This is a genomic window from Methylobacterium sp. Gmos1, assembly GCF_053764715.1.
Genome location: NZ_JBSNCC010000003.1, coordinates 443962 through 498591, shown reverse-complemented (window position 1 = coordinate 498591; position 54630 = coordinate 443962). Strand labels below are relative to the sequence as shown.

The window sequence follows — 54630 nt, the reverse complement described above, 5'->3', positions numbered from 1 at the left end:
CGTCTCGGCCTCGGCGACCGAGTTGCAGGCCAACGCCCAGATCCTGACCGCCACTGCCACCCAGGCCGCGGCGCAATCCACCGCCGTGGCGGCCGCCGCCGAGGAGGCCTCGTCGAATGTCGGCACCGTGGCGGCGGCGGCGGAAGAACTCGGCGCCTCGGTCCAGGAGATCGGCCGCCAGGTCGACGGCTCGGCCCGCCTCGCCCGGGCCGCCGTGGCGGAGGCCGGGCAGACCGCGCATCAGGTCCGCGCGCTGACCGAGGCGACTGCCCGCATCGGCGACGTGGTCGGGCTGATCTCGTCGATCGCCGCCCAGACCAATCTGCTCGCCCTCAACGCGACGATCGAGGCGGCCCGCGCGGGTGCGGCGGGACGGGGCTTTGCGGTGGTCGCCGCCGAGGTCAAGGAACTCGCCGGCCAGACCGCGAAGGCGACGGAGGAGATCACCAGCCAGATCGCGGCGATCCAGGCCTCCACGGGGCAGGCGGCGGGTGCGATCGGCCAGATCACGGCGCGGATCGAGGAGATCTCGGGCGTGGCGACCTCGATCGCGGCGGCGGTGGAGGAGCAGGGGGCGGCGACGCAGGAGATCGTGCGCAACGTCTCCCAGGCGGCGGCGGGCACCGGCGAGGTGACGGGCAACATCGCGGGCGTGGCGGGCGCGGCGGAGGAGACGGGGGCTGCGGCGAGCCAGGTGCTGGGCGCGGCCACCGAGCTGTCGCGCCAGTCCGAGCATCTCGCGGCGGAAGTCGCGCGCTTCCTCGACACCGTCCGCGCGGCCTGATCCCCGCGTCGGTCCCGCTCAACTCCCCTCCACGCCGCCCTTCACCCGCGCCAGCACCAGATCGGTAAAGATCCGCGGATGCGGCGTCTCCGGCGCCGGCTGGCGCACCAGGGTCATCGCTGCCACGGGGGCGGGACCGAGGATCGGGCGGTAGCGCACGCCCTCGGTGGCCAGCCGCGCCATCGAGCGCGGCACGATGGCGAGCGCGATGCCGGTCGCCACGAGGTTGACCACCGAGGCGAGCTGCGGCGCGTTCTGGGCGATGTGGGGCGAGAACCCGGCCGCCGCGCAGGCGGCCATGATGCCGTCGTAGAGCGCCCGGCCGTTGCGGCGCGGATAGACGATGAAGCCCTCGTGCGCGAGATCGCCGAGGCTCACCGCGCCGGTCTCGGCGGCCAGCCGATGGGTCGCCGGCAGCGCCACGACCATCGGCTCGTCGAAGAGATGGCGGGCCCAGAGATCGTCGACCTCGCCCTCGTCCGGCCGCATGAAGGCGACGTCGACCCGGCCGGCCCGGAAGGCGGCGAGCAGGCTCGCGGTCGTCTCCTCCAGGAGCTCGACCTGCACGTCCGGATGGGCGCTGCGGTAGTCGCGGATCGCCCCGGTCACCAGGGGGTGGAACGACGCCGAGGAGGTGAAGCCGATGCGGATCTGGCCGACGTCGCCGGTGGCGATGCGCCGGGCCCGGATCGTGGCGGCGTCGACGGCGGCGAGCACCGCCCGGGCGTCGTCCGCGAAGGCGCGGCCGGGCTCGGTCAGCGCCACCCCGCGCGACAGGCGCTGGAGCAGGGCGGTGCCGACCTCGGCCTCGAGGCTCTTGATCTGGTGGCTGAGCGCCGGCTGCGCGATGTTCAGCCGCTCCGCCGCCCGGGTGATGCTGAGATCGTCGGCCACCGCGACGAAGTAGCGAAGATGCCGAAGCTCCATCGCGCCGGTTTCCCCCTGATCCCCGGTTCCCGCCGGTGCTGCCGGATTCTCGTCCGGTAGCCCTACGATAGCCGAGGTCCGGGGGGACCGCATGGGGCGCGGCCATGGGCGCGGCGAAGGGGGCTTATCCGCGCGGCACGGTGTCCCGCACCGAGGGACGGTCGGCATGGGCCTCGCGGAAGGCCGCGACCCTGGGGCAGAGCCCGCGCCAGTCGTGGTCGGGGAAGCGGAACACCAGGTAGTCCAAAGCCGTGATCGCGGCGATCGCCGGCAGGCCGAAGCTCTGTTCGCCGTCGAACCGTGCATCGAGGCGCCGCAGGCCCTCCCGCATGGTGCGGAAGCGCTTGGTGCCGACGAGCTTCGTATCGAAGTCCGGCGCCGACTTGCGGCCGATGATCACCGCCACCGCGGCGTCGAACACCCCGATCGCGACGCCGGCGGCCGAGAGCGCGGCGGGCCCGCCGGCCAGCATGGCGGGCGCCGGACCGGTCGCGTCGAGATGGCTGAGGATCAGCAGCGCTTCCGTCAGCCGCGCGCCGTCGTCGGTGACGAGCGTCGGCACGCGGCCGGCCGGGTTGGCGTCGAGGAAGGCCGGATCGTCGGCCCAGGCATCGACGAAGGTGGTGTCGACCCTCTCGTTCAGGCCCTTCTCGATCAGCGCCATGCGGACGATGCGCACGAAGGGGGAGGTCGGGTTGGCGTAGAGCTTCATCGCTTCAGGCTCCGGGTCAGCCGGCGGTGGTCAGGGGGCAGCCGCTCTTGTCGGCGGGGGTGAACAGCTTGTCCCCGGGGATCGTGTCGACGACGCGGTAGAGATCGGCCTTGCTCTTCGAGTCCTTCGGGCTCTTCACCTCGACGAGCATCATGTCCATCACCACCCGGCCGTTGGCCTGGATGCGCGGGTTGCCGTAGAAGCCGTCGTCGATCGGCAGCTCCTTCATCGCCCGGTTGACCGCGCCGGCCTCGTCCGTGCCGGCCTTCTCGACGGCCCGCAGGTAATGCCGCACCGAGGAATAGGCGGCGGCGTGGCCCATGGTCGGCACCACGTTGCCGTTGCGGGCCATCAGGCGCCTGGCCCAGGCGCGGCTGGCGTCGTTGGCGTCCCAGTAGAAGTTCACCGCCATGCGGATGCCCTGCGCCACGTCGAGGCCGAGCGCCACGGTGTTGTTGGTGAAGACCAGCATCGCCACCACCTTCGAGGTGATGCCGAATTCCCGCGCCTGCTTGATGGTGTTGACGAGGTCCGGCCCGGCATTGGCGAGCCCGATCACGTCGGCGCCCGAGGACTGGGCCTGGATCAGCTGCGAGGAGATGTCGGTGGCGCCCAGCGGGTGGCGGACCTCGCCGACCACCGTGCCGCCCGCGGCCTTCACGGCCTTGCCGGCGTCGGCGGCAAGCCCGTGGCCGAAGACGTAGTCGGCGGTGATGAAATACCACTTCTTGCCGCCGCTCTGCACCACGGCGCCCGCCACCGCGTTGGCAAGCTCGCCCGTCGAGGGCACCCACTGCGTGCCGTAGGGCGAGCAGCCCGGGCCGGAGAATTGCGAGGCGTATCCGCCGGTCACCATCGTGGTGATCTTGCGCTCCCGGGCGTAGGCCTGGACGCCGAGGCCCACCGAGCTGGCGCCGCCGAGCACGAAGGCGGTGACGCCGCGCTGGTCGACGAGCTGGCGCGCCAGCCCCGAGCCGATATCGGGCTTGTTCTGGTGGTCGACGCCGACCACCTCGATCGGCCGGCCGAGCACCTTGCCGCCGAAATCCTCCGCCGCCATCGTGGCGGCGAGCACCATGTTCGGCCCGCCATTGCCGGAATACATCCCCGACAGGTCCTCGATCACGCCGATGCGCAGCGGCGTCTCGGCCGCGAGGGCGGGCGCGGTGAGCACCGTGGCGAACAGGCCGGCGGCGGCGAGGCGTCGCGTCAGGGGCGTGCGGAGCATGGGGCGTTTCCTCGGCAGTGGCATCAGTCTTCCGGCGCCCATCGAGGGACGTCGGGGCGATGCTCGATGATGGCCGGTTTATCGCGCCGCGGCGCAGTCGCCGTCCAATAGTTTGCACATCGCCCCGCCATCGTTTCCCGGTATGGCAGGAGGTGACCTTGCGCGGTGACGTTGGGTGCGAGGATCCTTGGGGTGCGAGGATCCTTGGGGTGCGAGGGACCTTGGGGTGCGAGGGACCTTGCGGGGTGCGGCGCCCCGTCATCGTCGCAGGCTATGGCTCGCGCCCGATCTTTGTATTGGACGGGGCGCCCGACGGCGGGCGACACCGCCGGCACGACCGCGAGGGCACGCGTGAAGCGCCCCGCACCCCGAGGAGACGCCCGCATGATCACCAGCTTCTACATGCCGACCCGGATCGTCTCAGGCGCCGGCGCGCTCGCCACCATCGGCACGCTCGCCCGCGACCTCAAGATGACGCGGGTGCTGGTCGTGTCCGATCCGGTCATCTCGGCGCAAGCGTTCCACGCCGACGCGCTCGCGGCGCTGGAGGGCGCCGGCCTCACCGTCTCGCGCTTCGACGAGTGCGGGATCGACGCGCGCTGCTCGCACATCGACGACCAGGGTGAGCGGGTGCGCCGCGACCGCATCGACGGGGTGGTGTGCATCGGCGGCGGCTCGGTGATGTGCACCGGCAAGGGCATCGCCATCGTGGCGACGAACCACAAGCCCATGGCCGAGTGCACCGGCGTCGGGCAGTTCGACCGCAAGGCGCTGCCGATGATCATGGTGCCGACCACCGCCGGCTCCGGCTCGGAGGTGTCGCAATGGACCATCGTCAAGGACGAGGTGCGCCACCTGAAGCTGCTGGGCGGCGGTCCCCTGAGCTTTCCCGACGCGGCGATCCTCGATCCCGTGACGCTGCGCTCGTTGCCGATGCACGTCGCGGCCCTGCCGGCGGTCGACGCGCTGACCCACGGGGTCGAGGCGTATTTGAGCGGCATCGCCTCGCCGCTCACCGACGCGGTGGCGCTCGCCGCCGTGCGGCTCCAGGCTGCCTCGTTGCGCGCCTCGATCAACTCCGACGACGACCGCGCCCGGGAGGACAACCTGGTGGCCTCCTGCATGGCCAACATCGCCTGCGGCAACGCCCGGCTCGGCCACGGCCACGCCCTGTCGCTGCCGCTCGAGGGCCATCTCGATCTGCCCCATCCCTACGGCGTCGGGGTGCTGCTGCCGCACGTGATCGCGTTCAACCTCGCGGTCTTGCCGGCCAAGGTGCGCCCGCTCGCCGAAGCGCTGGAGGTCGAGACCGCAGGTCTGTCGCGCCAGGAGATGATCGAATCCTGCGCCGACGCGGTGCGGGCGCTCTACGCCGATATCGGCTTTCCCGAGCGCTTCACCCCCGAGCAACTGCCCCGCGACCGGGTGCGCGAGATGGCGCTCCGCGCCGTGCCCGGCCTCTACGCCGGCATCGCCGCGAAGGACTTCGACCCGGCGAGCGCCAACGACCGCACGATCATCGCGAGCCCGGCGGCGCGCAAGATGACGGTCAGGCAGGCGGAGGAGATCTTTGAGCGCTGCGTGGGGTGAGGACTCGGCTCGCGCTGCGGATCTGAAACCGTCCGCGTCAGCCCGGGGCCGACAGAGCTGTATCCTGTCGGCGGCCGAGATGGTTCAAGCTCACCCCTTCCCGGACGACTGAAGCGTCAGCGCAAGGAGATCCGGGATCCAGCACAGGAAGTGCCGCGAAGCGGCGCTATATTTGCAACGTTGCAGACACACGGACGCTTCGCGAGTTCTTGCGCTGGATCCCGGATCTCCTTCCACTTCGTTTCAGTCGTGTAGGCCCGTTCCGGGCCCGGAAAGGGGGCAGCTTACGACGAAGTGACCGCTCGGCAGTACAGGCATCCGTTCGTGTTGCCTCGGACGATATTTGCGCACCAGGCAGGCTGATGAGTTCCCGCCCCAAGCGTGTCCCCCACGCCCTGGCGCGCCGATCCCCGCCATGCTTCTCTCCACCCCGAACGAGAGGGCAGGCCTTGCGCACGACATCGATGATCCTGGCGGCCGCCCTGTGCGCGGCCTCCTTTGCGGCTCAGCCGGCTCGCGCGCTCGACCTGCGCGACCTGCCCATCGCCAGGGCGCCCGAAACCTGCCCGCACGAGGGCCCCGGCTTCATCCGCTTCAGCCCGGGCGGTCCGTGCACGCGGATCAGCGGCCGGGTGCGGGCCGAGGCCGGCACGCCGGTGCCCGCCCGCCCAGGCGCGGGGCTCGACGGGGCGGCGCGCGGCGTCGTCAGCGCCTCTGGCCAGGTCGCGATCGATACCCGGACGCACACCGAGTACGGCCCGGCCCGGACCTATATCCGCCTCGGCACCAGCCACTAGAGCATTTTCCGACGAAGTGGATACCGGTTCGTCGGAGAAAATGCGGCACAATCAAAGACCTAGAGAGTTTCACGATTGCAGCGCGATCGTGAAGCTCTCTAGCCCCTAAAGGCTGCGCGACAGCACCAGCGGCGCGCTGCGGCGGTGGCCGTAGGGCGAGGGGGCCGGGCGGCTGCCGCCGTAACCGGTCCCATAGCCCTTGGGCTCGGCATTGCGGGTCAGCTCGGCCGAGAGGTTGCGCAGCAACCCCTCCGAGATCGCCCGGGCGGTCGCCAGCACCGCCTGGTTGGCCGCGACGGTCTCCGAGAACCGGCCATGCGCCTCGCGCAAGCGCGCGACGCCGTCCGGCGCGAAGCGGGCGAGCGCCACGGCGTTCGCCTTCACCGCCTGGAGCCCCTGGAGGTAGGCCCCGGCCAGCGCCGTCTTCTGCGGCGCCTCGGCCAGGCCCTCGGCGAGGCGCCCGACCCGGATGTGGTCGCTCTCGCGCCCGAGCAGGGTCTCGAGCTCGCGCATGGTGGTCAGCGTCTCGGCGACGAGGCGCTCGGCGGCCGCGGCGTCCGCGACCGGGACGGGGCGCGGCTCAGCCATTGGCGCCCCCTTGCAGCCGCAGCATCTCGCGCATCACCTGGTCGCCGATGCCGATGCCGCCGCTCTGCACGATCGACTGGGCGTATTCCTTGTTGAGCATCGAGCGGTAGACGCCGCCGCCGGTGCCGTTCTCGCCGAGCGGCCCGTCGGTGCCCTGCGAGCGGTTGAGCACGTCGAGACTCTGCTCCAGGAACATCGCCTCGAAGTCCTTGGCGGTCTTCTGGATCTTGGCCTTGTCGCCCGTGGCCGACGACGGCTTGGACGTGTCGCCGGTGAGCGCCGACAGGCCGGAGGCGGCGGCCCCGGCGAGGGCCTGGCCGACCGCCATTCCGGCGGAGGCCGCGAGGGGAGCAAGCGGGAGCATCGCGTTCTGTCCTCGGGTTCGTGAGCAGGAAGCGGGGAGGGGCCGGCGTCACATCACTTCGATGTCGGCCTGCAGCGCGCCGGCGGTCTTGATCGCCTGGAGGATCGAGATCAGGTCGCGCGGGCCGATGCCCAGCGCGTTGAGCCCGTCGACCAGCTCGCGCAGGGTCACGCCCTCCTTGACCAGGGCGAGCTTGTTCTTCTCGCCGGCATCGACCTTGAGGGCGGTGCGCGGCACCACCACGGTCTCGCCGTTGGAGAACGGCGCCGGCTGGCTCACCTGCGGCTGCTCGGTGATGGTGACGGTGAGGTTGCCCTGCGCCACCGCGACGGTCGAGACCCGCACGTCGCGGCCCATCACGATGATGCCGGAGCGCTCGTCGATCACCACCCGGGCGGTCTGGTCGGGCTCGACCTTCAGCTGCTCGACCTCGGTGAGCAGCCGGATCATGTTGCCCTGGTAGCGCGCCGGCACCTGGAGGGTGACGGTGGAGGGGTCGGTCGGCTCGGCGGTGTCGGCGCCCATGAAGTCGTTGATCGCCGCGGCGATCCGCTTCGAGGTGGTGAAGTCGGGGTTCCGCAGCGACAGGCGCAGGCACTTCTGCTCGTTGAGCTTGAAGGCGATCTCGCGCTCGATCACCGCCCCGTTGGCGATGCGCCCGTTCGTGGGTACGCCGCGGGTGATCTTGGCCGCGTCGCCCTCGGCCTGGAAGCCCGCGATGGCGAGTGAGCCTTGCGCCACCGCGTAGGCCTCGCCGTCGGCGGCGAGCAGCGGCGTGACGAGCAGCGTGCCCCCCTGGAGCGACTTGGCGTCGCCGAGGGAGGACACCGTGACGTCGATCCGCGTGCCTTGCGCCGCGAAGGGGGGGAGGTTCGCCGTCACCATCACGGCGGCGAGGTTGGCGGTGCGCATGGTAGCGCCCCGGGTGTTGACGCCGAGCCGCTCCAGCATCGCCTGCACCGACTGCTTGGTGAAGGGCGCGTTGTTGAGCGTGTCGCCGGTGCCGTTGAGGCCGACCACGATGCCGTAGCCGATGAGCTGGTTGGTGCGCATGCCCTCGACGCTGGCGAGGTCCTTCACCCGCGACAGGGCGAGGGCGGGCTCGGCGGCGACGAGGGCCAGAAGGGCGAGGACGAGGAGGCGAAGGCGCATGACGGGGTCCCGAAACTCGAAGGGCAGATTGCCAGGACCGTGCCAGCGCCCCGACCACCCGTAAGTCTCTGGTAAGGTTACCGATCCGTTTCTCGGGTCCGGTCCCGGCGGGCGGTTCCCGGCCCGGTCGTTTTCGCCCCGCGGCAAGATCTGCCGCCTCGTTTACGGCGCATTCACCATACCGGGGCGAGGTTTGCGGGGCGAACAGCGAACTGAGTGACCCGGACCCGATCCCATGCGCGTCGACACCCGCCTCGCGGCCACCCCCCTGTCGGGGGCCGGCTCGCGCACCCTGCCGGCAGGCGGCGTGTTCACCCTCGGGACGGAGGGCGCGCGGGGCCCGACCAGCGCCGGCAGCGCGATGCCGCTCGCGAACTTGAGCGCCATCCTGACCCTCCAGGGCCAGGACGAGATCGCCGCCGACCGCCGCCGCCGGGCGACGAAGCGCGGCCACGACCTCCTCGATTCCCTCGACCGTCTCAAGGCCGCGTTGCTCGGCGGCCGCGTCGCCGCGAGCGAGTTGCAGGCCATCGCCGGCCGCCTCGCCGAGCGCAACGGCACCACCGGCGACCCCCGTCTCGACGATCTGATCGGCCAGATCGAGCTGCGGGCGCAGGTGGAGTTGGCGAAGCTCGGGATGGCGGGGAGGTGACGAGCCGACTGGCGGTGGGACACAGACCTTCCCCGCCCGGGCGGCGCAGGATGCCGGGGGCATATTGTCGTCGGATGAAGTTGTGTATAATTACACAAGAATGATCTCGGCGAGGCTCCGTTCCCGTTCTTGAGAGGTCGAGCGATGTCACGCCGGTCGCGCAGCAACAAGACCCGGGACGTGCTCGGAGCCTTGCGCGTCGATGGCTGGCAGCTCGTCCGAAAGGGGCCAGGTGATCACTTGCAGTTCCGGCACCCGACGAAGCCCGGCAAGGTGACGGTCCATACCGGAGAACCGGAGATCCCGACTGGCACGCTTCGCAGCATCTATCGTCAGGCCGGTTGGGAGTGGTGAACGGACGGCAAGCCACGGATAGGAGAGAGCGAATGACTCGCCTCGTCATGCTGATCCACGAGGAGAACGGCGTCTACGGCGCCTCATTCCCGGATTTTCCGGGCGCCACCACCGTCGCGCCGGATCTCGACACGCTCTACGTGAAGGCTGCCGAGATGCTGGCGTTCCACGTCGCCGGGATGGTCGAGGACGGCGATGCGTTGCCGTCCCTTCGCGCCTTGCGGGAGATGCAGGCCGATCCAGCGTTCCGTGAGGATTCCGCCGGCGCGATGATCGGGCTGATCGACGTCGATCTTCCCGGCAAGGCCGTCCGGGTCAACATCTCGGTCGAGGAGAGCATCCTGCGCCGGATCGACCAGGCCGCTGCCCTGCGGGGCGAGACGCGGTCCGGCTTCCTGGTGGCCGCCGCCAAGGCGCGCCTGGCGGAAGGGGCGGCCCCCGGCCGTTGACGCGCCAGCGCCGCTCCCCCACAACGGCGCCCGCTCGAGACGGTCGGCCTTGATGTCGCCGCAGGACCCGCGTCACCCCGGCCGCGATGCTGTTCAATTCCTTCCCGTTCCTCCTCGGCTTCCTGCCGGTCGCGCTCATCCTCCACGCGCTCGTGGCCCTGCACCGGCCGGGCTGGCGGCTGCCGCTGCTCGTCCTGCTGTCGCTCGTGTTCTACGGCTGGTGGGACCCGCGCTTCGTGCCGCTGCTGATGGCGTCGATCGGGCTGAACTGGCTCGTCGCGCGGTGGTTTGCGAAGAGCCGCGCCGCGCTGCTGATCCCGCTCGCCATCGCGGCGAACCTCGCGGTGCTCGCCCTGTTCAAGTATGCAGGATTCCTCGCCGGCCTCGCGGCGCTCCTGCCGGGGCTGCACGACCTGTCCCGGCCGAGCCTCGCCTTGCCGCTCGGCATCTCGTTCTTCACCTTCCACCACGTGATGTACCTGACCGACCTGCGCGCCGGCCGGGCGCCGCAGATGGACCTGACGCGCTACGCCCTCTACATCGCGTTCTTCCCGCAGGTGCTCGCCGGCCCGCTGGTGCGCTGGAGCGAGATCCTCCACCAGTTCGACGAGAAGCCCTATGCCCGGGCCGACGCCGCCGAGCGGATCGGGCGCGGGCTGATGCTGCTGTGCCTCGGGCTGGCGAAGAAGGTCTTCCTCGGCGATCCGCTCGCGGCCTACGCCAACCCCGTCTTCGAGGCGGCCGCCGCCGGCAAGGGGGTGAGCGTGGTGGAGGCCTGGCAGGGCACGCTCGCCTTCACGTTCCAGATCTACTTCGATTTCTCCGGCTACACCGACATGGCGCTCGGCCTCGCGCTGCTGTTCGGCATCGTGCTGCCGCAGAACTTCGACGTGCCCTACCGCGCCACCTCCCTGCGGGAGTTCTGGCGGCGCTGGCACATGACGCTGTCGCGCTTCCTGCGCGACTACCTCTACATTCCGTTCGGCGGCAACCGGCGGGGATTGGCCGTCCAGATCGCCGCCTTGTTCGCCACCATGACGCTCGGCGGCCTGTGGCACGGCGCCGGCCTCACCTTCGTCGCCTGGGGGGCGGCGCACGGCGCAGGGCTCGGGGTGGGCCTGCTGTGGCGCCGGGCCGGCCTGCCGATGCCGGCGCTCCTGGGCTGGGCCCTCACCTTCGCCTTCGTGGCCCTGACCTGGGTACTGTTTCGCGCCACCAGCTTCGAGGCGGCGGTCGCGGTGTTCAAGGGGCTGTTCGGCCTCGCGCCGGTCGGCCACGGCTTCAAGTGGCGCGCCTTCGTGCCCGCCGCCCTGGTGGCCCTCGTCGGCCCGACAGCCTGGGCGGCGGTCCACCGCCTGCCGCCGCGGCCGGCCCTGGCGCTCGTCTTCGCGGTGCTCCTCGTCGCGGTGCTGCTGCGCATCGGTGACGACGCGAATTACGAGTTCATCTACTTCCAGTTCTGAGGGGGCCGATCTCGATGCGCGCTGACCCTCCCGCCGAGGCCGCGTGGCGCGGCTTCTCCACCCGCCTCGTCGTCGCGGCGGGCCTGCTGCTTCTCGGCTACCTCGCGCTGGCGCTCGCGGTCGACCCCTACGACACCGGCCGGCCGCGGCTCGTCGACCGCGACGGCGTGCGCCCGCAGGGACCCCGCACCGCCACGGCGAGCCGGGGGCGCGATCCCGCCTTCGCGGCGGCGGTCATCGGCAACTCGCACATCCAGCTCGTCCGGCCGGCGAACCTGCGCGAGGCCACCGGCATCCCCTTCGTCCAGCTCGCGGTGCCGGGCACCGGCCCGGGCGAGCAACTCCTCGTCGCGGACTACTTCCTGCGCCACCACCCCCGGGCGCGGGCCCTGGTGATCGGCGCCGATTCGTTCTGGTGCACGGGCGATCCCGCCCTGCCGATGCAGCGGCCCTTCCCGGCCTGGCTCCTCGCCGAGGACTGGGCGAGCTACCTGCGCGGGCTCCTGCGGGTGCGCGTCGCCGGCGAGGTCGTCAACCGGATCGGCTGGGCGCTGCGCGCCAACCCGCGCCGGGCCGCGCCGGACGGCTACTGGGACTACGAGCCGGACTACCTCGCGCTCGGTGATCCCGACATGCCGGCCCGGGTCGCCTCCCGGGCGAAGCCGGCCCCGGCCGATCCCGACCCGGGGGAGGGCGGGCCCGTCTTCCCGGCGGCTGCCGCCCTGCGCACCCTGGCGGAGCGCTTGGGCCCGGGCACCGCGCTGGTCCTGGTCTTCCCGCCGGTCTTTGCCGCCACGCAGGCCCGGCCCGGCACGCCCCGGGCGGCGGCGGAGGCCGCCTGCCGCGCCGCGCTCGCGGGCGCGGTCGCCCCGCGGGGCCGCGTCGTCGACTGGTCCGGCGACCGGCCCGAGCTGCACGATTCCACCCTGTTCTTCGATGCCAGCCACTACCGCCAGCCGCTCGCCCGCCGCATCGAGGCCGACATCGTCGCCGCCCTGCGGGCGGCCGGGGCGACCGGTACAGAAGCGCCACGACCGTGACACGTTTGCAGCAGAGCGCGCCCGTCCCCTGGTCCGGTCCTTGCGTGCCGGTGCAGGGACATTGTGGTGTCGTGCAGCCTCTATTATAGGGCTGCGCCAAGTGGGTCGTGGCCATGATGCCGGCTGCGGTCAGGACAACATTTGTTTTTCCGAGGGGCGCGATGGCGAAGATCGTGATCGAGGAGGGCTATGCCCCCAATGACGCCGAGCCCTTCATGAACGAGCGTCAGCGGGAGTATTTCCGGCGCAAGCTCCAGGGCTGGAAACAAGACATTCTGCGCGAGGCCCAGGACACCCTGGTGGCGTTGCAGAGCGAGAACGAGAATCACCCCGACCTGACCGACCGCGCCTCGTCCGAGACCGACCGGGCGATCGAGCTCCGGGCGCGGGACCGCCAGCGCAAGCTGATCGCCAAGATCGACGCGGCCCTGTCCCGGATCGAGGACGGCTCCTACGGCTATTGCGAGGAGACCGGCGAGCCGATCTCGCTCAAGCGCCTGGAGGCCCGCCCGATCGCGACGCTGTCGCTGGAGGCCCAGGAGCGCCACGAGCGCCGCGAGCGGGTGTACCGGGACGATTGAGGGGCGCCGCCCCCGAATCACGGAATTCGCGGCGTGCCCGGGTTCCGCGTCCCTATGCCCAGGTCGGGCCAGCTCGACCTGGGATGGGGCAGGGCTTGTCGCATGGAAGCAAAGCGGCTGACCGGGCGCGGAATGTCGCGTCAGCGATCGAGCCGGTGCGCCACCACGCCCACTCCGGCGACCGCCAGGGCGAGCGCCGCCCCGATCACCGGCAGGTGGGCATAGGGAACCCCGACCGTGATCGCCACACCGCCGAGCCAGGCGCCGAGCGCGTTGCCAAGGTTGAACGCGCCCTGGTTGACCGTCGAGGCGAGGTTGCGGGCACCGTCGGCGGCGGTCAGCACCCGCAACTGCAACGGCGCGACCAGCGCGAAGGCGAGGATGCCCCACACCCCGATGAGCGCGGTGGCCGGCATCAGGGCGGCGCTCGCCGGGACCAGCGCCAGGAGCACGACCGCGAGGGCGAGGCCGAGGCCGATCACCGAGGGCATCTGCCGCCAGTCGCCGAGGCGGCCGCCGAGCCCGTTGCCGAGGGTGAGCCCGACGCCGAACAGCAGCAGCACCCCGGTGATCGCCGAGGGGGTCGCGCCGGCGGTGGCGGCCAGCAGCGGCGCGACATAGGTGAAGACGCTGAACAGGCTCGCCGAGGCGAGCACGCTGAGGAGCATCGCCAGCACCACCTGCGGCCGGCGCAGGACCCGCATCTCGGAGATGAGGCTCCCCGAATCCCGCGCCAGGTGCCGCGGCAGCCAGGCGAGGAGCGCGGCCGCGGCCACGAAGCCGATGCCGACCACGGCCCAGAACGTCGCCCGCCACCCGAGGGCGTGGCCAAGCGCGGTGCCGAACGGCACGCCGAGCACGTTGGCGAGCGTGAGCCCGGTGAACATGATCGCGATGGCGCTGGCCTTGCGGTGCGGTGCCACCAGATCCGCGGCGACCACCGAGCCGAGGCCGAAGAACGCGCCGTGGCAGAGCGCCGTGACGATGCGGGCGAGCATCAGCAGGCGGTAATCGGGGGCGAGCGCGCAGAGCGCGTTGCCGAGGATGAACAGGGCGACCAGCACCAGGAGGGCCCGCCTCCGATCGAGGCGCGCCAGGGCCACCGCCACGAGCGGCGAGCCGAAGGTGACGCTGAGCGCGTAGCCCGAGACCAGCAGGCCCGCCGTCGGGATGCCGACGCCGAGATCCGCCGCCATCTCGGGCAGGAGCCCCATGATGACGAACTCGGTGGTGCCGATGCCGAACGAGGCCGCGGCGAGGGCCAGACGGGCCTGGGCCGCGGACCGCCCGGTCGCGGCGGCGCCGGCGCCGGCGGTGTCGTGGAGGGTGTGCTGCATCGCCGTCCTCACTGCTGCAATGCAGCATAGGCCGGAAGGTCGGGTCCGCTCAGGCCGCCGGCCGCATGGCAGGGCTGCGGCGTCCCGGCTTGGACGGCGAACACGGCAGCGGCCGCACCGATCCCCCCGACGGGATGACACGGCGGGTCTCGAACCCGTCGGGCCCCATCCGCCGGGCCCGGCCGCCCCGGGCCCGGCGATAACCCCTTCGAAAACCTCGCTCGATCGCCCATATACCGGGATGCGCCGGTCTCTCGCCGCGGCGTCTCCCGTCCCCCCGCCCCGCCCGCCGTTCCCGTCAGCGGCATGCGCCGCGGCCGGTGCGGAAGGCGCCCCGCCGGGAGACCTTCCTTGTCCTGCACGAGTGCCGGTCCTGCGTCAGGCCGGCGGCGGTGAGAGCATGCCCGAGACGACCCCTTCCCAGAGCCTCGCCCAGAGCCCCGCCCAGAGCCTCGACGGCCGCGACGACGCGATCCTGCCCTTCGCGGTCGAGCCCCTCGACGTGCGCGGGCGCGTCGTGCGCCTCGGCCCCTCCGTCGACACCATCCTGCGCCGGCACGGCTATCCCGACCCCGTCGCGCGGCTCCTCGGCGAGGCCGCGGCGTTGACCGTGCTCCTCGGCTCCTCGCTCAAGTTCGAGGGCCGGTTCCAGCTCCAGACCAAGTCCGACGGTCCCGTCGAGATGGTGGTGGTGGATTTCGAGGCGCCCGACCGGGTGCGCGCCACCGCCCGCTTCGACGCCGGGCGCGTCGCCGCGGCGGGACCGCGCGCCGACACCGCGCAGCTTCTCGGCCGCGGCCATCTCGCCATGACCATCGACCAGGGCTCGGCCCAGAGCCGCTACCAGGGCGTCGTGGCCCTGGAGGGCCAGGGCTTCGAGGAGGCGGCGCACCAGTATTTCCGCCAATCGGAGCAGATCCCGACCCGGGTCCGCCTCGCCGTCGCCGAGCAGGTCGAGGGCGGGGGCGAGGTGTCGGGGAATTCCTGGCGCTCCGGCGGGCTCCTGGTGCAGTTCCTGCCGCACTCGCCCGACCGCGCCCGCCTCGCCGACCTGCCGCCCGGCGACCTGCCGGAGGGGCACGCGCTCCTCGACGACAGCCGGCAGCAGGAGGACGACGCCTGGGTCGAGGCGAAGTCCCTGATCGCCACGATCGAGGATCACGAGCTCGTCGATCCCACCGTGTCGAGCGAGCGCCTGCTCTACCGCCTGTTCCACGAGCGCGGCGTGCGGGTGTTCGAGGCGCAAGGGGTGCACGAGGCCTGCCGCTGCTCGCGCGAGCGGGTGATGGGGATGGTCCGCAACTTCTCCCCCGAGGAGCGCCGCGAGATCGTCGGCGAGGACGGCCGCATCGGCATCACCTGCGAGTTCTGCTCGCGGCACTACGACCTCGACCCGGCCGAGGTCGAGGCCGAGATCGCCCGGAGCCAGGACTCCTGATCGGACAGGCTTGAATTCCTGCCCTGATACGAGATCCGGAAGTGATCTTCCGGATCTCGTATCACCAGCCCGCGCGGCGCCTGAGCGAAGCCGACTTCCGCATTGCGAAGCAATCAGTCGGAAGTCGTATGACGCAGCGAAAGCGGGTGCGAGAGGGAACCTTTCGCACCGCAACCGACTCATCATGCGCCCGAGCGTGTCGGGCGCACGAAGTCGGAGCCCACGATGTCTCGCCCCTTCCTCGCCGCCGCGTTCCTCCTCGTCGCCGGCGCCAGCGCCGCCCTGGCGCAGGATGCGAGCGGTCCCAAGCCCGTGCCGGGCGCCCCCGCCACCCTCAACAACGACCTGCGCCCGACCTTCGTCGCGCAGGAGCCGACCGACCTGATGGCCTCGAAGGTCGTCGGCCTGAGCATCGTGAACGGCGCCAACGAGACCATCGGCTCGGTCGCCGACATCGTGCTCGGGCCGGACCTGGCGGTGAAGTCCTACGTCGTCGGCGTCGGCGGCTTCCTCGGGATGGGCACGAAGTACGTCTCGGTGGCCAAGGAAGCGCTCCAGGTCACCCGCGTCGACGACAAGACGCTGAAGGCGGTGATCAACACCGACAAGGACCAGCTCCGCGCCGCGCCGGAATACGTCTATCTCGGCCAGCAGCCCGCCAAGGCCGATGCGGCCAAGGCCGACGCCCAGAAGTCGGACGTTCCGGCCGCCACCGGCACCACCACGACTCAGCCGGCGCAGCAGTAAGAGCCGAAGCCTGGCGGGGCGGCGCGTCGCGTGGCACGCTGCCCTCCGGTTCTCGACCGGAACGCCCCGCCATGTCCCTCGACCTCTATCTCGGCTTCGTCGCCGCGACGCTCGTCCTGATCCTGATCCCGGGCCCGAACGTCGCCCTGATCGTCGCCAACAGCGTCGCCCATGGCAGCCGCTACGGTCTCGTCACCGTGGCGAGCGTCGGGGCGGCGCTCACCGTGCAGCTGGCGCTGACGGTCGCCGGCCTCTCGGCGATGCTGGCCGTGATGGCGACGTGGTTCGAGGTGCTGCGCTGGCTCGGCGTCGCCTACCTCGCCTGGCTCGCCTTCCGCGCCTGGCAGGCACCCGCGACCGACCTCGCCAGGACCGATCCGGAGCCCCGGGAAGTCCGGGCAATCGCGCTGCGCGGCTTCCTGGTGGCACTGACCAACCCGAAGACGCTCCTGTTCTTCGGCGCCTTCCTGCCGCAATTCGTCAGCCGCGACGCCGAACCGTTCGGGCAGCTGGTGCTGCTCGCCGCGACCTTCCTGGTGCTGGCCTTCGCCGGCGACGTGGTCTGGGCGGTGCTGGCGGGGCGCGCGCGAGTTGCGCTGGCGAAGGGGCGCTGGCGCAACCGGCTGACCGGCGGGCTGCTCCTCGGGGCGGGCGTCGGGCTGGCGCTGGCGCGCAAGCCGTGAGAGCGGCGAAGCACACCGACTTGCGTATGGTCGCTTCTCTCTAGATCTGCCGACACCCTCCGGGTCATTCCGGAGCCCGGCATCCAGAGCCGGAGGATTTTCAGAATACGGCGGAACCGATCCGCCCGCTTCCCAAGCACCTGTGGCTTCTGGATCCCGGGCTCTTGCCTTCGGCGAGCCCCGGGATGACCCTGAGATGCGGAAATGGTGCGAGTATTTTCCCCAATCTGACGGGCCGGCCCCTCACACCGGGCTCCACCCCGCCGCGCAATCCCGCACCAGCTGGCGCAGGAAGACCTCTCCCGCCTCCAGCGCCGCGAGCGTGATATACTCGTCGGGCTGGTGCGCCTGGTCGATCGAGCCCGGGCCGCAGACCACGGTCGGCAGGCCGGCGAGCTGGAAGCGGCCGGCCTCGGTGGCATAAGGAACGGTGATGGTGTGGTTGCGGCCGGCGAGCCGCAGGGCTAGGCGCTCGGCCGGGGAGCCGGGTTCCGGGGCCAGGCCCGGCACCGCCGCGTCCTCCTCGGTCTCGACGCGGCCGTAATTGCCGAAGCGGTTGAGCCGCTCGCGGGTCACCCGCTCGACTTCCTCCGCGAACAGGCCCGGGATCTCGTCGCGGGGAAGGTCCGGCAGGCCGCGGAACTCCCACTGGAACTCGCAGGATTTCGGCAGGATGTTGCGCGCGGTGCCGCCGCCGATCACCCCGACATGGACCGTGGTGTAGCCCGGATCGAACCGGCCGCTCGCGTCGCCGCGGGCCGTCATCTGGTCGGCGATGCGGTTCAGCCCCGCCACCAGCTCGGCCGCCGCCATCACGGCGTTGGCGCCGAGCGCCGGCTTCGAGGAATGCGCCTCGTGGCCGTGGACGGTGGTGCGGTAGGTGTAGATGCTCTTGTGCGCGTCGGCGACCTCGAGGTCGGTCGGCTCGCCGACGATCACCGCGCCCGGGCGCGGCAGATCCTGCCCGAAGCGGGCGATCACGTCGGCGACGCCGAGGCAGGTCAGCTCCTCGTCGTAGGAGAGCAGGATGTGGATCGGCGTCTTCAGGTCGGCCGCCAGCATCTCCGGCACGAGCGCGAGGCAGAGCGCGTCGAAGCCCTTCATGTCGACGGCGCCGCGGCCATAGGCCTTCCCGTCGGCGATGCGCAGGGTGTAGGGGTCGCTGGTCCAGCTCTGGCCGGCCACCGGCACCACGTCGGTATGGCCCGACAGCACCACGCCGCCGTCCCGCATCGGCCCGACCGTGGCGAAGAGCGCCGCCTTGTCGCCGGCCGCGTTGGGGGCGATCACGTAAGGGACGCCCCAGGCGTCGAGGTACTCCGCCACCCAGCGGATCAGCGGCAGGTTCGACTTCTGGCTCTCGGTGTCGAAGGAGACCAGCCGGGCGAGGAGCTCGAGCGGGGTCAGGCGGGGGCCGGTCTGGGTCATCGGGGCGGGCAGTCTCGCGGGAGGAAAGCCCAGGTCTTAGCCGAAGCCCGCCGCCCCCGACAGCCGCGCTGGCGCAGGGACCCCCGGACCTCCGGGCACGGGTGGGAGCTAGTGCATCACCCGGCGGACATGCGGCGAGTCGAGCGAGAAGGCGGGAATCGCCGCCTCGAAGCTGCGGCCGTCCGGGGTCGCCATGGTGTAGGTGCCCTCCATCGTGCCGTCCGGCGTCGTGAGGGGGCAGCCGCTGGTGTAACTGAACGACTCGCCGGGCCCGAGCACCGGCTGCTTGCCGACGACGCCGGCGCCGCGCACCTCCTGCATCTCGCCGCGACCGTCGACGATGCGCCAGTGCCGCGAGCGCAGCTGCACCTGCTCGCTGCCGTTGTTGGTGATCTCCACCGTATAGGCGAAGAAGTAGCGTCCGCTGTCGGGCGAGGACTCTTCCTCGACGAAGCGCGGCTGCACGGACACGCTGATGCCGCGGGTCTCGGCCTTGTACATCAGGGAACCTCCGCTGGCGGCCGGCGCGTAAGCGCGACGGCCGACGGGGGTCGTGGTACGTCCGGCCTTCCGGATCGTCAATCGTCGGCGGCCCGAGTCGGTAATCCTGCACGAGGCGCCCCGCCCGGTCATGACGCTTCTCTCCTCGTCCACAGGACTCGCCGCCGCCGCGGCCCTGGCGCTGGCCCCGGTCGCCGGCTCCGACCTCGTCGCCCTCGCCCTCATCGCCGCCTGGGCCGGATCGGTGCTGCTCGGCCGGCAGGCGGGGGCCGGGGAGGGCCCCTGGATCCGCGTCGCGCTCGCCCTCGCGCTGGCCTGGCGCGCGCCGGGCGGGCCGGCGGCGGCGCTCCTCGCGGCGCTGCTCCTGGAGATCGCGGCCGGCCGGCTCGCCGCCCTCATCGCCGCCCGGACCGGGACCGCGCTGCCCGGGCCCGACCTGCACTCGCTGATCCTCGCCGGGGGCAAGGGCACCGACCTCGTCGCCGCGGCCGCCTTCGCCGCCATGATCCTGTGGCCGGACCGGCTGCCGCCGATCGCGGGCGCGCTCGCCGGCCTGACCGCGATGGGGGCGATCGCCCGCGCGAGCCTCGCGGTCGCGGTGATGCGGGGTGCGCGCGACGAGGCGTGATCCTCTTCACGCCATCGAAACCCTGGCCTACGACAATGGCCTATCGAGGATGGACGGGTCATGGTGAAGCTCGAGGACGGGATTCAATCGGCGGAGAGCATCGTGGCGCTCGCCGCCGCCGGGGTCGTCCGGCCCGCCAGCCCCTTCGCGGACGATCAGGTCCAGCCGGCGAGCCTCGACCTGCGCCTGGGCAACCGGGCCTGGCGGGTGCGGGCGAGCTTCCTGCCGGGGCGCACCCGCGACGTCGCCGCCTGCCTCGACAAGCTGAAGCTGCACGAGATCGACCTGCGCCAGGGCGCGGTGCTGGAGACCGGCTGCGTCTACATCGCCGAGTTGCAGGAGGGCCTGGCCCTGCCGCCGGACCTGGCCGCCAGCGCGAATCCCAAAAGCTCGACCGGGCGCATCGACGTGTTCACCCGGGTCATCACCGACCAGGCGCGGGAATTCGACATGGTCGAGGCCGGCTATGCCGGACCGCTCTTCGCCGAGATCTCGCCGCGCACCTTCCCGGTGCTGGTGCGCACCGGCTCGCGCCTGTCGCAGCTGCGCTTCCGCCGCGGCGCGGTGCGGCTCGATGACGCCGCGCTCGCCCGCCTTCACGCGGCGACGCCGCTGGTCGATGCCGCCGATCCCTCGTTCCAGGGCGGCGTCGCGGTCTCGGTCGACCTGTCGGGCTTCGACGGGCTGATCGGCTACCGCGCCAAGCGCCATACCGGCCTCGTCGACGTCGACCGGCCGCGCTCCTACCCGGCCTCCGAGTTCTGGGAGCCCCTGCGGGCCGACGGCTCGGGCACCCTGATCCTCGATCCTGGCCAGTTCTACATCCTGGCGTCGAAGGAGGCGGTGCAGGTGCCGCCGGACTTCGCCGCCGAGATGGTGCCGTTCGATCCGCTCGTCGGCGAGTTCCGGGTGCACTACGCCGGCTTCTTCGATCCCGGCTTCGGCCATGCCGAGGCCGGCGGCACCGGCGCCCGCGCGGTGCTGGAGGTGCGCTCGCGCGACGTGCCGTTCATGCTGGAGGACGGCCAGATCGTCGGCCGCCTCGTCTACGAGCGCATGGCCCAGCGCCCGGCCGCCCTCTACGGCAGCGCCGCCGGCTCGAACTACCAGGCGCAGGGACTGAAGCTGTCGAAGCACTTCGTCTGAGCGCCGGTCTGGCTTGCGAGCACAGCCGCGAAACACGTTTCGATCCCACCCGCAACCTCAGGATGAGGTTGCGGGTGGGAGAATTGCCTGTCGATCGGTCAGACGGGCCCTGAGCCTGTGCCGGGCAAACGGCCCGGCGCCGTTGACCCTGCGAACAGGGCCCGATCGCGACCGCGATCGGACCTGTGCGCCGGCGTCGACAAGCGTCAGGCCGCCTTCACCCGCCCGAGGAAGCCCGTCACCTCGTGGCGCAGCATCTCCGATTGCCGCGCCAGCGCCTGGGCGGCGTCAAGGACCTGCGAGGCGGCATGACTGGTCTGGCCGGCGCCGTCGCGGACCCCGGCGATGTTGCCCGTGACCTGCTCGGTGCCGCGGGCGGCCTGCTGCACGTTGCGGGTGATCTCCTGCACGGCGCTGCCCTGCTCCTCCATCGCCGCCGCGATGCTGGCGGCGTAGGTCGACATGTCCTCGATCACCTTGGCGATCTGGCGGATGTCGGTCACGGTCTCGCGGGTCGCGTCCTGGATCTCGCCGATCCGGGCGCCGATCTCGTCGGTGGCCTTGCCGGTCTGGCCGGCGAGCTCCTTCACTTCCGCCGCCACCACCGCGAAGCCGCGGCCGGCCGCACCGGCGCGGGCCGCCTCGATCGTGGCGTTGAGCGCGAGCAGGTTGGTCTGCCCGGCGATGCTCGACACGGTGGCGACGAAGTCGCCGATCCGCTCCGCCGTCGCGGCGAGGCGCTGCACCGTCGCGTTGGTGCGGGCCGCGTCCTCCACCGCGCGGGCGGCGATGCGGGACGACTGGGTGACCTGCTGGACGATCTCCTGGATCGAGGCGGTCATCTCCTCGCTCGCCGCCGCGACCGTCTGGACGTTGGACGAGGTCTGCGACGCGGCGCCCGCCACCGTGACGGTCTGGCGGGTGGTCTCCTCGGCCACACCCGTCATGGTGCGGGCCGTCGCCTCCATCTCGGTGGCGGCGCCGGCGAGATTCGCGGTGAGACCCGACACGGTATGCTCGAACTCCCGCGCCAGGTCGTCGACGAGGCGGGCGCGGCGCATCCGGGCCTCGTCCTCGGCGGCCTGGGCGGCGGCGGCCCGGTCCGCCTCGACGGCGTTGTGGCGAAACACCTCGACGGCCTGCGCCATGGCGCCGACCTCGTCGCCGCGCTCGCGGCCCGCGACCACGATCGTCTTGTCGCCCTGGGCCAGCCGCTGCATCAGCGCGGCCATCGCCTGCAGCGGCGCGGCCAGAGTGCGCGAGACCATGAGGGCCATGGCGGCGGCGATCAGCAGGCTCGCGGCGACCCCGGCGAAGTTCATCACGTCGGCGAGCCGGAAGGTGCGTGCCTGGGCGCTCCCGCGCTCGGCCATCAGGTCGACCTCGACCTTCCGGATCTCGGCCGCCTTGTCGCGCAGGGCGTCCATCGCCGCCTTGCCGATCCCCTTGATCTCGATGGCGCGGGCCTGATCGCGGGTCGTGGTGTCACCCATCAGGGCGACCTCCCGGTCGCCGACCTCCTGCATCCAGTGGCGCGCGTGCTGGTCGAGCGCGTCGAGGCGTGTCTGCTGGGCCGGGTTGTCGGCCGTCAGGCGCTTCGCCTCGGCGAAGGCGGCCCGGTAGGCCTGCTGTCCCTGGCGGTAGGGAGCGAGGAAGAGCGGATCGGCCGACAGCAGGTAGCCGCGCACGCCGGTTTCCTGGTTGAGCATCCCGACCACCACGTCGTCGACGGCGTGGAGCACCGCCTGCGTGTGCTCGGTCCAGTAGTTGCGCTCCTGGATCGAGTGGAAGCTCCAGTAGTTCAGGGCGTTCACCGTCAGGGTGACGGCGACGAGGCTGCCGAAGGCGATGGCCAGCTTGGGGACGATCTTGAGATTGTTGAGGGCGCGCATCGGCCTGCTCGGCAAGGCAGCCCCCGGGGAGCTGACGGTGGATCGGTGACGCAGATCTGCGTTCGCCGATCCTTGCGGACGAGCGTTAACAGGTATGCGTCGTTTGCGCTTTTCGACTCGACTAACCGTTAAGGAGCAAGTTTCGTCAATTGCAGATTGCGGTCGCGATGCTTCGTTGGGACGGCGTTCGAACGTGTAAATAGCACGACATCAGACCTGAAGGTCTCAATTTCCGCAATGACGAATTTGACTTGTCAGATGATCAGCCCCCGCGCGGGTCGCCCCGCCATCGATGAAGCGCAGGACACCCTCTTCCGTGTGGGAAAGGAGCAGGGGTGAGGGTGGCGCGCTTCCGCAGGAGTCGCTGAGCGTCGTGCTGGCAGCGGGACGGCTCGGATCTGTCTGGACGCGCGCCACCCTCACCTTCAGCCCCTATCCCGTATGGGGTAGAAGATATGTACTTTATTTTTACTTGGGAAAAGCGCGTAGAAACTGTCTGAAACAATCGGTCTCTGCGTAGCTTGAGCTGTCTCGGCACGATCGGGTGGGCGCGGTGGAGCCATCGGCCTACACGCACGCCTTGCACGGTGCGGACCCGCCGTCAGCCCGCGGCCGCCCGGTCGAGCAGCCACACCGTCTCGCCCCAGGCCCGGGCGTGCCCGGAGGGCAGGTCCGCGCCGGCGGCGAGGCGGGCGAGCGGTGCCCGCTTGCCCTCGCCGGTGACCAGGAACAAGATCAGCGGCGTCGCGCCGAGCGCCGGCAGGGTCAGGCTCACCCGCGGCACGAACGGGGCGAGGCCCGCCTCCGGCACCGCCACGACCCAGGCCTCGCCCTCCCGCGCCTCGGGCTTGCCCGGGAACAGCGAGGCGGTGTGCCCGTCCTCGCCGAGGCCGAGGAGCACGAGGTCGAAGAGCGGCCGGGCCGGATCGAGTCGCTCAGCACCGTACCAGGCCTTCAGCTCGGCCGCGTAGGCCTCGGCGCAGGCCCGGGGGCCGCGGTCGGTCGGGATCGGGTGGAGGTGGCCCGCCGGCACGAGATCCCCGAACGCTTCCTCGGCCAGGCGCCGGTTGCTGCCGGCCTCGGGTCCGTCGCCGACGCGCTCGTCGCCGAAGAACCAGTGCAGGCGCTCCCAGGGCAGGGCATCGCGAAAATCCGGCCCGGCGAGCAGCCGGTAGAGCCGCTTCGGGGTCGAGCCGCCCGACAGGCAGATCCCGATTCGTTCCGGCTTGGCGCAGGCCACCGCGACCAGCCGCTCGGCCGCCGCCCGGGCGACGGCGTCGGCGTCGGCCAGCACCTCGGTTCTCGCGGGTGCCGCGCTCATGACCCGTGCTCCAGCGAGCGCCACGCGCGCCCGTCGCGGGTCAGAAGATCGCCTGATTCCCGCGGCCCGGCGCTGCCGGCCTCGTAGGGCAGGGTGTCGATGTCCCCCTTCGCGGCGGCGTCGAGGATCGGCTGGACGATGCGCCAGCCGGCCTCGATCATGTCGGCGCGCTGGAACAGCGTCGGATCGCCGATCATCGCGTCGTAGATCAGGGTCTCGTAGCCGGTGCTCGGCTCGGTCTTGAAGTAGTCCTTGTAGCAGAACCGCATGTCGACGCTGCCGAGCCGCACCGCCGGGCCCGGCACCTTGGCGCCGAATTGCAGCGAGATGCCCTCGTCGGGCTGGAGTTGCAGCACGAGCCAGTTCGGCACGTCCTCGCGCACGTTGGTGCCCTTGAACAACGACAGCGGCGCCTGCTTGAAGCGGATCGCGATCTCGGTGTCGCGCCGGGTCATCGCCTTGCCGGTGCGCAGGTAGAACGGCACCCCGGCCCAGCGCCAGTTGTCGATCCCGAGCTTGAGCGCCACGAAGGTCTCGGTGTCGCTGTCGCCCGCGACGTCGGGCTCCTCGCGGTAGTCCTTGACCGGCTTCCCGTTGACGGTGCCGGCGGTGTAGCGGCCCCGCACCGCGTCCTCGACCCGCGCGGAGGGGGTGGCGAGCAGCACCTCCTCCTTCTTGTCGCGCACGGCTTCCGCCTCGAACGAGATCGGCGGCTCCATCGCGACGAGCGTGTAGAGCTGGAACAGGTGGTTCGGCACCATGTCGCGCAGCGCGCCGGTGGCCTCGTAGAACTTCCCCCGCCCCTCGACGCCGACGGTCTCCGCGACGGTGATCTGCACGTGGTCGATGTGGTCGCGGTTCCACAACGGCTCGAACAGGCCGTTGCCGAACCGGAACGCCATGATGTTCTGCACCGTCTCCTTGCCGAGGAAGTGGTCGATGCGGAAGATCTGGTCCTCGGACAGGACCTTCAGGATGTCGGCGTCGAGTTTCTCGGCCGAGGGCAGGTCGTGGCCGAACGGCTTCTCGATGATGACCCGGCGCCAGCGTTCCTCGCCCTCCTCGACGAGGCCGCCCTCGCCGAGCTTCTGGATCGTCGTCCCGAACAGGCTGGCGGCGACCGCGAGGTAGAACAGGACGTTGCCGCCGTCCTGCTTGCCGGAGATCTCGGCGATGCTGCGTTTCAGGTCCTCGAAGAACGCCGAATCCGATAGGTCGCCCGAGCGGTAATGGACCCGCCCGACGAGGTCGTTCCACACGCCCTCGTCGAACGAGCCGCCGCCGGCCTCGCCGCCCTTGGCGGTGATGAAGCCGCGCACGGTCTCGCTCAGCTCGGAGCGGAACTCGTCGGACGACATCTCCGTGCGGCTGACGCCGATGACGGAGAAGTCCTTCGGCAGGAGGCCCCAGCGGCCGAGATTGTACAGGGCCGGCATCAGGAGCCGGTGGGTGAGGTCGCCGGTCGCCCCGAAGATCACCAGGGTGCAGGCGGGCGGGGGCGCGGCCCCCTCGGCCATGGCGGAGGTCATTTCGGCTCCTGGTGGCCGCCGAAGCCCTTGCGCATCGCCGAGAGCAGCTTGTCGGCGTAGGTGGCGCCCTGGCGCGAGCGGAAGCGGGCGTAGAGCGCGGCCGACAGCACGTGGGCGGGCACCGCCTCCTCGATCGCGGCGTTCAGCGTCCAGCGGCCCTCGCCGGAATCGGCGACGTGGCCCGAGAAGGCGTCGAGGTTCTCGTCGCCGGCAAGCGCCGTGGCGGTGAGGTCGAGGAGCCAGGACGAGACCACGCTGCCCCGGCGCCACACCTCGGCGATGTCGCCGATGTTGAGGTCGAAGCGCTGCGCCTCCGGCAACTCCGGGGAGTTGGCGTGCTTGAGGATGTCGAAGCCCTCGGCGTAGGCCTGCATCAGGCCGTACTCGATGCCGTTGTGGATCATCTTGACGAAGTGGCCGGCGCCGCTCGGGCCGGCATGGATGTAGCCGTGCTCGGCGCGGGCGTCGCGGCCGTCGCGGCCGGGCGTGCGCGGCACCTCGCCGAGGCCGGGAGCGAGCGTCGAGAAGATCGGGTCGAGCCGGTCGACGGCTTCCTTGTGGCCGCCGATCATCATGCAGTAGCCGCGCTCCAGCCCCCAGACGCCGCCGGAGGTGCCGACATCGACGTAGTGCAGGCCCCGCTCGTTGAGGATCGCGGCGCGGCGGATGTCGTCCTTGTAGAACGAGTTGCCGCCGTCGATGATGACGTCGTCGGACTGCATCAGGCCGGCGATCTTCATCACCGTGACTTCCGTCGGATCGCCCGCCGGCAGCATCACCCAGGCGGTGCGGGGCACCTCGAGCTTCGCCACGAAGTCCTCGAGGCTGTCGGCGCCGACCGCGCCCTCCTGCACCAGGGCCGCCACGGCCTTGGGATCCTGGTCGAACACCACGGCCGTGTGTCCGTTGCGCAGGAGACGCCGGACGATGTTGCCGCCCATCCGACCGAGACCGACCATGCCGAGTTGCATCGCGTCACTCCTCGCCGGCGAGGCCGGGGCCGGCGGCCCGTGGGCGTGGGGGCCCGTTGTCTCGTATCACTGTCGCGGTCCCCCTCTCCCGTGTGGGAGAAGGGTTAGGGGTGAGGGTGACACGGTTCTTAAGTCCGGCTGTGAGCGTCGAGCTGCGCGGCTCGACGCTCAGCGACTCATCCCGAGCCCGAGCCACCCTCACCCCCGACCCCTCTCCCAAACGGGAGAGGGGAGACCGGTGCTTGCTCTAACTAAGCGCCGACTTCAGCCGGTCGAGCCCCTTGGCCACATCGCCCTTGATGTGGACGCGCAATGCCCGGCGGCCGCGCTCGGACAGCACGCCGAAATCGCCCCGGGCCTGCGCGGCGATCACAGTGGAGAAGCCGAGGCTGCGGCCGGGAATGGCGAGGTCGGGGGCCTCCGAGGTGATCTGGAGGAAGACGCCGCTGTCGGGCCCGCCCTTGTAGGCCTGGCCGGTCGAGTGCAGGAAGCGCGGCCCGAACTCGGCGCAGGTCGCGACGTGCCTGGCCTCGCGCAGGGCCACCCGGGCCTCCTGGAGCGGCTTGAGGTGCTCCGGGTTGCGGGTGACGTAGGCGAGCAGCGCGACGTAGTCGCCGGCCCCCACGCGGCCGATCTGCGCCTTGATCCAGCTCTCCGGGTCCGTGCCGGCGCCGGCTTTTCGCAAGGCATCGGCGTTGGTCGGGTCGGTGTAGAGGGCGAAGGTCTCGTCCTCCGCCACCGGCGTCTCGGCTGGCAGCGCGCCGTTCGCCTCGGCGGCCGAGAACAGCTCGCGGGTCTTGATCTTGCTCGCCTCGACGTCGGGCTGGTCGAACGGGTTGATGCCGAGCACCGCGCCCGCCACCGCGGTGGCGATCTCGAAGCGGAAGAATTCCTGCGGCAGACTCGCCTTCGAGGCGAGCGCGATCCTCACCACCGGGTGACCGGCCTCCTCCAGCGCCTTGACGGCGGCGTCCTGGCCCGCATCCGCGCCCTGGTCGAGGCGCAGGTAGACGAAGAACCGGTCCTTGCCGTAGGCGGTGGGAGCGGCCAGGGGCTCGTTGTCGATCGGGATGAGGCCCTTGCCCTCCTTGCCGGTCGACTCGGCGATCAGCTGCTCGGCCCAGGCGCCGAAGGTGTCGATGCCGGGAGACGCGATCAGCGTGACCTTGTCGCGGCCCTCGGCCGTCGCGGCGATGCCCATCGCGAGGCCGAGCTGCACGCCCGGATTGAGGTCCGGCGGCACGTCGGAGCCGCAGGAGCGCACCATCGTGCGGGCGCTCGCCAGGAAGGCCGCGACGTCGAGGCCCATGGCGGCGGCGGGCACCAGCCCGAAGGCCGAGAGCACCGAGTAGCGCCCGCCGATCTGCGGCACGCCGTAGAAGATGCGCCGGAAACCGTCGTCCTTGGCCGCCTTCTCCATCGCCGAGCCCGGATCGGTCACGGCGACGAAGTGCCGGCCGGCCTTGTCGTCGCCGACGACGTCGCGCATCCGGCCGAGGAAGTAATCGCGGAAGACGTTGGGCTCGAGGGTGGAGCCCGACTTCGAGGCGACGATGAACAGGGTGCGCTCGAGGTTCACCGCGGCCTCGACCGCCCGGACCTCGTCCGGATCGGTCGAATCGAGGATGCGCAGGCGCGGGAAGTCCGGCTGATGACCGAAGGTCTCGGCCAGCACCTCCGGCCCGAGGCTGGAGCCGCCCATGCCGAGCACCACCGCGTCGGTGAAGCCCTCGCGCTTCACCTCCTCGGCGAAGGCGGCGTACTCGGCCGCCTTTTTCGCCTCGTCCTCGACGATGGTGAGCCAGCCGAGCCACTTTGCCTCGTCGGCGCCGCTCCACACCCCGGCGTCGCGCTGCCACAGGCGGCGCACCAGCCCGTCCTTGCGCCAGGTCTCGATCGCGGTCTTCAGCGGCGCGTCGAGGTTGCCGAGCGCCAGCGCCTGCCGGTCGAGGCCGTGATCGAGAAATTTCTCGCGCTTGCCGGCGACGGCGCCCAGCACCTTGTCGGCGGCGTCGACGAAGAGCTGCACGCCCTCCTCGACGAGCTGGCGCGCGACCGCATCGAGGTCGATCCCGGCCTTGGCGAGGTGGGCGAGCACCCGCTCGGCCTCGTCGACGCCCTCTTCCAGGCTCGCCCGCACCGTCCCGTGATCGCGGAACGCGTCCATCGTCGCCGGCGGAATGGTGTTGACGGTGTTGGGGCCGATCAGCTCCTCGACGTAGAGCACGTCGGAATAGGCCTTGTTCTTGACGCCGGTCGAGGCCCAGAGCAGGCGCTGGGGCTGCGCGCCCTTGTCCGCGAGCGTCCGCCAGCGCTCGCCGGCGAACAGGTGCTTGTAGCGCTGGTAGGCGAGCTTGGCGTTGGCGATCGCGACCTTGCCCTTGAGGCCTTCGAGCGCCGCCTTCTCGTCAGGATCGTTGGCGGCGGCGATTTTTTCGTCCAGCAGCTTGTCCACCGCCGCGTCGATGCGGCTGATGAAGAAGCTCGCGACGCTCGCGACCCGGCCGATCTCGCCGCCGCTCGCGGCGAACTTTTCCAGGCCCTCGATGTAGGCGTTCGCCACCTGCTCGTAGGCGTCCTGGGCAAAGAGCAGCGTGACGTTGATGTTGATGCCGTCGGCGGTGAGGTCGCGGATCGCCGGGATGCCCTCGGGCGTGGCCGGCACCTTCACCATCAGGTTGTCGCGGGCCACCGCCTTGTGCAGGCGGCGCGCCTCGTCCAGCGTCTCGGCGGTGTTCAGCGCGAGGTAGGGCGACACTTCCAGGCTGACGAAGCCGTCGCGTCCGCCGCTGGCGTCGTAGACCGGGCGCAGCACGTCCGCTGCCGCCTGGATGTCGGCGATGGCCAGGCCCTCGTAGAGGTCGATCACCCGCTCGTCGCCCGCCGCCTTCAAGGCGTCGTCGTACTCGTCCGAGTGGCCGATCGCCTTCTCGAAGATCGCCGGGTTCGAGGTGACGCCGCGCAGACCGTCCTCGTCGACCAGGCGCTTGAGCCCGCCCTCCTGGACGAAGCCCCGGGCCACGAAATCGAGCCAGACGGCCTGGTCCTGTTCGGCGTGCAGCTTCTTGAGCGGGTTCATGCCTGCGTCTCCGCGTGTTTGCGGCAGATGTGGCCCGCAGGCGAGTGATGTCCAGGGGGAGAGCCGAGGGAAGCTTGGCCGCTCGGGCGGAAAAACGCCGCCGAGGACCGCCCGTTAGCGCCTGTTCGGCCAGAGGCCGGCGACCGCGACCAGCACCCAGCCGAGGATCAGGATCATCCCGCCGCTCGGCGCCGCCATGGGTAAGAGCGGCACCTGGAGGAGCGCCCGCACCGAGAGGTCGCCGGAGAACAGCGCCAGGCCGAGCGCGAGGGCGAAACCGGCGATCCGGGCCGGGACCGGGTGGGCGCGCCCGCTGCCGGCGAGCAGCGCGAGGGCGAGAAGGGCAGGGGCGTGGAACAGCAGGAACTGCGCTGCCGTCGCGAGGCTCGTGGCGCCGGCGATGTGGGCGGCCGCCGCCGACAGCCCGACGCCGAGAGCGCCGGCGAGGCCGGCGAGCGCGATCAGGGCCCGGTCGGCGGGATGCATCACTCCCCGCGCTCGGAGAGCAGCCGGGCGATGCTGGCGCGCAGGTCCGCGACGCCGTCGTCGGTGCGGCTCGAGGTCAGGATGATCTCGGGATAGGCCGCAGGCCGGCGGGCGATGGCGGCGGCCGTCGCGTCGAGCCGGGCCTCGATCTCGTGCTTCTTGAGCGCGTCGGCCTTGGTCAGCACGATCTGGTAGGAGACCGCGGCCTTGTCGAGGCCGTCGAGCACCTCGGCGTCGTTCGGCTTGATGCCGTGGCGCGAGTCGATCAGCACGTAGACCCGGGCGAGGTTGGCGCGCCCGCGCAGGTAGTCGTGGATCAGCGCGGTCCAGGCCGCGACCTTCGCCTTCTCGACCGCGGCGTAGCCGTAACCCGGCATGTCGACGAGGACGAGCTTGCCGCCGCCCACGTCGAAGAAGTTGAGCTGCTGGGTGCGCCCCGGCGTGTGCGAGGTGCGCGCGAGCGCGTTGCGGCCGGTCAGCGCGTTGATGAGGCTCGACTTGCCGACGTTGGAGCGGCCCGCGAAGGCAATCTCGTGACCCCGCATCGGCGGCAGGATCGCGAGCTTGTCGGCGGCGTAGAAGAAGTCGGCCGAGCCGGCGAAGAGCAGCCGCCCCGCTTCGCGCAAGGCGGCCGCCTTCTCGGCCTCCGTCTGAGGATCGTCCTGCATCTCAGCCCTTGATCTCAGCCCTTGGCCTTCGCGGCCTTCGGCGTGCGTGAGAACGTCGAGCGCAGGTTGTCCCACAGCTCCACCTTCACCCCGTTGCGCCGCATGATCACGTATTGCTGGATCACCGACAGGGTGTTGTTCCAGGCCCAGTAGATCACCAGGCCGGCCGGGAACGAGCCGAGCATGAAGGTGAAGATGATCGGCATGAAGGTGAAGACCTGGGCCTGGACCGGGTCCGGCGGCGCGGGGTTCATCTTCATCTGCACGAACATCGTCACGCCCATGATGAGCGGCCAGATGCCGAGGTGGAGGAGGTCCGGCGGGGTGAAGGGCAGGAGGCCGAACAGGTTGAACAGCGAGGTCGGGTCCGGCGCCGCGAGGTCGCGGATCCAGCCGAAGAACGGCGCGTGCCGCATCTCGATGGTGACGAACAGCACCTTGTAGAGCGCGAAGAAGACCGGGATCTGCACCAGCACCGGCCAGCAGCCGGCGACCGGGTTGATCTTCTCCTTCTTGTACAGCTCCATCATCGCCTGCTGCTGCTTGACCTTGTCGTCACCGTAGCGCTCGCGGATGGCGGTCATCTCCGGCTGGACGGCCTTCATCTTGGCCATCGAGACGTAGGAGCGGTTGGCGATCGGCAGGAACAGCAGCTTCAGCAGGAAGGTGACGACCAGGATCGAGACGCCGAAGTTGCCAAGCAACCGGTAGAAGAAGTCCAGCGCCTTGAACATCGGCTTGGTGATGAAGTAGAACCAGCCCCAGTCGATTAGCAGATCGAAGCGCTTGATGCCGGCCGACTTCTCGTAGCCGTCGATGGTGCCGACCTCTTTGGCGCCGGCGAACAGGCGCTGGTTCGCTTCGACGGTGGCGCCGGGCGCCAGCTGCTTGGCCTCGCCGAGGCTGCTCGCCTGGTAGACCTTGGTCGCGCCCTCGTCGCGCTCGGTGAACGAGCCGGTATAGGGCGCGGCCTGGTCGGGGATCGCGGCCGCCGCCCAGTACTTGTCGGTGATGCCGAGGAAGCCGCCGGTCACGCCGGTCCAGGAATGGCCGCGGGTGCCCGGCGCCCCGAGCGGGTTCTCCTTGGCGAGCTTGTCGTAGGTGTATTCCTGAAGGCCCTGGTCGCCGAGCACGCCGATCAGGCCCTCGTGCAGGACGTAGTAGCCCTGCGTGTGCGGCTTGCCCCAGCGCGAGACGAGGCCGTACGGGTAGAGCGTGACGGCGTTGCCGCCCTTGTTCTCGACCGCGTCGGCGACCGTGAACATGAACTTGTCGTCGACCGAGATGGTGCGGCGGAAGGTGAGGCCGGCGCCGTTGTCCCAGGTCAGCACCAGGGGCTTCTGCGGCGTCAGAGCGTCGCCCTCGGCGGTCCAGAGCGTGTCGCCCCCCGGCAGCGGGCCGGCATTCTGCCCGACCCAGCCGAACTCGGCGTAGTACGGGTTGGCCGAGCCGGTCGGCGAGAGCAGCTCGATGCGCGGCGACGAATTGTCGACGGTCTCGTGGTAGTTCTTCAGGAGCACGTCGTCGATGCGGCCGCCCTTGAGCGCGACCGAGCCGGCGAGCGCCGGGGTGTCGATCTTCACCCGCGGCGAGCGGGCGAGCGCCTCGGCGCGGCTCGCGGCGAGCGCCGGGCTGCCCGCCGGCGCGCCCGGCAGGGTGCCGGGCACCGGCGCGGCGGGGCCGCCCTCGCGCGGGCTCGCCGCCGGGCCGTCCTTGGCGGCCTGCGCCTGCTTGGCCGCCTGCTCCTGGCGCTGGCGCTCCACCTGCGGCGCGCTGACGAAGTAGTTCCAGCCGAGCAGCACTGCCAAGGACAGCACCACGGCGATGATCATGTTCGTCTTGTCGTTACCCATGGACCCGCGACGCCTGCCGCCTAAAGAGCGGGACCGAGGGCGGGCCTGGCGGCCCGCCTCCCGGCCCTCACGACCAACACGACGAGGCGATTCCGGATGCCCGGGATCGCCTCACGAATTCCGTTCCGGGGATGTCGGCCCCGGTCCCGCGGCAGCCTTGGCCGGACCTTTGCCCGAACCCCGCTTGCCCCGTCCCGCGCCCCGGGCGGGCTGCCCGCCCTCCGTGGGAGGTTTCGGCGCCCGCGGCTTCGTGACCACGCCGAGGGCCTGACGAACGTCCTCGACCAGCTGCGCGAAGGGCGCCGCCAGGGCGTCGCGCCGACCGATCAGCACCACGTCGGCCGCCTTGTCCCGCTGCGCCGGACCGGCCTGTTCCGCCGCGACCTGCGCCGCGACCTTGAGGCGGCGGCGGATGCGGTTGCGCTCGGTGGCGTGGCCCTCGCGCTTCGTCACGGTGAAGCCCACGCGCAGGCCGCCCGGCGGTCCCTCGTCCCGCAGGCGGCCCTGTGCCGTCAGGCGCTCGGTATGAAAACGGCGGCCCTTGGCCGCCGCCAGATAGTCCGGGCGCCGGGTGATCCGGCCGATCGGCGGGGAGCCACCGGTCATCGCGGCGCTTGTCGGCACCGCGAGGGGCCTTACGCCGACAGGCGCTTGCGGCCGCGGGCGCGGCGGGCGGCGATCACCTTGCGGCCGCCGACGGTGGCCATGCGGGCACGGAAGCCGTGGCGGCGCTTGCGCACGAGCTTCGACGGTTGATAGGTTCTCTTCACGGCTCGTTCTCCGAAGGCCAGGGCCGGCCTGGCGCAATGCGCTGCCGAGGCCCTCGTGGTCCAGAATGTCTTGACGAAAGCGAACCGCGCCCGAATGGGGCGCGGTCACGTCGCGCCGGTGTATGGCGGAATGGTCCGGGCGAGTCAATCGCGTTAAGGATCGCGCCGCGGGCCTCCGACGGCGCCAGCGCGCGAGGGAGACGCCCGATGTTCGACGACGCCGAGAGCCGCAAGCCGCCCCAGGCCGCCCACCAGATCGGCCAGGACCTCGCTCCTCTTTCGGTCTCCGACCTCGACGAGCGGATCGCGGCCCTGCGCCGCGAGATCGAACGGCTGGAGGAGGACAGACGCCGCAAGCAGGCCTCGCAGGAAGCGGCCCGGGCGGCGTTCAAGTTCTGAGGCGGGCACGTTCTGAAACGGGACGGGTGGGGGAGGGCGTTTCGTTTCGGGGCTTGGGCGGGGTGATGCCCGGACGACGTAGAGGCGCTGATCTCCCCCCTCTCCCCGCGGGCGGGGAGAGGGCCGAACCCTCGTTCAGAGGGTTCGGCAAGCCCGTAGGGCGAGGGTGAGGGGGTATCTCCGACCGAGCCACATCCGTCGAGACCCCCTCACCCTCGCTCCGGCTTCGCCTCCGCTCGCCGCATCACCTGGACGGCGACGCGGCCCTCTCCCCGCCCACGGGGAGAGGGGGAATTCCGCGCCTTCCCTTTGGCCGGACAGCCCCGCGTCGCCCGTCCCGATCACGCCATCCCATACCCCTGCACCAGCACCGCTTTCGCCACCCCTCCCCAATCGCGTTAACCATTTTTTAAGCCTTCCGGGCGATAACCAACGCAGTCCAGCTTTCTGGATGTCGAGTGGTCTCTGTCCACTCTGTTTGATGCCTCCCTGTACGACTCTTTCAGCCGCCCCTTGGGGCGGCTTTCTTTTTTCGCCTCTGCCTCCTCCGATCCCCGCGAATTTCCCCGCTTTCCCCGGGATCGTCCGTCCCCCGTCCGCGTTGACGTTAAGGTTAACGATTGGTTGACGGCGCGCGGCCCGCGGAGTGGCGCTATCGTTGCGCCAGACAGCCCGAGCGCACCGTGAATGTCCCGTATCGAGGCGGGACCGGCGTCGCGGTGGCACAGGAGGGATCATGGGCGTGATGGACGTGATGTTTCGGGACGAGCAGCCCACCGTGCGGTTCGGCGAGACTTTCGTGGCCTCCGAGAGCTTCAAGATGCTGTTTCGCGAGGGCATGACCCTCGTGGAGGAGACCGCCGCCTATCTCGACGGTCCCGGCCGCGACGAATCGCGCCTGCTCGCCCGCCACGCCGCCCTGACCTATGCCAGCGAGAGCATGCGGCTCACCACCCGGCTGATGCAGATCGCCTCCTGGCTCCTGGTGCAGCGCGCCGTGTCCGAGGGCGAGCTCAGCCTGAGCGAGGCTGCCGAGGAGAAGACCCGGGTGCGGCTCTCGACCACCGAGCCGAACGAGGGCGGCCCGGTCCTCATCGCCGAGCTGCCCCTGTCGCTCCAGGCCCTGATCGCCCAGTCGAAGCGGCTGCACGCCCGCATCGTCCACCTCGACCGCCTGATCTCCGACGACCGCCCGACCCCCGAGCCGCGGGTGAGCCCGGTCTTCGCCCAGCACGACATGCTGCGCGTCGCCTTCGGCTGAGACGGACGGGGAGGGTCCGCGCCCTCCCCAGGAGCGATCCGGGCACGAAAAAAGCCCCGGCCGCGAGGCCGGGGCTTATTTCGCGCGATGCGTGAAAGGCCGTGAGGCTTACTTCTTGGCCGCGAACGAGATGCCGGCGAAGCGCGAGTTGAAGCGGGACAGGCGGCCGCCGCGGTCCAGCAGCTTCTGCTCGCCGCCGGTCCAGGCCGGGTGCGTGCTCGGGTCGATGTCGAGGTTGAGGGTGTCGCCCTCCTTGCCGTAGGTCGAGCGGGTCGTGAACGAGCTGCCGTCGGTCAGCACCACCTTGATGTAGTGGTAGTCCGGGTGCTCGGTCGCGGTGCGGGCCACCTTCGGGGTCGCGACCGACTTGCCGGCGGGGATCGCCTGCTTGGCGGCGGGGGCTGCTTGCTTTGCCATGACGAATTCCTAAGAGTGCGACCCGCGCCGAACGCTCCGCCTCGGGCCGCGGCCATTGATCGCGCGTAATCGGATGAGCGGCGGCCTATACCTCACCTCCGTGCGCCAAACAAGCGCCGTACCCCGGACAGCACGACAGTTCAGATGGCACGTTCCGATACCGCCCGTCCCCGCGCGTCCCTGGGGGCGCTCAAGCCCCTCTTCCCGTTCGCGGCGCGCTACAAGGGCCGGATCGTCGCCGCGATCGTGGCGCTGATCGCGGCCTCGGGCGCGACCCTCACGGTGCCGGTGGCGGTGCGCCGGGTGGTCGATCTCGGCTTCTCGCACGGCGAGGTCGGGATGATCGACGCCTATTTCGGCGCCCTGATCGGGGTGGTGGCGGTGCTCGCGCTCGCCAGCGCCGCCCGCTACTACTGCGTCGTGACGCTGGGCGAGCGGGTGGTGGCGGACCTGCGCGCGGCGGTGTTTGCCCGCCTCACCACCCTCGATCCCGCCTTCTTCGACCGGGCGCGCAGCGGCGAATTGGTCTCGCGCCTGACGGCGGATGCCGCGCAGGTGAAGTCGGTCTTCGGGGTCTCGCTCTCGATCCTGCTGCGCAACCTGTTCCTGTTCGCCGGCGCGGTCGGCATGATGGTCTGGACCAGCCCCCGGCTCTCGGTGCTGGTGCTCGCCGCGATCCCGCTCATCGTCTTCCCGCTGATCCTCTCCGGCCGCGGCGTGCGCCGCCGCTCGCGGGCGGCGCAGGACCGGCTCGCCGACGCCTCGGCCTTCGCCACGGAGGCCGTGGGGGCGGTGCGCACCATGCAGGCCTTCGGCATGGCTTCGGCCACCGCCGCGCGCTTCGCGGCCGCCTCCGAGGAGGCGTTCCTGGCCTCGCGCGGCTCGGCCCGGGCGCGGGCGCTGCTCACGGGCGTGGCCATCTTCCTGATCTCGGCCAGCGTCGTCGGCGTGCTGTGGTACGGCGCGCAAGGGGTCGCGGCCGGCACGATCTCGGCCGGGCAATTGTCGCAGTTCGTGCTCTACGCGGTGTTCGGCGCGAGCGCGCTCGGCCAGCTCTCCGAGGTCTACGGCGAGCTGACGCTCGCCGCCGGCGCCGCCGAGCGGCTGGCCGAGATCCTCGACACCGTCCCGGTCATCGCCGCGCCGGACCGGCCCCGCGCCCTGCCGGTGCCGCCGCGCGGCGAGATCGCCTTCGAACGGGTGCGCTTCCACTATCCCACCCGGCCCGAGCAGGCGGCGCTGCACGACCTCAGCTTCACGGTGGCGCCGGGCGAGCGCGTCGCCCTCGTCGGGCCCTCGGGCGCCGGCAAGAGCACGGTGCTGCAGCTGCTCCTGCGCTTCTACGATCCGGAATCCGGCGAGGTCCGGATCGACGGCGTGCCGGTCGACGCGGTCGAGCCCGAAGCGTTGCGCGCCCGCATGGCCCTGGTACCGCAGGACCCGACCGTGTTCAGCGGCAGCATCCTCGACAACATCCGCTACGGCAGGCCGGAGGCCACCCAGGCCGAGGTCGAGCGCGCCGCCGCCCAGGCCCATGCCGACGGCTTCATCCGCACCCTGCCGCAGGGCTACGCGACGCTCGTCGGCGAACGCGGCGTGACCCTGTCGGGCGGCCAGCGCCAGCGCATCGCCATCGCGCGGGCGATCCTCAAGGACGCGCCGATCCTGCTTCTCGACGAGGCCACCTCCGCCCTCGATGCCGAGAGCGAACGGGCGGTGCAGGCCGCCCTCGACGTCCTGATGAAGGGCCGCACCACCCTCGTCATCGCCCACCGGCTGGCCACCATCCGGGCCGCCGACCGCATCCTGGTGCTGGAGGACGGCCGCATCGCCGAGCAGGGCAGCCACGACGCGCTGCTCGCCCGCGGCGGCCTCTACGCCCAGCTCGCGGCGCTGCAGTTCGGCGCCGGGGTGGACCTGGCCGGCGAGCGTCAGGTGGCGGAGGTGTGAGGCCACCCCGGCCCGCAGCCATTTTGCCGAAAGTTTGAGCAGAGCCGCGCCGCTCCCGGCGCGTCCCGCACCACGGCCCCTGACCTTGCGCGAGGAACCGGGGGTTTGCGCCCGTGGAGGACGCATTTCCTTTGCCTTGGCCCCCGTCTTGCGTCTAGCTTCGGGTCAAACAGAGGGACGCCCATGCCGCTCAGCGCGTTCGACGAGATGACGGGAACTCAGGAGAGCGGACTGAGCCCGGCCGCGGTGCGCGAGGCGTACGCGGCGCTCAAGACTTGGCTCGACAGTACTCCGCCCGAGCATTTTGATACGCGGCGCAGCCAGGCCGAGCTGTTCTTCCGCCGGATCGGGATCACCTTCGCGGTCTACGGCGACAACGAATCGACCGAGCGGCTGATCCCGTTCGACATCATCCCGCGGGTGCTGACCAAGCCCGAATGGGGTTTCCTGGAGCGCGGCCTCAAGCAGCGCGTCACCGCCCTCAACATGTTCCTGGCCGACGTCTACGGCCCGCAGGAATGCATCAAGGCCGGGATCATCCCGGGCGACCTCGTCTACCGCAACCCGCATTACCGGCTCGAGATGCGGGACTTCGAGGTGCCGCACGGCAAGTACGTGCACATCGCCGGCATCGACATCGTGCGCACCGGCGAGGACCAGTTCTTCGTGCTGGAGGACAACGCCCGCACGCCGTCCGGGGTCTCCTACATGCTGGAGAACCGTGAGGTGATGCTGCGGCTCTTCCCCGAGCTGTTCTCCAAGCACCGGGTCTCCCCGGTCGAGGCCTATCCCGACGCGCTGCTCGCCACCCTGCGCAGCCTGGCGCCGATGCGCGCGGCGCGCGACCCCAGCGTCGTGCTGCTGACCCCGGGCCGGTTCAACTCGGCCTTCTACGAGCACTCGTTCCTCGCCGACAAGCTCGGCGTCGACCTCGTCGAGGCCTCCGACCTCTTCACCAAGGACGACGTGGTCTACATGCGGACTACGGAAGGGCCGCGCCGCGTCGACGTGATCTACCGGCGCATCGACGACGACTTCCTCGATCCGCTGGTGTTCCGGCCCGATTCGGTGCTGGGCGTGCCGGGGCTGATGAGCGCCTACCAGAGCGGCAGCGTCACCCTCGCCAACGCGGTCGGCACCGGCATCGCCGACGACAAGGCGGTCTACAGCTACATGCCGGAGATCGTGCGCTTCTTCACCGGCGAGGAGCCGATCCTGCACAACGTGCCCACCTTCCGCTGCCGCGAGAAGGACGCGCTCAATTACGTCCTGTCGAACCTCGGCGACCTCGTGGTCAAGGAGGTCAACGGCTCGGGCGGCTACGGCATGCTGGTCGGCCCGCACGCCACCAAGCGCGAGATCGAGGAGTTCGGGCGCAAGCTGCGCCACGCGCCGGACGGCTTCATCGCCCAGCCGACGCTGGCGCTCTCGACCTGCCCGACCTTCGTCGCCTCCGGCGTCGCGCCCCGCCACGTCGACCTGCGGCCCTTCGTGCTCTCGGGCGCCGACGAGATCCGGATCGTGCCGGGCGGCCTGACCCGGGTGGCGCTGAAGGAGGGCTCGCTCGTGGTCAATTCGAGCCAGGGCGGCGGCACCAAGGACACCTGGGTGCTCGACGGCTGAGCACCGCCGCGGCTCCCTTTACGCCTCTCTCGAGAGAATCAGCCGGGCCCCCGGCCCGGTTTCGCCCGCCGCACCCCAGCGTTGAGCCGACTTAGCCGCCATGCTCTCCCGCACCGCCGACAACCTGTACTGGCTCTCCCGCTACGCCGAGCGCGCCGACTTCGTCGCCCGCATCCTCGACGCGGCCCTGCGCCTCTCCGCCCTGCCGGCCAATTACGGCGGCACCGACGCCAACGAGTGGGAATCGGCCCTGGCCTCGGCCGGCAACATCGATCTGTTCCGCCCGCTCTACGACAGCGTCAACGAGCACACCGTCCGCGACTTCCTGGCCTTCAGCCCGAGCAACCCGTCCTCGATCCGCTCCTGCCTCCACACCGCCCGGGAGAACGCCCGTTCCGTCCGCACCGCGCTGACCAGCGAGATGTGGGAGGCGATCAACGAGGCCTACCTGCACCTGCGCAGCTTCGAGGGGAAGGACATGACCCGGGAGGAGTTCGCGCGCTTCCTCGACTGGGTGAAGGGCGTCTCGCTCGCCTTCGACGGCTCGGCCTACCGCACGATGCTGCGCAACGACGGCTACTGGTTCACCCGGCTCGGCATCGCCATCGAGCGCGCCGACAACACCGCCCGCATCCTCGACGTGAAGTACCACGTGCTGCTGCCTGAGACCGAGCGGGTCGGCGGCAGCCTCGACTACTTCCAGTGGACCACGATCCTGCGCGAGGTCTCGGCGCTCACCGCCTATCACTGGGTCTACCGCGAGAGCATCAAGCCCTGGCTGGTCGCCGACCTGCTGATCCTCAACCGCGAGATGCCGCGCTCGCTCGCCAATTGCTACGAGATGCTGGTGCGCAACCTCGACCGGATCGCCGACGCCTACGGCCGTCGAGGGCCGAGCCAGCGCCTCGCCCGCGGCATGCTGGCCAAGCTCGACGACCTGACGGTGGACGAGATCTTCTCCTCCGGCCTGCACGAATTCATCCAGGAGTTCATCGCCGAGAACAACCGCCTCGGGGCGGCGGTGGTCGAGCAGTATCTGGGCTGAGCGTAAGGCTCGCCTCGGCCAAGGTTTCGCGCATCCGCGGGACGGTGTATGACCGCCCCGCACAGCCCAGCTTTTTTTCGTGACTGCGAGCTTCGCGACACCATGCGCATCCGCGTCGTCCACGAGACGGTCTACCAGTACGACAGCCCGGCCCGGGGCCTGATCCAGATGCTGCGGCTGACGCCGCGGGACCATGACGGCCAGCACGTGCGCGCCTGGCGCATCGAGCCGACCGTGGACGGCCGCCTGAGCCGGCGCGAGGACGGCTTCGGCAACGTCATGCACGTCTTCAGCGCCGATTGCCCGGAGGAGACCCTGACCATCCGGGTCACCGGCGAGATCGAGACAACGGAGACCCACGGGGTGATGCGCGGCATCTCCGAGTGGCTGCCGGACCCGTTCTACCTGCGCGAATCGCGCTTCGCCGCCGCCGACGAGGCGATCCGCACCTTCGCCGACGAGGCGGTGGGCGCCGCGACCAACCGGCTCGACCAGCTGCACCGCCTGCTCGCCGCCGTCCACCAGACCGTCGACTACGCCCCGGGCCCGACCGGCGCCGCCACCACCGCGGCCGAGGCCTTCTCCCTGGGCAAGGGGGTGGGGCAGGACCTCGCCCACGTCTTCATCGCGGCCGCCCGCCACCTCGAGATCCCGGTGCGCTACGTCTCGGGCTATTGCTGGCGGCCCGATACGGCGGTGCAGGAGGCCGGCCACGCCTGGGTCGAGGCCCGGGTGCCGGATCTCGGCTGGGTCGGGTTCGACCCCGCCCACGGCATCGCGGTGACCGAGACCCATCTGCGGGTCGCGATCGGCCTCGACTACCTCGACGCCGCCCCGGTCCGCGGCAGCCGCACCGGCGGCGGCACCGAGACCATGACGGTGCGGGTGCGGGTCGACGATGCCCGGGCGCAGGCGCAGCAGGTCCAGGGGCAGGCGCAGGTGCAGGCCCAAGGATAACGGGGCTCGCGGGACGCGCCCCTGTGGCCCCGCCGCGCCAGGCAGGGGCCACCTCACCTCGGGGCAGCGGATTGGGCTGGATTCGGGCCCCGGCCTGCGCCAGGGTGGCGCCGCGCGCGGTATCGGACCGCGCCTGTGAGATCGCCGGGGGGCGAGCGATGACCTATTGCGTCGGGATCCTGGTGGAAGAGGGTCTCGTCATGATCGCCGACACCCGCACGAATGCGGGGCTCGACGACATCTCGACCTACCGCAAGCTCCACATGTTCACGAAACCCGGCGAGCGGGTGCTGGCGCTCGCCTCGGCCGGCAACCTCTCGGTGACCCAGTCGGTGCTCTCGCTCCTGACCGAGGGCGTCGAGGACCCCGATACCGGCAAGCCGGAGACGATCTACGACGCGCCGACGATGTTCCGCGCCGCCCAGCTCATCGGCCGCGCGATCCGCAAGGTGCGGGCGATCGAGCGCGCTGGCTTCGAGGCGGCGCAGCTGCGCTTCGAGGTGTCGTTCCTGTTCGGCGGCCAGATCGGCGACGGGCCGATGCGGCTCTACATGATCTACTCCGCCGGCAACTTCATCGCCTGCAGCCAGGACGCGCCGTTCTTGCAGATCGGCGAGCACAAGTACGGCAAGCCGATCCTCGACCGGGCGGTGACCTTCCGCACCGACATCTACGACGCCCTGAAGGTCGGCCTGGTCTCGATGGACTCGACCATGCGCTCGAACCTCGGCGTCGGCCTGCCGATCGACCTCACGGTGATCCGGCGCAACACCTGCGACACCGAGGTGCTGCACCGGATCGAGGCCGGCGAGCCCTATTTCCACGACCTGCGCGAGCGCTGGTCGGCGGCGCTGCGGGCGGCCCACCGGGCGATCCCGCGGCCGCCCTACGGGCCGGGGACGAAGTAGGGCGGGTTTGACCTCACCCGCGACCTCGTCCTGAAATCGTGGACGGGACAAGCATCGGCGCCGGTGTCACATCGGGCGGTATCCCGCGTGGCACCCCGCGCCGCGATCGGGTACGATTGCGGCATGGACTAGCGCACCCAATCGTCACCCCTGCCGCAGCCGCGGAACCTGCTCGGAACGTGGCGGCGCTTCGGCGTGACGGGCCCGGGCTACGAGATCGTCGCCGTCGGGCAGACCCTCGGCGACGATGACAGCCTCATGCGGGTGCGGCTCGTCGAGACGGGCGAGGAAGTCGATTACCGCTTCACGGACATTCTCGACGATCCTCGGGAGCAGTGATGTTCGCCATCGCGTTCGATCTCGTGGTGGCCGAGACGCAGAAGCATCACCCGCGCGGCGTCGCCGAGGCCTATGCCGACATTCGATCCAGTCTCGCCGGACATGGCTTCGACTGGATCCAGGGCAGTCTCTATGTCAGCCGAACCGAAGACCTGGCCAAGAAGATCTTGCCAAGCTGTGCGCGGCGATCACGGCGCTCAAGGCCTTGGCGTGGTTCCCGCTCTGCGTGAGAGACATCAGGGCATTCCGGGTCGAGCAGTGGTCCGACTTCACGTCTACCGTGAAAGCCTGGAACCTCCCGGCGGAGCAAAGCGGTCGCGCCCCCGCTCGGGCGGGGGCGCCTCGCTCAGTACGTCGCCCGCCCGCCCGACACGTCGAACACCGCGCCGGTGGAGAACGAGGCCTCCTCGCTCGCCAGGAAGCAGATCAGCGACGTCACCTCGTCGATCGCCCCGAAGCGCCCGATCGGGATCTTCGAGAGCATGAAGTCGATGTGCTGTTGCGTCATCTGGTCGAAGATCGCCGTGCGCACCGCCGCCGGGGTGACGCAGTTCACCCGGATCTCCGATTTCGCCAGTTCCTTGCCGAGCGACTTCGTCAGCCCGATCACCCCGGCCTTGGAGGCGGAGTAGGCCGAAGCGTTAGGGTTGCCCTCCTTGCCGGCGATCGACGCGACGTTGACGATGCGACCGTAGCCGCCCGCCTCCATCGCCGGCACCGCGGCGCGGTTGCAGTAGAACAGGCCGTTGAGGTTGACGTCGATCACCCGCTGCCAGGCCTCGACGGGATAGTCGCGCACCGTCGTGTTCGGCCCGGTGATGCCGGCGCTGCACACCAGCACGTCGAGGCGGCCACCCAGGGCCGCCAGGGTCTCGCGCATCGCGGTCTCGACCGCGGCGGCGTCGGCGATGTCGAGCGCCCTCGTGTCGGCCGCGCCGCTCTCGGCCCGGGCGTTGGCCAGCGCCTCCTCGTTCAGGTCCCAGAGGGCCACGATCGCGCCCTCTTCCTTCAGCCGCGCGGCGACCGAGCGCCCGATGCCCGAGGCGCCGCCGGTGACGAGCGCCGTGCGGCCCTCGAAGCGGTTGGGAAAGCTCATGGCGTCAGTCCCGGCGCCGCCAGGCGGTCACGTCCTGGCGCTGCTCGCCCAGCTTCTCGATGCCCAGCGTCATCACGTCGCCGGCCTTGAGGAAGACCGCCTCGGGCTTCATCCCCATGCCGACGCCGGGCGGCGTGCCGGTAGTGATGACGTCGCCGGGCATCAGGGTCATGAAGCGGCTGACGTAGGACACGATCTGCGCACAGGTGAAGATCATCGTCCGGGTGTTGCCGGTCTGCATGCGCTTGCCGTTCAGGTCGAGCCACATGTCGAGGTTCTGCGGATCGCCGACCTCGTCGGAGGTGACGAGCCAGGGGCCGACCGGCCCGAACGTGTCGCAACCCTTGCCCTTGTCCCAGGTGCCGCCGCGCTCGATCTGGTACTCGCGCTCCGAGACGTCGTTGACGAGGCAGTAGCCGGCCACGAAGTCGAGCGCCTGCCCCTCCTCGACGTAAGCGGCGCGGCGGCCGATGACGATGCCGAGCTCGACCTCCCAGTCGCTCTTCACCGAATCCTTCGGCAGCATCACCGGGTCGTTCGGGCCCGAGAGCGAGCTGGTCGCCTTCATGAAGACGATCGGCTCTTTCGGCACCGGCAGGTTCGACTCGGCGGCGTGGTCGGCGAAGTTGAGGCCGATGGCGATGAACTTGCCCACGTTGGCCACCGGCGTGCCGAGGCGCGGCTCGCCCTCGACCACCGGCAGGCTGCCGGCATCGAGCGCCGCGAGGCGGGCCAGCGCCTCGGGGGCGAGAGCCTCGGGGCCGAGATCGGGCAGGTGGCCGGAGAGATCGCGGATGCGGCCCTCCGCATCGAGCAGACCGGGCTTCTCCTGGCCCGCGGGGCCGTAGCGCAACAGCTTCATCGGGTCGATCCCTCCTTGGCGTCCGGGCGCGCCACGGCGCGCAGGCATGGGGGCGTCGGGCAGGGGCGTGACGGAGGTCCGGATTTCCGTTTCCTCCGGCACGGCCCTGGTGCCGCGCCACTCGATCCCATATAATGGGATCTTGTTCTTGTATGTGGGACGATACGCCGGTGCGATCGAAGCCGTCAACCGCAGAGGCCGGTGCGGCGCCGGGCAGCCAGACGCTCCTGCGCGGCCTTGCCATCCTGGAGGCGGTGGCGGGCGGCGCGCGCGATCTCGCAGCCCTCTCGGCGTCGCTCGGCACCACGCGCAGCACCACCCACCGGCTCGCCGCGGCGCTGGTCGAGCAGCGCTACCTCACTTTCGCGCCCCGGGACGGCTACGCGCTCGGCCCCAAGCTCCTCGAACTGGGGTTTCGCGCCCAGCAGGCGACGCCGGTGACCCGGGTGGCGCGGCCCCATCTCGAGCGCCTGTCGGCGGAATGCGGCGACACCATCCATCTCGGCGTGCTGGAGGGCGACTGGGCGCTCTACCTCGACAAGCTGCCGGGGCGCCGGCGCATCGAGATCAGCTCGCGGGTCGGCGAGCGCCAGCCGGTCTGGTCGACCGGCCTCGGCAAGGCGCTGATCCTCGATCTCGGCGAGGCGCGCTGGCGCGGCTTCCACCGCCTCGGCGCGGCACGCGGCGGCCACAGCCCGGACCTGGAGACCTGGCTGTCGCGGATGCGGGCCTACGCGGCGCGGGGCATCGCCTACGACCGCGAGGAGAACGAGCCCGAGGTGGCTTGCGTCGCCGGCCCGATCCGCGACGCGAGCGGGGCGATCGTCGCGGCGTTCAGCGTGACGAGCACGGTGCAGTACATGGACGAGGCCCGGATGGAGGCGCTCGCCGGGACGGTCCGGGCGGTCGCCGCCGCGATCAGCCGGGATCTCGGCTGGACGGGGTAGCGGGCGCGCCCTGCTCGACCGGTGCCCTCCCGCAAGGGAGACGGGGCGGCGGTGAGGTCAGGCAGGCAGAACCCGACGATGTGCGGCGTCGTGCCCGCACCCGGCCGGGCGCTTTACTGGACGGCGACAGACGCTAACTTTCCGCCGGGAACGACGGGAAACTCGCGCTGCCGAGCCGCGGGCCGGAGGGGTGCACGATGAATCCGCTGATCCGCAAGCTCGAACGGTTCACCCGCCTGAGCGACGCCGACAAGCGGCTGCTGCAGCAGGCCGCGAGCGCCCGGATCGTCAACTACGATACGCACCAGGACGTCATCGCGGAGGGCGAGGAGCCGAGCGACGTCAACCTCATCCTCGCCGGCTGGGTCTGCCGCTACAAGCAGCTCGCCGACGGCGGCCGCCAGATCATGTCGTTCCTGCTCCCGGGCGACCTGTGCGACCTCAACATCTTCCTCCTGCGCCGCATGGACCACGCGCTCGGCACCCTCACTCCGGTGGTGGTGGCCAAGATCTCGCGCGGCCTGCTCGAGGAGATGCTGAACGCCGACGAGCGGCTGACCCGGGCCCTGTGGTGGGAGGTGCTGGTGACGGCGGCGATCCACCGCGAATGGCTGGTCAATATCGGCCGGCGCACCGCGCTGGAGCGCGTCGCCCACCTGCTCTGCGAGGTCTACGTCCGCCAGCAGGCGGTCGGGCGGGTGCGGGAGGGCCGCTGCGAGCTACCGATCACCCAGGTCGAGCTCGCCGACGCGCTCGGCCTCTCGGCCGTGCACGTCAACCGCACCTTGCGCGAGCTGCGCCTGTCCGGCCTGATCGACTGGCGCGACAAGCAGCTCGGCATCCCGGACCTCGACGCCCTGACGGCGGTCGCCCGGTTCGATCCGGACTACCTCCACCTCGATTACGAGGGGGAGCGGTTCGACGCCGGCGCATAAGCGCCGATATTCCCGATCAGAAGCAGCACCCGCCGGCCATCGGCAAACCATCCGTCATTCAAATTACTGACGATAATATCTCTGTTAGGGATCATCCTGCCGCGCCATCTCGAAGCGAGGAGATTCCGATGTTGGTCGGAACAGACGCACAATTGCGTGGCGGGCACGGCGGCCAGGGATCGCAGGAAAAATCGTTCTCGCGAATGCTGATCAAGAACGAAGATTATACCCCGATCAGGCTGTCCGATCCCGACAAGGTCATCGGGATCATCACGGATGCCATCACGCAACCTAAAGACAATCTAACAGACACGCCCGACGATCAGGAAAATCCGTTCGTTCCGGCAGGGTATACCTATCTCGGCCAGTTCATCGACCACGACTTGACGCTCGACACGCGCTCGACGCTGACGACGATCGCGGACCCGTCGAAATCCAGCTTCCCCAACGACGAGCGCACGCCCAAGCTCGATCTCGACTGCCTGTACGGGCTCGGGCCGGGCTCGGCCCCCTTCATGTACGACAACGACGGGCGGCTCGCGACGAACCTCGCCAAGCCGTTCGACCTGCCGCGGGCCCCGACGCGCTTCCGCCCCGACGATCCGACCAGTCACCGCGCGATCATCGGCGATCCCCGCAACGACGAGAACTCGATCGTCTGCCAGTTGCAGCTCGCCTTCATCCATTTCCACAATGCAGTCATCCGGCACTTCAAGATCCAGGGCCTCGCCGGGGACGAGCTGTTTCGCGCCGCGCGGCGCGAGGTCGTCCGCTCGTACCAGAAGATCGTCGTGACCGACTTCCTGAAGCGAGTGGTCCAGAAGCCGGTCTACGACGCCTTCGTGGCGGCCCATGCGGCGGACCGGCGGACGGCCTACCTGCTCTACGAGAGCGGGCCGATGCGCGATGCGCTGCCGCTCGAGTTCACGGGCGCCGCCTATCGCTTCGGGCATTCGGGAATCAGGAACGCCTATCGGCTCAACGGGACATTCCAGAGGCGCATCTTCGACGGCTCCGACAATGCCGGCGAGAGCCTGGTCGGATTCGGCGACCTGCCGGAGAGCCACAAGATCGACTGGGCGCTCTTCTTCACCAACGGGCTGGCGCCCGGGCAGAAGGGCCGCAACCCGGCGCAGGTGGGCGGCAAGGACGTCCCCTCCGACACGACCCGCCTGCAATACGCCTACAAGATCGATACGACGCTGGTCGACCCGCTGCGGCACCTGCCGCCGCGGATCGCCGGGCCGGGCCCGCTCTTCGACGCCCTGGCGGCGCGCAACCTCAAGCGCGGCTACAATTTCAGCCTTCCGTCCGGACAGGACATCGCGAAGAGAATTTCCGGTGCGACGACACCCCCGCTGCGCTTCGGCGAGCGGCTCCTGCACTTCAGCGAGATGCCGGGCATCTCCTCGGCCGATGCCGCCGCTCTCGACGCGAACACGCCGCTCTGGCTCTACATCCTGGCGGAGGGCCAGGCCTGCCTCGCCAAGCCGGACGGCTCCTTCGCCATGGAGGAGAACGAGAAGGGCGTCCTGGTCATCAAGAAGGATTCGGACGCCGGCACGCAGCTCGGGCCGGTCGGCGGGCGGATCATCCTCGAGACGTTCTTCGCGATCCTGGACGACGACCCGGATTCCTACATCAACGCCAAGCCCGGGGAGTGGACGCCGCTGGTGAACCCCGGATCCTCGACCCTCACGATGTGGGACGTGCTGAGGTTCGTCGGCGACGTCTGATCGTCAGCCCGTCGCGGGGGCCCGCGACGGGGTTCGGCCCTCACCGCGCCCCGCGCTTGAGGTCGTCCGCGATCAGCAGCGCGCTGCGCCCGTCCCCGGCCTCGGCGAGGCGGGTGCGGTAGACCTGCAGGTTCTCGGTCACCCGCTGGACGTAGTTGCGGGTTTCGGTGAAGGGGATGCGCTCGACCCAGTCGACCGGATCGACGCCCGGGTTGCGGGGATCGCCGTAGGCGTCGATCCACTTCTTCACGTTGCCGCCGCCGGCGTTGTAGGCGGCGAAGGCGAGGATGTAGGAGCCGCGCCAATCCTCCATCAGCTCGCCGAGATGGGCCTGGCCGAGGCGGGCGTTGTAGGCCGGGTCGCTGGTCAGGCGGTCGGTGTCGAAGGCGGCGCTGACCCGGCGGGCGGTGCGCTGCGCCGTCGCCGGCATCATCTGCATCAGGCCGCGGGCGCCGACGCTCGACTGCGCCCGGGGATCGAACTGGCTCTCCTGCCGGGCGATGGCGAAGACCATCGCGCGCTCGACCTGCGGCACCGCCGAGGACGCCTCGTAGGCCGGGATGCCGTTGGTCGGGTAGGCGTGGCGGTCGAGGGGCAGGCCGCGCTGCACCGCGGTCTTGCCGATCGCCACGAGCGCGCGCGGATCGTTGAGCGACATCGCGACGTCGCCGAGCGCGTTGAGCTCGGCCGGCTCGGTGAGGCGCTGGGCGAAGTCCATGTAGAGCGGCAGCATCAAGTCCTTGAGGCCGGCGGCCGCCAGCAGGCGAAGCGCCCGCACGGCGTTGCGGTTCTCGAAGGCGGTGCGCGCGGCCTCGTCGAGGGTGCTGCACGGGCGCAGCGACAGGGACGACTGGCCGAGCTTCGCCCGGGCGAGCTGGCCGTAATAGGCGATCGGCTGGGCGCTCGCACGCTCGTAGAAGGCGCGGGCCTCGGCGGCCTGGCCCATGCCGTCCGCGGCGCGGCCCTGCCAGTAGGCGGCGCGCGCCACCGAGATCGGCGTCTCGGCGATCGCCGCGGCGGCGGCGAAGTGCGTCGCCGCGAGGGCGGGGTCGTGGAGGAAGCGGAGCGCGATCCAGCCGGCGTGGAACTCGGCCTCGATGCGCTTCTCGACCGTGCGGGCGCTGTGGCCGGCGGCGACCGCGTAGGCCGCCCTGGCGTCGCCGGAATCCAGCAGCTTGCGGGCGACGATGCGGCGCTCGATCCACCACTCGTCGGGATCGGCCAGGACCTCGGGGTTGCGCGGCGCCTGCACCATCACGGCGGCGGCCTCCGCCGGCCGGTCGAGGCGGCGGAAGTACTGGGCGCGGGAATAGAGGTAGGAGGAATCCTGGCGCAGGCTCGGCGGCACCGCGTCGAGGGCGGACGCCGCGTTCGCGGCCTTCGCCTCGACGGCGCGGCGGGCGCGTACCAGGGTGCCGTAGGCCTTGCCGGCGTAAGCGGCGGCGCGGCCGGCGGCGTCCCAGTCCTCCTTCATCAGCGCCCGCTCCATGCGGTAGCGGTGATCGACCTCGCCGATGAGCCCCGGAAAGGCGTCGAGGACCTTCAATTCCAGGGTGCGGCCGAACGTATCCTCGCGCCACAGGTCGCGCACGAGGCCGGCGGCGTCCTCGTTCAGGCCGTCGGCCTTGAAGGCGAGCGCCAGGGCGAACTTGCCCGGCGGGCTCTGCGGCCGGCGCGCGGCGAAGTAGGACCGCACCAGGGACGGGGACTTGCGCTGCGAGAGCAGGGCCTCCTCGGCGCGCCGGCGCACCATGGTGCCCACCGGCCAGTCCGGGTTGTCGCGGATGAACGAGACCGTGCGCTCGAAGCCGATGCCGGCCCCGGCGCGGATCGCCACCCAGTCGAGGAGGGCGCGGGCGGCCGGGTCCTTGAGCCCGTCGCGGATCCGGTCGCCCTCGCTCACCTGGCCGCGCCGGTAGGCCTCGACCGCGCTGCGCAGGGCCGGGGCGTCGACCTCGGTGCCGAGCACCGGCCGGCCCGGATCGGGCACGCTCGGCACCGGGGCGGGCGGGGTGATCGTCGCGTCCGGGGCGGGGAAGGGGAGCGGCACCTCCGGGTCGGCGGCGGCGAAGGCCGCGGCGGTCGCGGGCAGCCGCTCCGCCGCGCCGCGCAGGCCGTCCTCGTCGACCCGCTCGACCGCCCGGGCGGCGGGAGTGGGCAGGGCGGTCGCGGCGAGGGCTGCCGCAGGGACCGGGGCATCCGGCGGGGCCGCCACGGTCGAGCCGCCCAGCGCCGACAGCGAGGTCAGCGCGGCGCCGGACACCGTGAGGGCGAGGACCGCGAGGCGGCGCCGTCGAGGCGAGAGCAGCATGGTTCCCGTTCCCCTGGAGAGCTGGAAAGACCGGACGCCCATCGTGCGAGCGCCGCGTTAAGAAGCGATTAACCCTGGCGCCCGGTCGTGCCGGAACGCGGGGGCGGACTTGAACGTTTGCGCGCGGCGAGCCGGGCGCGGGAGCGTTTGCGCGCGGGCTCCCGAAGCCGTATGTGTCGGACGCCGGACGGCCGAGGTGTTGGTCCCCCGACGCCGGATCCCTCGGGTGATCCTCACGCGGGCCGGCCTTCCAACCAGAGATCCCGGGGGCGTCGCCCCGACCGGGCGAGGAACGCCAGCATGACGTCGACGCAGACTTCGCAGCGCCTGAAGGGCTCGCTCACCGCCCTGGTGACGCCGTTCCGCGACGGCGCCTTCGACGAGCACGCCTTCCGGGCCTTCGTGGCCTGGCAGATCGAGAACGGCACCCACGGCCTGGTGCCGACCGGCACCACCGGCGAGAGCCCGACGCTGAGCCACGGCGAGCACGACCGGGTGGTCGAGGCCTGCATCGACGAGGCCGCCGGCAAGGTGCCGGTGGTGGCCGGCGCCGGCTCGAACTCCACCGCGGAGGCGATCGAGCGGTCCCGTCATGCGGAGAAGGCCGGCGCGGACGCGCTGCTCATCGTCACGCCCTACTACAACAAGCCGACCCAGGAAGGGCTGTACCAGCACTTCAAGGCGGTGAACGATGCGGTCGGCATTCCCATCCTGATCTACAACATCCCCGGTCGCTCGGTGATCGACATGAGCGTCGACACCATGGCCCGGCTGTTCGAGCTGCCGAACATCGCCGGGGTGAAGGACGCCACCGCCAACGTCGCCCGGGTTAGCCTCCAACGCCAAGCCATGGGCGAAGACTTCGTCCAACTTTCTGGCGAAGATGCGACCGCCCTGGGATTCATGGCCCATGGCGGCCACGGCACCATCTCGGTGACCTCGAACGTCGCCCCGCGCCTGTGCGCCGACTTCCAGGAGGCCTGTCTGTCGGGCGACTTCCGCAAGGCGCTCACGCTCCAGGACCGCTTGATGCCGCTCCACACCCACCTCTTCGCCGAGACCAACCCGTCGCCGACGAAGTACGCCCTCGCCCGTCTCGGCCTGATGCGCGAGGACGTGCGCCTGCCGATGGTGCCGGTGGGGGAGGGCACGAGGAGCCTCGTCGACGGGGCGCTGCGCCACGCCGGCCTCACCAACGGCTGAGCCGCACCTTATATGAGGGCGGGGGCCTCCCGGCTCCCGCCGCCCGCCTGCCAGGATCCCCGCCGCCCGATGGCCAAGAAACCCGAGCCGAAGAACCGCGTCGTCGCCGACAACCGGAAGGCCCGCTTCAACTACGAGATCACCGACACGGTCGAGGCGGGCATCGCGCTGACGGGCACCGAGGTGAAGTCCCTGCGCGGCGGCAAGGCGACGATCGGCGAGGCCTTCGCCGGCCCGTCGGGCAACGACCTCCTGCTGTTCAACGCCTACATCCCCGAATACCTCGAGGCGAACCGCTTCAACCACGACACCAAGCGGCCCCGCCGCCTGCTGCTGCACCGGCGCCAGATCGACAAGTTCATCGGCGCGACCCAGCGCGAGGGCTACACGGTGGTGCCGCTGAAGATCTACTTCAACGAGCGCGGCCGGGCGAAAGTCGAGCTGGGCTTAGGCCGCGGCAAGAAGCTCCACGATAAGCGCGAGACGGCGAAGGAGCGCGACTGGCAGCGCGACAAGGCACGGCTGATGCGCGACAAGGGCTGAGGGGCAGCCCCTCGGCCTGACTGCGCGAAGGGCCGCTCAGGGGAGCGGACGCAGCCACCGGTCGTTGTCAGGACAGTGGATTTTTTCCTGTCGGAAGCGCGATGGTCGAGGTTGCCTCCACGATCTGCTCGGGCCCGCCCTTCGGCGGCCAGACGCCCGCGCCGTAAGCGCGGGCACGCAATCCGCTCCGCTCCTCCAGGCTCGCGAAGGCCCAGACGTGCGTGATCCGCGGCGCTCCGTCGAGGGCGTACATGTTCACGACGAGGTGCTCCGTGTACTCCCGTGCCGGTGCGATGGCGGCTTCCCAGCCCGAGAGCGTCGGCGGCAGCCCGCCGGGCTTGAGGCGGTAGGTTCTGAACTCGTACACCCCGCCGCGCTCCCCGGTCCGGATCGGCGGCAGAAACGGGAATGGCGCGTAGCTGTCCATCTCGAGCCCCGTGACCACGGTCCCGGCATTGAACGGGTTGGCACTGAGAAGGGCTCGGCGGCGCTCGGCCGTCATGTCCTCCGGTGCCTCGAACCGGCGCAGCGCGAGCACTCGACCGAGCGTGCCGATCTCCGTTCGCCAGCAGCCGAGCAATTCACCCTTGGCTTCACTGTCACCGGCCCAAGCGTGGATGCCCTCGGAAACCTGCCCGACCGCAAGTAGCGGGCACGAGAGGGTGGCAAGTTCGTACAGCATGTCGACCTCGACGCGTTCATGCCGTCAAAGCAGCGGATTCCGTTTGGTTTCGGGAGAACCGATCCGCGTCCGTCATGGAACGCCAGCGGACGGGGGCCCCTGGCCTGAGCGGGTCTCCAGGCACAACACGCCGCACTGACACCGCCGCCCTGCCCCCCTACCTTTTCGCAGGCACATGCCCGAGCGGAGGCGCCGATGTTCGTCGAGGGAGGATGGCGGCCGCCCTGGGAGCCGCCGCCGCGCCCGCCCCAGCCCCGGCTGACCGGGCGTCAGGAGCGGGTGCTGGTCTGGATCATCGTCGTCAACATCATGCTGTGGTTCCTCGCGCCGATCGGCGGGGCGACCGTGATCCACGCGGCGATCGCGATGATGCATTAGGGGCGCCGCCGCAGCCCAGCCGCGCGCCGCCCCGAATTGCCGCTCCCCGACCACCGTGGTAGCGCGGCGTCCGATTCCACGGACGAAGCGAGCATCATGGCGCGGCGCCCCCTCCTCTCCGGCGACATGCTGCCGCTGCTCACCCGGCTGTGGCGCGACTGGCTGCGGCCGCATGCCGGCACGCTCGGCCTCGTGCTCGTGCTGATCGCGGTGATCGGCGCCGCCACCGGCTTCTACCCGACGCTCATCAAGGCCGCCTTCGACGCCTTCGAAGCCAAGGATGCCGGGGCGCTCGCCTACGGCCCGGTGCTGGTCATCGCCGTCACCGCGGTGCGGGGCTTCGCGCTGCTGGGCCAGACGGTGCTGACCAACCGGGTCGTCACCCGGATCGAGGCCGACATGCAGGCGGCGCTCTACGGCCACATGATCGAGCAGGACCTCGCCCAGATCGGCCGCGAGAGCCCGGCGAGCCTGACCCAGCGCTTCACCACCGACTTCGCCTTCATCAAGGAGGCGCTGACGCGCATCTCGACCGTGCTGCTTCGCGACGTGGCGATGCTGGTGGCGCTGGTCTGCGCCATGGTGTGGATGGACCCCTGGCTGACCCTCGTCGCCGGGGTCACGGTGCCGTTCGTCGCCGGGCCGATCGCCCGGATCGGCAAGAAGCTGCGCCGGGTCTCGACCTCGACCCAGGAGCAGGTCGGCGTCACCGCGAGCCTCATCAGCGAGAGCCTGGCCGGCGTGCGCGTCGCCAAGACCTACGGGCTGGAGGGCTACCTCAAGGGCCGCACCCGCGACGCCCTCGACGAGGTGCGCCGCCTCAAGATGAAGGCCGCCAATGCCCGCGGCCGGCTCGACCCGCTGCTCGAGGTCGGCGGCGGGCTCGCGGTGGCGGGCGTGCTCGCCTTCATCGGCCACCGCATCCTCTCGGGCGAGAAGACGGTCGGCGACTTCACCGGCTACGTCGCGGCGCTGCTGCTCGCCGCCCAGCCGGCCCGCGCGCTCGGCAACCTCAACGCCATCCTCCAGGAGGCGCTGGCTGCCCTCTCGCGCACCTTCGCGCTGATGGACGAGGCGCCGACGATCCGGGAGAAGCCCGGCGCGCCGCCCTTGCGCGTCGCCGGCGGCGAGGTGCGGTTCGAGGGCGTGCGCTTCCGCTACCGCGACGACGCGCCGGCGCTGGAGGGCATCGACCTCACCGTGCCGGCCGGGCGCACCACGGCGCTGGTCGGCCGCTCGGGCTCGGGCAAGTCGACGCTGCTCTCCCTGGTGCCGCGGCTCTACGACGTCGCGGAGGGCCGCGTGGCCATCGACGGGCAGGACGTGCGCGACGTGACGCTGGCCTCGCTCCGCCGCGCCGTCGCGGTGGTGTCGCAGGAGGTGGTGCTGTTCGACGACACCATCGCGCAGAACATCGCCTTCGGCCGCGAGGGCGCGAGCCGCCAGGAGATCGAGGCGGCGGCGGAGGCCGCGGCCGCCCACGGCTTCATCATCGCCAAGGCCGAGGGCTACGACTTCCGGGTCGGGCCCGCCGGCAACCGGCTGTCGGGCGGCGAGCGCCAGCGCATCGCGCTCGCCCGCGCCTTCCTGCGCGACGCGCCGATCCTGCTCCTCGACGAGGCGACCTCGGCGCTCGACGCCGAATCCGAGCAGCTCGTCCAGGCGGCGCTGACCCGGCTGATGCGCGGGCGCACCACGCTCGTCATCGCCCACCGCCTCTCGACGGTGCGCGACGCCGACCTGATCGTCGCGATGGAGGGCGGCCGGATCGCCGAGACCGGCAGCCACGCCGCGCTGATCGCGCGGGGCGGCACATATGCCCGGCTGCACCGGCTCCAGCTCGCCGACGACCGCGAGCCGGCTTCCGCGGCGCAGGCCTC

54 protein-coding genes (2 of these 54 cut by a window edge) are annotated in these 54630 nt (G+C 71.0%); 30 read left to right on the top strand and 24 right to left on the bottom strand.

Annotated features, from left to right (window positions below; translation table 11 throughout):
* A protein-coding gene (locus tag ACS5PV_RS08505; protein WP_455394896.1) for a methyl-accepting chemotaxis protein crosses the window boundary here: on the top strand, nucleotides 1-784 show its final stretch. The gene continues 905 nt to the left of window position 1, outside the view; only the last 784 of its 1689 coding nucleotides appear in the window; its start codon lies beyond the left edge, outside the window; it ends in the stop codon at nucleotides 782-784.
* 18 nt (nucleotides 785-802) lie between these two features.
* Here the strand turns inward: ACS5PV_RS08505 and ACS5PV_RS08500 are convergent, their stop codons facing one another.
* The 3 genes from ACS5PV_RS08500 to ACS5PV_RS08490 form a co-directional block, all read right to left on the bottom strand.
* On the bottom strand, nucleotides 803-1711 hold the full coding sequence (locus ACS5PV_RS08500) for a LysR substrate-binding domain-containing protein (protein WP_455394895.1): 909 nt from the start codon (nucleotides 1709-1711) through the stop codon (nucleotides 803-805).
* A 124-nt stretch (nucleotides 1712-1835) separates the two neighbouring features.
* A complete protein-coding gene (locus ACS5PV_RS08495; protein ID WP_455394894.1) occupies nucleotides 1836-2423 on the bottom strand; it encodes a glutathione S-transferase family protein in 588 nt (195 codons plus the stop codon).
* 16 nt (nucleotides 2424-2439) lie between these two features.
* On the bottom strand, nucleotides 2440-3651 hold the full coding sequence (locus tag ACS5PV_RS08490) for an ABC transporter substrate-binding protein (RefSeq protein WP_455394893.1): 1212 nt from the start codon (nucleotides 3649-3651) through the stop codon (nucleotides 2440-2442).
* Nucleotides 3652-4035: 384 nt separating this feature from the next.
* Here ACS5PV_RS08490 and ACS5PV_RS08485 point away from each other — a divergent pair, with 384 nt between their 5' ends.
* Nucleotides 4036-5241, top strand: coding sequence for an iron-containing alcohol dehydrogenase (locus ACS5PV_RS08485; protein WP_455394892.1), 1206 nt, complete (start codon nucleotides 4036-4038; stop codon nucleotides 5239-5241).
* Between the two features lie 449 nt (nucleotides 5242-5690).
* Entirely contained in the window at nucleotides 5691-6038 is a 348-nt protein-coding gene (locus tag ACS5PV_RS08480; protein WP_455394891.1) for a hypothetical protein, read from the top strand.
* A gap of 105 nt (nucleotides 6039-6143) precedes the next feature.
* On the opposite strand, the gene ACS5PV_RS08475 is transcribed toward ACS5PV_RS08480, so the two are convergent.
* The 3 genes from ACS5PV_RS08475 to ACS5PV_RS08465 are packed head-to-tail and all read right to left on the bottom strand — an operon-like array spanning nucleotide 6144 to nucleotide 8142.
* Nucleotides 6144-6626, bottom strand: coding sequence for a hypothetical protein (locus tag ACS5PV_RS08475; RefSeq protein ID WP_455394890.1), 483 nt, complete (start codon nucleotides 6624-6626; stop codon nucleotides 6144-6146).
* Complete coding sequence (locus ACS5PV_RS08470; protein WP_455394889.1) at nucleotides 6619-6990, bottom strand: rod-binding protein; 372 nt, start codon at nucleotides 6988-6990, stop codon at nucleotides 6619-6621. Before ACS5PV_RS08470 ends, ACS5PV_RS08475 begins: the two co-directional genes overlap by 8 nt.
* Nucleotides 6991-7038: 48 nt before the next feature.
* Entirely contained in the window at nucleotides 7039-8142 is a 1104-nt protein-coding gene (locus ACS5PV_RS08465; RefSeq protein WP_455394888.1) for a flagellar basal body P-ring protein FlgI, read from the bottom strand.
* A 235-nt stretch (nucleotides 8143-8377) separates the two neighbouring features.
* On the opposite strand from ACS5PV_RS08465, the gene ACS5PV_RS08460 reads away from it, so the two are divergent.
* The 6 genes from ACS5PV_RS08460 (at nucleotide 8378) to dksA (ending at nucleotide 12681) form a co-directional block, all read left to right on the top strand.
* A complete protein-coding gene (locus tag ACS5PV_RS08460) occupies nucleotides 8378-8794 on the top strand; it encodes a flagellar assembly protein FliX (RefSeq protein ID WP_455394887.1) in 417 nt (138 codons plus the stop codon).
* A 144-nt stretch (nucleotides 8795-8938) separates the two neighbouring features.
* The gene (locus ACS5PV_RS08455) at nucleotides 8939-9148 is read left to right on the top strand and encodes a type II toxin-antitoxin system HicA family toxin (RefSeq protein ID WP_455394886.1); all 210 of its coding nucleotides are present in this window, start codon (nucleotides 8939-8941) and stop codon (nucleotides 9146-9148) included.
* Between the two features lie 32 nt (nucleotides 9149-9180).
* Complete coding sequence (locus tag ACS5PV_RS08450) at nucleotides 9181-9597, top strand: type II toxin-antitoxin system HicB family antitoxin (RefSeq protein WP_455394885.1); 417 nt, start codon at nucleotides 9181-9183, stop codon at nucleotides 9595-9597.
* A gap of 86 nt (nucleotides 9598-9683) precedes the next feature.
* Complete coding sequence (locus ACS5PV_RS08445) at nucleotides 9684-11060, top strand: MBOAT family O-acyltransferase (protein WP_455394884.1); 1377 nt, start codon at nucleotides 9684-9686, stop codon at nucleotides 11058-11060.
* 14 nt (nucleotides 11061-11074) lie between these two features.
* A complete protein-coding gene (locus ACS5PV_RS08440; protein WP_455394883.1) occupies nucleotides 11075-12100 on the top strand; it encodes a hypothetical protein in 1026 nt (341 codons plus the stop codon).
* Between the two features lie 161 nt (nucleotides 12101-12261).
* The gene (gene dksA, locus ACS5PV_RS08435; protein WP_060847286.1) at nucleotides 12262-12681 is read left to right on the top strand and encodes an RNA polymerase-binding protein DksA; all 420 of its coding nucleotides are present in this window, start codon (nucleotides 12262-12264) and stop codon (nucleotides 12679-12681) included.
* A gap of 140 nt (nucleotides 12682-12821) precedes the next feature.
* Here dksA and ACS5PV_RS08430 read toward each other — a convergent pair whose 3' ends face one another.
* Nucleotides 12822-14018, bottom strand: coding sequence for an MFS transporter (locus ACS5PV_RS08430; RefSeq protein WP_455394882.1), 1197 nt, complete (start codon nucleotides 14016-14018; stop codon nucleotides 12822-12824).
* A 400-nt stretch (nucleotides 14019-14418) separates the two neighbouring features.
* On the opposite strand from ACS5PV_RS08430, the gene ACS5PV_RS08425 reads away from it, so the two are divergent.
* The 3 genes from ACS5PV_RS08425 to ACS5PV_RS08415 all read left to right on the top strand — a co-directional run bounded on the left by ACS5PV_RS08425 (nucleotide 14419) and on the right by ACS5PV_RS08415 (nucleotide 16886).
* Nucleotides 14419-15456: an Hsp33 family molecular chaperone gene (locus ACS5PV_RS08425; protein WP_455394881.1), complete on the top strand. Its 1038-nt coding sequence runs from the start codon at nucleotides 14419-14421 to the stop codon at nucleotides 15454-15456.
* A 225-nt stretch (nucleotides 15457-15681) separates the two neighbouring features.
* On the top strand, nucleotides 15682-16203 hold the full coding sequence (locus ACS5PV_RS08420; protein WP_455394880.1) for a PRC-barrel domain-containing protein: 522 nt from the start codon (nucleotides 15682-15684) through the stop codon (nucleotides 16201-16203).
* A 71-nt stretch (nucleotides 16204-16274) separates the two neighbouring features.
* Nucleotides 16275-16886 (top strand): LysE family translocator, encoded by a 612-nt coding sequence (locus tag ACS5PV_RS08415; RefSeq protein ID WP_455394879.1) that lies wholly within the window; start codon nucleotides 16275-16277, stop codon nucleotides 16884-16886.
* Nucleotides 16887-17129: 243 nt separating this feature from the next.
* Here the strand turns inward: ACS5PV_RS08415 and argE are convergent, their stop codons facing one another.
* Nucleotides 17130-18314: an acetylornithine deacetylase gene (gene argE, locus ACS5PV_RS08410; RefSeq protein WP_455394878.1), complete on the bottom strand. Its 1185-nt coding sequence runs from the start codon at nucleotides 18312-18314 to the stop codon at nucleotides 17130-17132.
* A 108-nt stretch (nucleotides 18315-18422) separates the two neighbouring features.
* Entirely contained in the window at nucleotides 18423-18815 is a 393-nt protein-coding gene (gene apaG, locus ACS5PV_RS08405) for a Co2+/Mg2+ efflux protein ApaG (protein ID WP_093567895.1), read from the bottom strand.
* Nucleotides 18816-18945: 130 nt separating this feature from the next.
* Between apaG and ACS5PV_RS08400 the strand changes: the two genes are divergently transcribed.
* Together ACS5PV_RS08400 and ACS5PV_RS08395 are read left to right on the top strand one after the other, a co-directional pair.
* A complete protein-coding gene (locus tag ACS5PV_RS08400) occupies nucleotides 18946-19443 on the top strand; it encodes a hypothetical protein (RefSeq protein WP_455394877.1) in 498 nt (165 codons plus the stop codon).
* A gap of 60 nt (nucleotides 19444-19503) precedes the next feature.
* The gene (locus ACS5PV_RS08395; protein ID WP_455394876.1) at nucleotides 19504-20589 is read left to right on the top strand and encodes a 2'-deoxycytidine 5'-triphosphate deaminase; all 1086 of its coding nucleotides are present in this window, start codon (nucleotides 19504-19506) and stop codon (nucleotides 20587-20589) included.
* A 206-nt stretch (nucleotides 20590-20795) separates the two neighbouring features.
* Here the strand turns inward: ACS5PV_RS08395 and ACS5PV_RS08390 are convergent, their stop codons facing one another.
* From ACS5PV_RS08390 to rpmH, 10 genes are all read right to left on the bottom strand, one after another.
* The gene (locus ACS5PV_RS08390; protein WP_455394875.1) at nucleotides 20796-22481 is read right to left on the bottom strand and encodes a methyl-accepting chemotaxis protein; all 1686 of its coding nucleotides are present in this window, start codon (nucleotides 22479-22481) and stop codon (nucleotides 20796-20798) included.
* Between the two features lie 601 nt (nucleotides 22482-23082).
* The gene (pgl, locus tag ACS5PV_RS08385; protein ID WP_455394874.1) at nucleotides 23083-23802 is read right to left on the bottom strand and encodes a 6-phosphogluconolactonase; all 720 of its coding nucleotides are present in this window, start codon (nucleotides 23800-23802) and stop codon (nucleotides 23083-23085) included.
* Entirely contained in the window at nucleotides 23799-25331 is a 1533-nt protein-coding gene (gene zwf, locus ACS5PV_RS08380) for a glucose-6-phosphate dehydrogenase (RefSeq protein WP_455394873.1), read from the bottom strand. The genes pgl and zwf overlap by 4 nt, the downstream gene beginning before the upstream one ends.
* A complete protein-coding gene (gene gnd, locus ACS5PV_RS08375; protein ID WP_455394872.1) occupies nucleotides 25328-26302 on the bottom strand; it encodes a phosphogluconate dehydrogenase (NAD(+)-dependent, decarboxylating) in 975 nt (324 codons plus the stop codon). Before gnd ends, zwf begins: the two co-directional genes overlap by 4 nt.
* A 247-nt stretch (nucleotides 26303-26549) precedes the next feature.
* Nucleotides 26550-29381 carry a bifunctional transaldolase/phosoglucose isomerase gene (locus tag ACS5PV_RS08370; protein ID WP_455394871.1) on the bottom strand — a complete coding sequence of 944 codons (2832 nt, stop codon included), beginning with the start codon at nucleotides 29379-29381 and terminating at the stop codon, nucleotides 26550-26552.
* Nucleotides 29382-29495: 114 nt separating this feature from the next.
* Complete coding sequence (locus ACS5PV_RS08365; RefSeq protein ID WP_455394870.1) at nucleotides 29496-29867, bottom strand: DUF423 domain-containing protein; 372 nt, start codon at nucleotides 29865-29867, stop codon at nucleotides 29496-29498.
* Nucleotides 29867-30535 carry a ribosome biogenesis GTP-binding protein YihA/YsxC gene (gene yihA / locus ACS5PV_RS08360; protein ID WP_455394869.1) on the bottom strand — a complete coding sequence of 223 codons (669 nt, stop codon included), beginning with the start codon at nucleotides 30533-30535 and terminating at the stop codon, nucleotides 29867-29869. Before yihA ends, ACS5PV_RS08365 begins: the two co-directional genes overlap by 1 nt.
* A 14-nt stretch (nucleotides 30536-30549) precedes the next feature.
* Nucleotides 30550-32388 carry a membrane protein insertase YidC gene (gene yidC / locus ACS5PV_RS08355; RefSeq protein ID WP_455394868.1) on the bottom strand — a complete coding sequence of 613 codons (1839 nt, stop codon included), beginning with the start codon at nucleotides 32386-32388 and terminating at the stop codon, nucleotides 30550-30552.
* Between the two features lie 111 nt (nucleotides 32389-32499).
* Nucleotides 32500-32994: a ribonuclease P protein component gene (locus ACS5PV_RS08350; protein ID WP_455394867.1), complete on the bottom strand. Its 495-nt coding sequence runs from the start codon at nucleotides 32992-32994 to the stop codon at nucleotides 32500-32502.
* A 29-nt stretch (nucleotides 32995-33023) separates the two neighbouring features.
* Complete coding sequence (gene rpmH / locus ACS5PV_RS08345) at nucleotides 33024-33158, bottom strand: 50S ribosomal protein L34 (RefSeq protein ID WP_010300405.1); 135 nt, start codon at nucleotides 33156-33158, stop codon at nucleotides 33024-33026.
* Nucleotides 33159-33365: 207 nt separating this feature from the next.
* Here rpmH and ACS5PV_RS08340 point away from each other — a divergent pair, with 207 nt between their 5' ends.
* Nucleotides 33366-33557: a DUF1192 domain-containing protein gene (locus ACS5PV_RS08340; protein ID WP_455394866.1), complete on the top strand. Its 192-nt coding sequence runs from the start codon at nucleotides 33366-33368 to the stop codon at nucleotides 33555-33557.
* Between the two features lie 736 nt (nucleotides 33558-34293).
* On the top strand, nucleotides 34294-34818 hold the full coding sequence (rcdA, locus tag ACS5PV_RS08335; RefSeq protein WP_455394865.1) for a protease adaptor protein RcdA: 525 nt from the start codon (nucleotides 34294-34296) through the stop codon (nucleotides 34816-34818).
* 108 nt (nucleotides 34819-34926) lie between these two features.
* On the opposite strand, the gene rpmE is transcribed toward rcdA, so the two are convergent.
* Nucleotides 34927-35166: a 50S ribosomal protein L31 gene (rpmE, locus tag ACS5PV_RS08330; RefSeq protein WP_455395010.1), complete on the bottom strand. Its 240-nt coding sequence runs from the start codon at nucleotides 35164-35166 to the stop codon at nucleotides 34927-34929.
* A 213-nt stretch (nucleotides 35167-35379) separates the two neighbouring features.
* Here rpmE and ACS5PV_RS08325 point away from each other — a divergent pair, with 213 nt between their 5' ends.
* The 7 genes from ACS5PV_RS08325 to ACS5PV_RS08295 all read left to right on the top strand — a co-directional run bounded on the left by ACS5PV_RS08325 (nucleotide 35380) and on the right by ACS5PV_RS08295 (nucleotide 42287).
* Entirely contained in the window at nucleotides 35380-37185 is a 1806-nt protein-coding gene (locus tag ACS5PV_RS08325; protein ID WP_455394864.1) for an ABC transporter transmembrane domain-containing protein, read from the top strand.
* 183 nt (nucleotides 37186-37368) lie between these two features.
* Nucleotides 37369-38808 carry a circularly permuted type 2 ATP-grasp protein gene (locus ACS5PV_RS08320; protein WP_455394863.1) on the top strand — a complete coding sequence of 480 codons (1440 nt, stop codon included), beginning with the start codon at nucleotides 37369-37371 and terminating at the stop codon, nucleotides 38806-38808.
* A 100-nt stretch (nucleotides 38809-38908) separates the two neighbouring features.
* Nucleotides 38909-39853 carry an alpha-E domain-containing protein gene (locus tag ACS5PV_RS08315; RefSeq protein ID WP_455394862.1) on the top strand — a complete coding sequence of 315 codons (945 nt, stop codon included), beginning with the start codon at nucleotides 38909-38911 and terminating at the stop codon, nucleotides 39851-39853.
* Between the two features lie 102 nt (nucleotides 39854-39955).
* Entirely contained in the window at nucleotides 39956-40810 is an 855-nt protein-coding gene (locus ACS5PV_RS08310; RefSeq protein WP_455394861.1) for a transglutaminase family protein, read from the top strand.
* Nucleotides 40811-40968: 158 nt separating this feature from the next.
* Nucleotides 40969-41718: a peptidase gene (locus ACS5PV_RS08305; RefSeq protein WP_139037768.1), complete on the top strand. Its 750-nt coding sequence runs from the start codon at nucleotides 40969-40971 to the stop codon at nucleotides 41716-41718.
* A gap of 150 nt (nucleotides 41719-41868) precedes the next feature.
* A complete protein-coding gene (locus ACS5PV_RS08300; RefSeq protein ID WP_455395009.1) occupies nucleotides 41869-42057 on the top strand; it encodes a DUF5397 family protein in 189 nt (62 codons plus the stop codon).
* Nucleotides 42057-42287 carry a virulence factor gene (locus ACS5PV_RS08295; protein WP_455394860.1) on the top strand — a complete coding sequence of 77 codons (231 nt, stop codon included), beginning with the start codon at nucleotides 42057-42059 and terminating at the stop codon, nucleotides 42285-42287. Before ACS5PV_RS08300 ends, ACS5PV_RS08295 begins: the two co-directional genes overlap by 1 nt.
* Before the next feature lie 116 nt (nucleotides 42288-42403).
* On the opposite strand, the gene ACS5PV_RS08290 is transcribed toward ACS5PV_RS08295, so the two are convergent.
* Both ACS5PV_RS08290 and ACS5PV_RS08285 read right to left on the bottom strand, forming a co-directional pair.
* Nucleotides 42404-43153, bottom strand: a complete 750-nt coding sequence (locus ACS5PV_RS08290) for an SDR family NAD(P)-dependent oxidoreductase (RefSeq protein ID WP_455394859.1) — start codon at nucleotides 43151-43153, stop codon at nucleotides 42404-42406.
* A 4-nt stretch (nucleotides 43154-43157) separates the two neighbouring features.
* Nucleotides 43158-44015: a fumarylacetoacetate hydrolase family protein gene (locus tag ACS5PV_RS08285; RefSeq protein WP_455394858.1), complete on the bottom strand. Its 858-nt coding sequence runs from the start codon at nucleotides 44013-44015 to the stop codon at nucleotides 43158-43160.
* A 170-nt stretch (nucleotides 44016-44185) separates the two neighbouring features.
* On the opposite strand from ACS5PV_RS08285, the gene ACS5PV_RS08280 reads away from it, so the two are divergent.
* From ACS5PV_RS08280 to ACS5PV_RS08270, 3 genes are all read left to right on the top strand, one after another.
* Complete coding sequence (locus ACS5PV_RS08280) at nucleotides 44186-44962, top strand: IclR family transcriptional regulator (protein WP_455394857.1); 777 nt, start codon at nucleotides 44186-44188, stop codon at nucleotides 44960-44962.
* A 197-nt stretch (nucleotides 44963-45159) separates the two neighbouring features.
* On the top strand, nucleotides 45160-45897 hold the full coding sequence (locus tag ACS5PV_RS08275) for a Crp/Fnr family transcriptional regulator (protein ID WP_455394856.1): 738 nt from the start codon (nucleotides 45160-45162) through the stop codon (nucleotides 45895-45897).
* Nucleotides 45898-46100: 203 nt separating this feature from the next.
* Entirely contained in the window at nucleotides 46101-47633 is a 1533-nt protein-coding gene (locus ACS5PV_RS08270; RefSeq protein ID WP_455394855.1) for a peroxidase family protein, read from the top strand.
* 40 nt (nucleotides 47634-47673) lie between these two features.
* Here ACS5PV_RS08270 and ACS5PV_RS08265 read toward each other — a convergent pair whose 3' ends face one another.
* Nucleotides 47674-49944, bottom strand: coding sequence for a lytic transglycosylase domain-containing protein (locus ACS5PV_RS08265; RefSeq protein ID WP_455394854.1), 2271 nt, complete (start codon nucleotides 49942-49944; stop codon nucleotides 47674-47676).
* 300 nt (nucleotides 49945-50244) lie between these two features.
* Between ACS5PV_RS08265 and dapA the strand changes: the two genes are divergently transcribed.
* Both dapA and smpB read left to right on the top strand, forming a co-directional pair.
* Nucleotides 50245-51147 carry a 4-hydroxy-tetrahydrodipicolinate synthase gene (gene dapA, locus ACS5PV_RS08260; protein ID WP_455394853.1) on the top strand — a complete coding sequence of 301 codons (903 nt, stop codon included), beginning with the start codon at nucleotides 50245-50247 and terminating at the stop codon, nucleotides 51145-51147.
* 69 nt (nucleotides 51148-51216) lie between these two features.
* Entirely contained in the window at nucleotides 51217-51690 is a 474-nt protein-coding gene (smpB, locus tag ACS5PV_RS08255) for an SsrA-binding protein SmpB (protein WP_048428442.1), read from the top strand.
* A gap of 67 nt (nucleotides 51691-51757) precedes the next feature.
* Here the strand turns inward: smpB and ACS5PV_RS08250 are convergent, their stop codons facing one another.
* Nucleotides 51758-52372, bottom strand: coding sequence for an NIPSNAP family protein (locus tag ACS5PV_RS08250; protein ID WP_455394852.1), 615 nt, complete (start codon nucleotides 52370-52372; stop codon nucleotides 51758-51760).
* Between the two features lie 195 nt (nucleotides 52373-52567).
* Between ACS5PV_RS08250 and ACS5PV_RS08245 the strand changes: the two genes are divergently transcribed.
* Nucleotides 52568-52750 (top strand): hypothetical protein, encoded by a 183-nt coding sequence (locus ACS5PV_RS08245; RefSeq protein ID WP_455394851.1) that lies wholly within the window; start codon nucleotides 52568-52570, stop codon nucleotides 52748-52750.
* A gap of 96 nt (nucleotides 52751-52846) precedes the next feature.
* Nucleotides 52847-54630, top strand: partial view of an ABC transporter ATP-binding protein gene (locus tag ACS5PV_RS08240; RefSeq protein WP_455394850.1) — the 5' portion only. 4 nt of this gene lie beyond the right edge of the window; 1784 of the gene's 1788 nt are visible here — the first part of the coding sequence; the start codon lies at nucleotides 52847-52849; the stop codon falls past the right edge of the window.

Bases quoted from the DNA above. Each gene is read 5' to 3' on its own strand.
- ACS5PV_RS08500 (WP_455394895.1), bottom strand. From the start codon at position 1,711: ATGGAGCTTCGGCATCTTCGCTACTTCGTCGCGGTGGCCGACGATCTC.
- ACS5PV_RS08495 (WP_455394894.1), bottom strand. From the start codon at position 2,423: ATGAAGCTCTACGCCAACCCGACCTCCCCCTTCGTGCGCATCGTCCGC.
- ACS5PV_RS08490 (WP_455394893.1), bottom strand. From the start codon at position 3,651: ATGCTCCGCACGCCCCTGACGCGACGCCTCGCCGCCGCCGGCCTGTTC.
- ACS5PV_RS08485 (WP_455394892.1), top strand. From the start codon at position 4,036: ATGATCACCAGCTTCTACATGCCGACCCGGATCGTCTCAGGCGCCGGC.
- ACS5PV_RS08475 (WP_455394890.1), bottom strand. From the start codon at position 6,626: ATGGCTGAGCCGCGCCCCGTCCCGGTCGCGGACGCCGCGGCCGCCGAG.
- ACS5PV_RS08470 (WP_455394889.1), bottom strand. From the start codon at position 6,990: ATGCTCCCGCTTGCTCCCCTCGCGGCCTCCGCCGGAATGGCGGTCGGC.
- ACS5PV_RS08465 (WP_455394888.1), bottom strand. From the start codon at position 8,142: ATGCGCCTTCGCCTCCTCGTCCTCGCCCTTCTGGCCCTCGTCGCCGCC.
- ACS5PV_RS08460 (WP_455394887.1), top strand. From the start codon at position 8,378: ATGCGCGTCGACACCCGCCTCGCGGCCACCCCCCTGTCGGGGGCCGGC.
- ACS5PV_RS08455 (WP_455394886.1), top strand. From the start codon at position 8,939: ATGTCACGCCGGTCGCGCAGCAACAAGACCCGGGACGTGCTCGGAGCC.
- ACS5PV_RS08450 (WP_455394885.1), top strand. From the start codon at position 9,181: ATGACTCGCCTCGTCATGCTGATCCACGAGGAGAACGGCGTCTACGGC.
- ACS5PV_RS08445 (WP_455394884.1), top strand. From the start codon at position 9,684: ATGCTGTTCAATTCCTTCCCGTTCCTCCTCGGCTTCCTGCCGGTCGCG.
- ACS5PV_RS08440 (WP_455394883.1), top strand. From the start codon at position 11,075: ATGCGCGCTGACCCTCCCGCCGAGGCCGCGTGGCGCGGCTTCTCCACC.
- dksA (WP_060847286.1), top strand. From the start codon at position 12,262: ATGGCGAAGATCGTGATCGAGGAGGGCTATGCCCCCAATGACGCCGAG.
- ACS5PV_RS08430 (WP_455394882.1), bottom strand. From the start codon at position 14,018: ATGCAGCACACCCTCCACGACACCGCCGGCGCCGGCGCCGCCGCGACC.
- ACS5PV_RS08425 (WP_455394881.1), top strand. From the start codon at position 14,419: ATGCCCGAGACGACCCCTTCCCAGAGCCTCGCCCAGAGCCCCGCCCAG.
- ACS5PV_RS08420 (WP_455394880.1), top strand. From the start codon at position 15,682: ATGTCTCGCCCCTTCCTCGCCGCCGCGTTCCTCCTCGTCGCCGGCGCC.
- ACS5PV_RS08415 (WP_455394879.1), top strand. From the start codon at position 16,275: ATGTCCCTCGACCTCTATCTCGGCTTCGTCGCCGCGACGCTCGTCCTG.
- argE (WP_455394878.1), bottom strand. From the start codon at position 18,314: ATGACCCAGACCGGCCCCCGCCTGACCCCGCTCGAGCTCCTCGCCCGG.
- apaG (WP_093567895.1), bottom strand. From the start codon at position 18,815: ATGTACAAGGCCGAGACCCGCGGCATCAGCGTGTCCGTGCAGCCGCGC.
- ACS5PV_RS08400 (WP_455394877.1), top strand. From the start codon at position 18,946: ATGACGCTTCTCTCCTCGTCCACAGGACTCGCCGCCGCCGCGGCCCTG.
- ACS5PV_RS08395 (WP_455394876.1), top strand. From the start codon at position 19,504: ATGGTGAAGCTCGAGGACGGGATTCAATCGGCGGAGAGCATCGTGGCG.
- ACS5PV_RS08390 (WP_455394875.1), bottom strand. From the start codon at position 22,481: ATGCGCGCCCTCAACAATCTCAAGATCGTCCCCAAGCTGGCCATCGCC.
- pgl (WP_455394874.1), bottom strand. From the start codon at position 23,802: ATGAGCGCGGCACCCGCGAGAACCGAGGTGCTGGCCGACGCCGACGCC.
- zwf (WP_455394873.1), bottom strand. From the start codon at position 25,331: ATGACCTCCGCCATGGCCGAGGGGGCCGCGCCCCCGCCCGCCTGCACC.
- gnd (WP_455394872.1), bottom strand. From the start codon at position 26,302: ATGCAACTCGGCATGGTCGGTCTCGGTCGGATGGGCGGCAACATCGTC.
- ACS5PV_RS08370 (WP_455394871.1), bottom strand. From the start codon at position 29,381: ATGAACCCGCTCAAGAAGCTGCACGCCGAACAGGACCAGGCCGTCTGG.
- ACS5PV_RS08365 (WP_455394870.1), bottom strand. From the start codon at position 29,867: ATGCATCCCGCCGACCGGGCCCTGATCGCGCTCGCCGGCCTCGCCGGC.
- yihA (WP_455394869.1), bottom strand. From the start codon at position 30,535: ATGCAGGACGATCCTCAGACGGAGGCCGAGAAGGCGGCCGCCTTGCGC.
- yidC (WP_455394868.1), bottom strand. From the start codon at position 32,388: ATGGGTAACGACAAGACGAACATGATCATCGCCGTGGTGCTGTCCTTG.
- ACS5PV_RS08350 (WP_455394867.1), bottom strand. From the start codon at position 32,994: ATGACCGGTGGCTCCCCGCCGATCGGCCGGATCACCCGGCGCCCGGAC.
- ACS5PV_RS08340 (WP_455394866.1), top strand. From the start codon at position 33,366: ATGTTCGACGACGCCGAGAGCCGCAAGCCGCCCCAGGCCGCCCACCAG.
- rcdA (WP_455394865.1), top strand. From the start codon at position 34,294: ATGGGCGTGATGGACGTGATGTTTCGGGACGAGCAGCCCACCGTGCGG.
- ACS5PV_RS08325 (WP_455394864.1), top strand. From the start codon at position 35,380: ATGGCACGTTCCGATACCGCCCGTCCCCGCGCGTCCCTGGGGGCGCTC.
- ACS5PV_RS08320 (WP_455394863.1), top strand. From the start codon at position 37,369: ATGCCGCTCAGCGCGTTCGACGAGATGACGGGAACTCAGGAGAGCGGA.
- ACS5PV_RS08315 (WP_455394862.1), top strand. From the start codon at position 38,909: ATGCTCTCCCGCACCGCCGACAACCTGTACTGGCTCTCCCGCTACGCC.
- ACS5PV_RS08310 (WP_455394861.1), top strand. From the start codon at position 39,956: ATGCGCATCCGCGTCGTCCACGAGACGGTCTACCAGTACGACAGCCCG.
- ACS5PV_RS08305 (WP_139037768.1), top strand. From the start codon at position 40,969: ATGACCTATTGCGTCGGGATCCTGGTGGAAGAGGGTCTCGTCATGATC.
- ACS5PV_RS08295 (WP_455394860.1), top strand. From the start codon at position 42,057: ATGTTCGCCATCGCGTTCGATCTCGTGGTGGCCGAGACGCAGAAGCAT.
- ACS5PV_RS08290 (WP_455394859.1), bottom strand. From the start codon at position 43,153: ATGAGCTTTCCCAACCGCTTCGAGGGCCGCACGGCGCTCGTCACCGGC.
- ACS5PV_RS08285 (WP_455394858.1), bottom strand. From the start codon at position 44,015: ATGAAGCTGTTGCGCTACGGCCCCGCGGGCCAGGAGAAGCCCGGTCTG.
- ACS5PV_RS08275 (WP_455394856.1), top strand. From the start codon at position 45,160: ATGAATCCGCTGATCCGCAAGCTCGAACGGTTCACCCGCCTGAGCGAC.
- ACS5PV_RS08270 (WP_455394855.1), top strand. From the start codon at position 46,101: ATGCTGATCAAGAACGAAGATTATACCCCGATCAGGCTGTCCGATCCC.
- ACS5PV_RS08265 (WP_455394854.1), bottom strand. From the start codon at position 49,944: ATGCTGCTCTCGCCTCGACGGCGCCGCCTCGCGGTCCTCGCCCTCACG.
- dapA (WP_455394853.1), top strand. From the start codon at position 50,245: ATGACGTCGACGCAGACTTCGCAGCGCCTGAAGGGCTCGCTCACCGCC.
- smpB (WP_048428442.1), top strand. From the start codon at position 51,217: ATGGCCAAGAAACCCGAGCCGAAGAACCGCGTCGTCGCCGACAACCGG.
- ACS5PV_RS08250 (WP_455394852.1), bottom strand. From the start codon at position 52,372: ATGCTGTACGAACTTGCCACCCTCTCGTGCCCGCTACTTGCGGTCGGG.
- ACS5PV_RS08245 (WP_455394851.1), top strand. From the start codon at position 52,568: ATGTTCGTCGAGGGAGGATGGCGGCCGCCCTGGGAGCCGCCGCCGCGC.